The organism is Hyphomicrobium sp., from assembly GCF_003987855.1.
Lineage (GTDB): Bacteria > Pseudomonadota > Alphaproteobacteria > Rhizobiales > Hyphomicrobiaceae > Hyphomicrobium_B.
The window spans coordinates 1-47,581 of the sequence record NZ_RXIZ01000015.1 but is presented as its reverse complement, the minus strand read 5'-3'; the positions used below and the strand labels follow the sequence as shown (position 1 = coordinate 47,581).

The window sequence follows — 47,581 nt, the reverse complement described above, 5'->3', positions numbered from 1 at the left end:
CTTGTCGCGTTTTCTTCAATCGGCACGTGATTACCCGGAATTCAGAGAGATGACCAAACTTGAGCCGCCCTCTGACGACTTGATGCGCGAACAGCGGCTTCAGCGCAATCTCAAGATCGTCGTCGCACTCCTCGGGCTGCTCATCTTTGTCGGGCTCGGCGCAGTCGCCTTCAGGATGATCTCGCTTGCGAACCGCCCAGCCGGAAGCGCAGCGCCGCCCCGGATTGTGTCTGATGGCGTTCGGGGCAGCAACGTATCGTTCGAGTTGCCGCGCGGCGCTAAAATCGTGTCGATCGCCCTCTCGGGCAACAGGCTTGCCGTCCAGCATGACGGCCCGGCGGGACCAGGCATTACCATTCTCGATGCCGAAACTGGCCATCATGTCCTGGAGTTGAAGCCGACCGAGGCGTTGCCGCACAATTGAGACTGGCTAGGAGTTGTCGCAGCCACAATGAAGCGGCCAACGCCACTCTGTCCATTTTTGACGACCGATGAGCCCTTATCGGAGGTTCGCGAATGTCGGGGCTTGATTGGGTCGCGCCACTCGACTACACGTCGCTCAGCGCCGGCCCCGTTCGTCTAGTGGCCTAGGACACCCGCCTCTCACGTGGGCAACAGGGGTTCGAGTCCCCTACGGGGCGCCAATTCAAGCTAAGCCATTGATTTTATAGAAGCCATTGAGAAACAAGGGCTTTCTTTACTCGACTGCTACCTTTCGCTGCTACTCTGCGAGGTATGGTCGACGTGGCAAAATACCCCTTTCTGACCCATCGGTCCGGTTCCGATAACCTCTACTACAAGCGGTCGGTGCCTGCCGAACTGCGCGCGCCTGGACGACCGAAACAAGTCTGGAAATCGCTGGGAACCCCAGACCGCAGCAAGGCGCAACGGGCATACGCCGCCAAACATGCTGAGATCGAGCTTCTCTTTGAGGAGTGGCGCACCGCCGACAATCGGCCGGTCACAGAGGCTGCTTTTGATAAGGCTGCGCCCAGCGCGTTGGATTTGCCTGTTACGCCCCTGACGCCAGCTCTTCTCCGGAGGTTGGCCGACGATCATTATCTCAATATCTACGAGAATGATTTCGCTTGGCGCGGCGGCCTTTGGCTAAAGGCCAGCGCAGATGAAGATGCGTTCTGGCGCGGAGACATCATCAAGCATCCAACCAACGACTGGCAAAAGCACAAAGGCCAATCCTACAGTTATTATGCGCTCCTGATGGAGGAGCCCGTTCTTGAAGAAGTTTTCCTCTATAGCGTCTACACAGCGCGAAGGCAGAAGCTTCGGGCTCTCAGACGCCTTTATCAGCTTGGCGATACGCGCGATCTTGAACCTAGTGCTGATGACCTTCTGAGACTTCGCCAGGTCGGACTTTGCGACGGAGATCGGAATCGCTTGCTCCGCAAACTGATGCAATCCGAAATCAAGGCGCTCGAAGATCTTACCGCGGGCGACGAGGCGACATTCGATGGGATCGTAGCCTCGCAAGTACCCACGTCACACGAGAGTGATCGGAAGCTCCCGACACAACCCGCAGAACTCGCATCCGTGCTCATCGAAAAGTACATCGAGACAACGTCACGCGAACGAGAATGGCCGCCAAAGACAGAGCTGCGCAAACGTTCTGAGCTGCGCGAATTTCTGGAAATATGCGGCGACAAACCGATCAATGCTTACGGTCAAGAGGATGGCGTAAAATTCAAAGACACTGAGTCAACTCTTCCCCTCTATCGCCAGCAAGCGTCGTTCAAAGGGCTTTCGCTAATAGACGCTGCAAAGAAAGCGGAGGAACTTCGTAACAAGGGGCAGGATATTGAGTTCCTGAGCCCACTTACAATCAACGACAAGATTGGTTCTGTGTCGTTGTTCTTCGAGTGGGCGAAGACGAGAACTGGCGGCGTTGCGAACCCTGTGGCCGAACAAGGTATTCAACGCCGCAAGAACAAACGTCAGGGGAAGAAAGTACATCCTTGGACGATCGATGAGCTAAATCAGATGTTCGCCGCTCCTATTTATGTTGGGTGCCAGTCCGAAAGCCACTGGAAGCAGCCGGGTCAGACCATCCTTAGAAAATCGGCGAAGTTCTGGGTCCCGCTCATCGGACTTTTTTCGGGCATGCGGCTGGGCGAAATCATTCAGTTGCAAGTGTCAGACGTAAAAGAGAAAGATGGGATTCACTACTTCGACGTCACGCCCATCAGTGTTGATCCTGCCGACGACGAAGCGGTTGACGCTGACGAAGAGAAGTCGCTTAAGACCTCTTCAAGCCAGCGCGCCATCCCGATACATAAAATGCTCTTCGATCTTGGTTTCGGAGAATTTCTCGACTTTCGACGTGCGTCGGGATCGACGCGTCTCTTTCCAGAGTATGAAAAGGCCAAGGATGATGGCTCTTGGTCAAAACAGTTTTCGAAATACTTCAAGAGGTTTCGAGAATCAGTCGGTGTCAAACGGCGCGGAGTAAGGTTTCACAGCCTCCGGCATAATGTTGAAGACGCATTGCGCAATGCCCATGTCATGAAGGAAGCCCGCGACGCTATTCAGGGCCACGGAGAGAACGGCGTTTCAGCCGAATACGGCTGCGGATTTTATCTCGAGACTTTGAATGAAGCGCTCCAGAAGATTGCCTACGTCGGCGTAAACTTTCCAGCGGCGCGAGACCCGGAGGATCAGGCCATCCTGACAACCACGGCAAGTTAATATGGCGCAGCAATTCAATGCGGTTGTTTGATCGCCAACGACTGAACTCGACGAAGACGATTACCAACCGAGCACGTTGGGAAACTGGTTTATTATGTCGACGTTTCGAATGCCAATGCGATAAGTATACCCGTCAGTTGGAGACGGTTTTTCGGGGACGAAGACCACATTCATGCGCTATTGGTGGGTCAATCAGAATCAAACCTACCGATTCGAGGCGAAGGGCGGATATCTGTGGTCGCCCAAGCGCAACGCGAACGGTGCGCGCAATCCGTTCTATGAAACGATGCGGGAAGTCGCGCCGGGTGATTTGGTCCTTTCGTTCGTCGACACCCGCCTCGTTGCTATAGGCGTCGCCCGGTCCTATTGCTGGGAAAGTCCCAAGCCGTCGGAGTTTGGCACGGCCGGCGAAAATTGGGAGGACGTGGGATGGCGGGTACGGGTCACTTTTACTGGTCTGCTTAATCAGATCCGGCCCAAAGATCACATCGATGTTCTCAGGCCCTTGCTTCCAAATAAATACTCTCCGCTTCAATCTAACGGGAATGGACTGCAGTCGATTTATTTGGCTGAGATCCCGAAGGTACTTGCCGAGCTTCTGTTCGGACTTATCGGCGCTGAGGTAGGCGTTATTCGTGCAGCAGGCGCAGCCGTTGAGCCTCTCGTAGCCGATGATCTGGACGGTTGGGAAAAGAAGATCGAGCGCCAGATTGAAGAAGATGTGACGATTGTAGAAACCGATCGGCTTGCGTTGCTTCGGGCAAGGCGTGGTCAGGGATTGTTTCGGGACCGCGTAGCGCGAATAGAATCCCGATGTCGAGTTACGGGCGTCGACAACCCAACCCATCTAGTTGCAAGCCATTGCAAGCCGTGGCGGGATGCCAGCAACGAGGAGCGGTTGAACGGGGAGAACGGCCTCCTCCTCACTCCAACTATCGATCATCTCTTTGACCGTGGCTTTATCGGATTTGAAGACGGTGGACGCCTTATCTTATCCCCCGTTGCCCACAGGGCATCGCTGCGCCGCATGGGAATAAATGTTGATGAGCCCACACTTGTGGGTTCTTTTACGAGTGGCCAGAAAGCCTTTTTAGAGTTCCACCGTCAGTCAGTACTTTTACAGTCAATAATTCATTAAAAGGCTAAACGGCGCTGATGACCCAGAGCGGCAACCAGCCCCCTCGCGATCCTCCGATTATCTGTACAAACGCAACTTACTGACTGTTTTTTGCTGACATGACTGTTTCTGAGGATGTCCTCGCTGCGGGGCAACAAGTCTCTACTGCCGCGCCTGAAGCTATTGGTGACGCACTCAACGCGGCGCTGAACCGTTTCATCGGCAATCGACTTACAGCGGGTGGCGGCCAAATCGTTGATCTAGCTGGGGCAACTTCAGACCAATTCGCGTCGATTGTTCATACGAACCCAGCGGCTAACGGACCAATTCAGGCACCTTCGGATTCTGTGGCCGCCGTTATCGATGTGCATGACGATCTCACTTTGGAAAATCTTCGGCAAAGCTATAGGCGAATTGCCAACGCTAAGTCTCTGACGAAGACGCCTGTACCCGAGGGTGAAACACGAACCAACGTCACGCTGGGAGTGGTGTGGGCAGCGCAGACGGCGCTTCTGCTTGAAGCGATAACGGATGAGATCGCGTCCCTCAATCAACAAACCGCGAGCACTCTCTGGCCCGACATGATTGTCGTCGGAACGGCGATCATCAACTACGCTGTACAGTTTCCGAGTGAACCCATTAGCGGCGACTATTTGCCTCCCGCAGAGGGGGCGACCGCAACGTCCGCTCCAGCGGTTTATATCGTGTCCGTGATGCGTCCGACGGGAGCATTCACGTTCAACAAGATGTTGTCCTATCTGCTCGCCCATCTCGGCGTATTTTCGCCAGGCGACGATGCGGCGCGCCCTAATTTCGCTGAGGTCTCAGAGGGTGTCCCGCCTACCGCTGTAACGCTCCATGGCTATCAATACAATTTGCGGGGCGATCTCGTCCCAGTCCCTCGTCAGTTCTACAATGACCGGTACCTTTCCCCACGCCCATTCCTCGTTGAAAGCGAGCACGGAGAACCGTTGGCGGCCATCCAGTATCTGCCCTGGGCGGATGGCGCTGCCATTCTGCTTCACGGTAAGCTCCCGCTGGAAGGCTTGCTGGTCTTTTTCGGGCCAAAAGTTGTCGGGCGTGGCCGTGTTATTCGGCTTAAGGAAGGGCAGATTTCATACGTGTTGCCAGTTACAGAGGTTGATTTTGGCGCGTGGCTCAATCGTATTCAGCAGCAATCGAACATGATCGTAAAGCAGGACCCAGGGCATTTCATCGTTCAGAAGCTGGCCGACGAAGGCGCAAGTTCACCCTACATGGCGCGAATTTTTATTGGCGTGTTGCATCTGAGAGATCAGATTTATACCGACCCAACGAAACGTAGCAGTTTCGATGCGCCCTACGATTACGTGACTTCGGCGCTGTCTAGCACTCGCGATTCCGCTCGAAAGATCGCTGCGCTTTGGAATGATCATCAGTCCAAAGTCGCCTCTGGAAACATTGCCAAAATCGACGGTGGCGGCAACATTCATGTTCAAGAGAACATAGACAGAGACTTGAGATCGGAGATTGAGACGTTCTTAAACGCAGCGACGCGTTGCTTGAAAACTGGTATGCAGAACATTGCTCGCGAACTCGGCGCGAACATCGGATTTTTGTTCCAGCAGAAGGATTCGTTCGAAAAGGGCATCGCGGCTCTTCAGGCGACTGACCCTGATCTGGCTGCGTATCTACAGCAGACGCGGATATGGTCGGAGCCGATGCTGAAAAGCAGAATCGACCTTGAACACGGCACGTGGGTTCTTCCGCGAACCGGATACGCGGCAGAGAATGGCGCGGTGAAAGCAACCGAGCCGACGGTTGCTGGGAAGCCGGCGTCCGAGTTTGTTGACTTCACATTCGATCGGCTGTGCTGCTTCGTCGAGGAACTGTCATCGCATTGTTTACGGCGCAAGATGCCGGGCAGCGTCACGCTTACTGAAATCCCGCTGGCTAACAGGGTCTCGGAAGTGCCGGAGCGGTTTCGAATTGCGCTAGAGAACGGCGGCCAGCCCACGTGGCGCATCGCTTTCCATGAGTCACGTTTCGAAAACACCTAATCGTTTCATCGATCCCGTTTTTGGACCATCGCTTACGCGTTTGGCAGTGTCATCGCATTGAACGGCGTCGCGGTGTAGTGTGCAGAATTTCAATCTCTCTCTGCAACTAAGCTCAGGGCTGCTCACCGACGGTTTGAGGTCAGATAGAGTCGGCTAAATCGGACACTGACACCTTCTCCTCGAAGGGCAAATTCAGCATCCAAAATGTAAATCGGTTCGCGACTTCCCGGGAAAATCGGTCCAGGATCTCGCGTGTTAGCAGGCTTCCCGGACCGAGCTGTAATTTGGACCAGGCCGCATCAATGATGCGATTGATTTCGCGATCGGAGCCGGTTCTATAATTGACCTTCAGCATCTCGAGAGCTTGTCTCGCACTGTTGCACGCATCGCAATAGAGGCGTCGCGACGTTTTCTTTCCGCCTGCCGACTGGAGCCAAAGATGCTCTGGCTTGGTGTCGGCACTCAAAGGGTTCGGGCAAAGTATGCAATGGCCATATTCGGTCATGAACAAACCAAGAGGTTGGAGATCGCAAAGGCGAATCAGTTTTATCAAGGATAGGCATCGCAATCGCGGCGGATGCATGGGGAACATTTTTACGTCGGGAAGCTTGCGATGAGTTGCCGGGCGACGGCAATGTCGGTCGCGATCAGGACGCGATCTTGCTTATGATATTCAATCAAGATACCGGACACGCGGAGGCCGCCCAGATAGTTTTTCTTCGCCGCGGTGTCGTAAAGTAAGAACAATGGCGCGCCACTCATGCCGTTCGGATCGGGAAATCTCTGAAGCTTGCCGTTCGCTCCGAAGACGCGCTTTTTGCGAAAGGCGATCGCGATGAAAGTGGAGGGATCGAAGCCGAGCTTTATTTGCCGCTCATGGGATATCGCCGGACCATAGTTGGCATAAGGCTCGGCGACGATCTCCTTTGACTTCCTGTTTGCCTTAGTTCTCGTGGATGGATAGCCAACCACGAGATAGTGTTTGCTGGCCCGAGGGGCTCCGAAGGGCATAAGTGCTTCAAAGGGTAAGGGAAAGCAGTTTAGCTCTGGGTAGGGAGGTAGCTTATCACCGTTGAGTTTCAGGACGCCGGTATCAAGCGCGTCGTCGGTTGTGTCGTGGAGTATGCCCGTCAGTGCTCGTTTCCCCTTCGGCGTATGGTAGAAATAGAGATCTGGTTCGCGCAGGACATGTTTTGCCGAAACGACAAAAATGCCCCCGGCGTGTTCGACGACAAGCCCTGTTCCCCAGAGAGCAGGTTGGCCGCGTTCGTTATCCTTGAATAGCGGAAGAATTGGTCGCGTAAATGTTCCTTGCGAGCGTGAAAGCGTCTTCAAGAGCTCCCCAAGACTGAGCTCTATCTGTCTCGATTTCAAAGCCATGGCGGTTATTCCCCGGGAATCGGCATCGCAACCGAACATCCTATCTTCGCGGATATGCTAGAAATTGCCCATGCGATTCTTGGTCGACGCGAATACTTTCCGACATCCCGCCACAAGTCACTGGGAGCATCAAGAGGATGAACTTATCATGTGGGGACCGATACTCATCGGTCTTCGCCATTTCCATTGGCGGTTTAAGGCCCCGGTATCTCCAGATATAGCACGCGAAATTCCATACGTTCCAGCGCTCGGCTTGCGGGGCCAGGCGCAGGGCTTTCGGTTCTACACCTATCAATTGCTAGAATGGGAAGGCTGGACCGTAAGGTCTCCGATAGACTGGGCGGGACGCTCTATTTCCGATCTATTTGAGCTCGAGCGGCTTCGGCCGCGCCATGAATATAATGGAATTATTTTCGGCGAAGGCGTCAAATTGCAGGATGTTATTCGGCGCTTTGTCGATCGCGTTGACGATCCTCGTCTTAACGAAATCAAGGCTATCCTCGGCCCGAAAAGCACGCAGGATGCGTTCCATCTGTTTGTCTGCGAGGAGCAGGGGGTGGACGGTCTGATCACACTCGATTTGAGGCTTAGAAGAAAGTTCGAGCAGGCAAAAAAGCGTCTCAAGAGCCCTGTCAGCGTGCTGCTGCCTTCCGAAGCCTGCAAACTGGCCAGGATCGAACCCGTCGGTCCAGAATGGTTTGGCGCGTCTAACGCCGAGATGCGGCGGAATAGTATCGTGCAGCTCTTCCAACGACGCGCCAATTGGAAGGACAGGCTCGCGTTCGCCTTTTATAGGGGGCTCATCTATCTTCGCGATCGACGCGGGTTGAAGGTGAGATTCGTACTGCATGACTACTAGCGCCGAGGAGACACAGGCTCCCGAGGCAACGCCGTCCGCAACGGGGTTGCACAAGAGCACCGTCGTCCGGGCGCTATTCGTCAACATTGTCGCTTGCGGAGCCCTGCTCTGGTACGATTTGGGATTTGACCACCACGACCAACTTTGGTGGCCGGATAGCTTTGCGTTTCTCACCAATCTTCTGGCCGGCGGCCTAGTCTCGTTCTTCTTCTATTGGCTCGTGGTCTACGTTCCTGAGATGCGCCGTAAAAAGATCATCAAGACCAATCTTTTGCGGATGTATCGCGACGTTAAGTGGGACATTATCCTCAACGTCGTGCACGCAAGCCAAAAGGGGGGCCGCAATGATCTGTCCTCCGACGTGGATACCATCGATCGACTGATGAAGACGGCGGCTTTTAGAGCTGCCTTCCGAGACGGTGCAGAAGCCCACGAGGGCTTCTACGCGTTCGAAAATCAAATGAGTGATCGAACGCCAGAGTTCGACGCCATTGTCGCTAATCTCAGGCTATTGGCGCGGCAGATTGAGTTCATGTTGCAAACTTACACTATCGAAGATCAGGAGCTCTTCGACGCCTTCAAACGACTGGAGGGGTTGCTGATGACTCTTGAGCGATCTGGACCGGGTTACGACGAGGCGAAGGGGTTGTGTCGCTTTATCTACGACATATTCGCCGGATGGAGCTTTATCACCGGGGATACAGGCGACGATCTCATCGAGAAAAGGATCCAAGAAATTTAGCGGAAGGGCTCGCCAATTTACATTGGTTATGAACCGAGCGCTGTCCACAAGCACCATTTAATATATAGCGTGAATGTGACCAAGGCTGAGGCGATAGGCGAAGAGGTTTTTGCATGATCGAACGGGGTGCTCCGTCTTCCGGAGATGCATCGACGATTTACCCTGCTACGCCGTGATACTGCTTCGCTCGTCACCGTCGACGCTTTCGCCAATTGAATACAAGAGATCTCGGAGGCTCTGACCTGTTGCCGTCTTCCAAACCATCCAACCATTTTCTGAAGCTCGCGTGCTCCCTGTCGAGGCGTAACACTGCTTGGCGGCTTCGCTCGGCGCGTAAACGCCATCTCTTACTTTGATGCCGTTGACCGTCAATTGTCCGGCGAAAGTTTTGCGCTTGTACACCAGTGTAAGCGGTTCGCCATCATGCAAAAGACCCGCAGCGATGAGCGCGGCGATACGATCGGTAAAGTGTTTACGCGCGCCTCCTTTCTCGGCGCTAGCCTTCGGATGTAGATGAGCCGGACGTCCCCAAATCGCGGAAGCATGAGCGAAAAGGGTTCCCCCGCGTGTTTGAATGTCATCTTCATTCCACGGTGCATTTGGACGTGTTCGGAGCCACGCATTGAGTCGAAGATCACTATCCTGCACGATCGCCGCAGTCTTCTCATTGAAGGGTCCGTTACTGATTGCCGTATTGAGCGCCTGGGTCAAAAGGGTAAGATTCCCCATTGTGTGGCACAGACGCGCTCTGCAAGCCTCGGTAGTTTCACCCGCCTGTAATGGCAAGTCCGAGGCATATGGATAGTCTGCGACTGTCCCCCTTTGCGGTAACAAATGCTCGACTGAGAGCTCATCAGGCAACGCGTTCGCCTCATTCTTCGGGTTGCGCATCTGTCGTTCGATGGCTCTCAACACCATGGCCGTTCGATCCGAACGCGACTTCACATACACGGGCTTCGTCAACCAACCTCGCTTGAAGTCGTCGTCATTCGGCCAGACAGCCGTTACCTCCGATGATCGAAGCAATTCGTTGCGAACAGCAAGTGAGATTGAATTGCAAAGTCAGGAATTTCCTGATCGAAATAGATGTAAGCTTCGACCATGCGTGGTCGCGATTCCGCCCTACCAGCATCTTTCGGAAAGAGAGCTTCGAGGGAGGCGAGGCTTTCTGCTTCCATAACCGCGCGGAACGTAGCGCGATCTGCATTCGACGGCCAAACCTTAAAGACTTCCTCCGAGCGCTTGTCCTTCGTCTTGTTTATAGTCCAGCGCTCAGCGTTATCCGCGGCGTCGGCTTCAATCTCGCGGGCAAAATTGCGGAGTGCGGCAAGAAATATCTGCAGGGTTGTCAGTTGCTGCTGACCATCGATGACATCAGCGCGGGGCACCGCTTTGCCGACAATTTTGCTCAGGCTCCAAACGACCGCCCCTAGAAAGTGGGTCTTTGTTTCGGTCTCTTCTGGATCAATCTCGCATGCCTCAGCGGAGCGTTTTATATCTTCCCAAAGGGGCTCCCACTGCTCCTCGCGATTCCAGACATAGGCGCGCTGATAAAGCGGGATCGTGTAGCGACGTTCTTTCTCAAACACGTCGTTTACGGTGAGCTTATGTGGCTGCATGCCTTGGCCATATCCTTTTTGAACTCGGCGACGTGTGGCTCCGCCTATAATAGAAATGATCTTAGATGGGGCGCGTACCTCTACAGCGCGGGTAATGTGAGCATCCCCAGAATGGACGACCGCTGCGATGCCCTCTTCGCGCTGTCCGTTTGACCATTTTCGCTCCACAGCTTGGGCAGCTGGGGTGTCCCGGCTGAGGAGAGGGCGTTTGCCACAACGGAAGACCCGTCGTGACCGTTCTCTGCACCGTCGGTTTCGAGATCCAAGCTGTGGGTGCGATAACGGGCGTCATGCGTAGCGACGGAAAAGTTACTCCAAACAGCGCGCCGTCAGCTTCAATCTGCTTGATCTGTTGCATGACGAGCGTGAGCTCCGGATCGGGAATCGTGAGCATCCGTTGCCATTGCTGGGAAGCTCTCCAGAACTCTTCCGCCCCTTCAGTGAGCTTTTTTCTTAGAGTGGCGACCTTAGCTGCTGTCTCGGTGCGGATTTTCTGTTGCTCAAGCGCGTCTTGCGCATTTGGACGTGAATCATAGACGAAGCGCCTCTCAACGGACGTGCGCCATTCAAACAACGGCTTTGAATTCACCGCGCCGAAGCCAGGCACATTGAGCACGCGGTTGCGCGTAACCTCCGCCGCGGACTCGATGCCATAAGACGACAAGGTCGCGAGCTTTGCAGGACCGATGCCTTTGATCTTGTAGTTCGCAATATAGAAGGTCTCGAGGTAGCTTTCGAGCTGCCGCGCATGTCGCTCGGTTTGATATTTGGCGAGCTTGGCCTTCTCCTCGGCCTCGAGTCCTTCGTATTCGGCTTTCAGTTGCGAGAGTTCAGCTTTGAGCTGATGCCCTTTGGCAACTCCACAACGAGCGCCCCATTGGTCGAGTGCTCGATTCCAGCGTTCTTCTAAGCTCCTGAAATTTGCTTGCAGCTTAGATCCGTAATCGCTGGTCGCCTTAAGTTTGGAAAATCCAAAACCAGCAAGACCCAAGGAAACGAACCAGAGGACGGGTACAGCTATGACAACCACAGCAGCGATCGCGAACAAAACATAGGCTGTGTTTGTGCTTACCTTCTGGCTTTTGATGGCAGCTTGCGCATCGACGGACGGCGTCAGTTGCTGCGGGGCGATACGTGGGACAATTGCACTATTGGCCGGTAGTTTTACCGCTTCAATTCTGGCCCACAGCGCCGAGAGATCGAAGCCAGATATTAAAGTACCGAATGGCGGAACCGTTCGTGGGTCGACATCATAGGCTGGCAGAAAGAGCACGATACCGAGGCGCTGCTCCATCCGGCACCAGGGACAGGTCTGGGCATTACGAGAATAGTGGTGCAGGACGTTTGTTCTACAGGGAATAAGCGATTTTTCGAACTCACCTAAACGCTCAACCCAATCTGCTGCTGGCGTTCGGCCGCCGGCGCCCTCGCTTGAAAAAGTTTGCTCAAAGGCGTCTGCGACGGTCGGGATAAAATCATCGAGCGTACAAACTCCGGGCGGAGGAACCATCCCGACATTTCGCCTTCGAGAATAGACAAAGCGATATTCGGCGATCGCTTTTTCAAGCGGCATGTCGCCTTTTGTAGAAGATCCGCTAAACGGATGCCGTCCCATCGAAAGCATTTGAAAGATGATGACTGCTAGCCCGAACGCATCGTGATCTGTGGTGCGCTCTAGGCCGTCCAATGATCGGCCTTGCAGTTCAGGCGGCGTATACTCTTGAACGCCAACGCGACAGAAGAATTTGGTCGTCCCATCGGCGATTTGAAAGCTGTCAGCATCGATGAGTGCAGCTGTCGCCTTCTGAGAAACGAGAACCCCAGAATGGTTGATATCGCCGATAACGCAGCCGGTCTGATGAACCTCTGCCACCGCTCGGGCAATATTCTGTGCGGCTCGAACCAGGAAGGGGTAATTAGCGCGTTGAAAATTTTGCTTTCTGGCACCTGGCGCGTAGAGTTCGTGAATGGGCTTGTGGTTTTCCACCAACCCCATCGTGAAGCCGACGAATCGGCCTTTTGAATCTCTGACGACGTCGATGGGATACGCGACCAGCGGAGATTGCGACCACAATTGCCGGCGTACGATGGCATTGATCTTTGCCTCACGCTCAAGGGCCTTGCCATCAGTATAGACTTTTAATGCGCGGCTCTGGGCACCGGAAAGCAAGAAAACTTCGCCCTCCCCTCCCTTCCCTATGCGCTTTCCAACGCTGAGGGCCCTTCCGGCGATGAAATAGTCGCGTCCATTCATTTCAAAGCCGCAACCAGAAGCGTCTTGTCGTCATCTGTGCGTTCGTTCACGCGCGCGGAGTTGAGAAAATCGCGCAATGCCCGACTTAAATTGCCGTCCCGCGCCGTAGCTTGAGATTGCGCTACCGGAGTGGAAATCGCCTCAAGGAAGGGTTCGAACGGAACGCCATTTGTAAAGTCGAGTGCGAGGCGTTCGAGGCCGTCCGTGAAAGCTACAAGACGTGTAAGCGGCTCGGTAAAGCGGGTGATCTGCAGGCGAGGTTTGGGATCGTCCGTTATAAAATAGGTGGTGGACGCATATTCGCCTTGGCTTGGCCACGATAGCGCTTGCCAGCTGCCAGCCTCCAATTTTGCAACGACACTGCCATCGCCGATATGCGCGATAATCGTTTCGTTGCCGTCTGACACGATCGAGATGAGAGTGGCTGCAAAATCGCGTCGGGCGACCTCTCGGCGTTCAGCGACATGGGTGATTACGTCACGCGAGACATCGATCCATTCCCAAAAATCGTCCTCCGTAACCGAGGATGACTTTTTGAGATGCGCGCGCATATTGAGCGTCATGCTGCGGACTGCCAACCATGCGCCGTAGCCGCCAAACTGCGCGCTCCCAGCGCCATCGCTCAACGTTGCAAAGATTGACGACGATGCGCCATGCGACATTGCACAGAACCCTGCATCGTCGCAGGACTCATTTGATACCGCGTGCGATGTCCCCCTAGCGGAGGCGAGCGCCCATCTCCACGCTTTCATGGCTAGTCCGCAACAGCCCAACCATCTGGAGCTGTCGGATTTTGCAACGGGACAGCATCTCCCGGGTTTGAACGCGAGACTGAGCCAAGCGAACTCGAAAGCCAACTAAAGAGTTCGCTAAATGAAAGCCCTTTCAACTTGAGGGGTGTTCGCACCGAGATTTTTTTCAACGTATCAAAGTCGGCGCCCTCGACACCCACAGCATAAAACATCAGTTCCTTCTTTTCCTCGCCCTCTTTGACGAGCTGCGCGGCTCTACTCCAGCTATCCGTGGGTCCTCCGTCGGTAATCAAAAAGACCCACGGTCGGTAATAGGCGATGCCGTTGGCGCGATATTGATTCTTGCGCGCGCGAAGAAGGCTTAATCCCTCCTCAATTGCTGCACCCATCGGGGTATTGCCGCTGGTCGACAACTGAGGCGCGAAAAATGTCGAGGCGCTCGTAAAATCCTGTTCAACGTGGACGGGACCAAACGTGACGATACCGACTTCAACGCGCTTTGCTGCCAAACCGTCGGCTTGAAGCTCGGTTTGGAAGGTCTGCAGTCCGCTATTCAGTTCGCGAATACGCTCACCTGACATCGAACCAGACGTATCGAGAAGCAAGAGGCAAGCGCAACGCGGTTCCGGGTTTTCAGCAAACGGCGCGGCGTCAAAAGGTTGCTGTTCAAAGGTGTCAGACATCGTCCCCCCGGTCGATTGCAAAATGACGTAGACCGCATTCAAAAACACAGATTGCGACAGGGCCTGTCAGAAAAAATCGTAGTCATGAATGCCAATCCATCCTCAATATTATGAAGGTGAGAACATTGAAAGCGTTTCCTACGAAGTGTCGGCCGCAGTCCACTACTTAACATAACTCGTAATCAGATAAATTCCGACCGTCCGCCCCGATTTCGAAGACCCAGAGTAGGGAATATTTAGGCCCCACCCCCTGCCCTCGGCTTGGGTCCCATACCCGGGGTGGCAAGCACCCCCGGGGGGTGCACGTCCATGCGCAGGACGATCGGATGGTGATGCGAAAGCGTTCGCGCTGAACTTCTCGTTTGAGTTGATTGTTCGAATTCAAATCAAGAATTTTGCTGATCGAACGAAGACGCATGTCGGCCTGCCGGTGGGCCACGCCCACGCACGCCACCAGGATGAGCATGTTGGCAAGGACAACGAGCTTCTCCGTTAGCGATAAGACGATGAGTGAAGATCGTTTCTTATTGCGACGTGAGGCAAGCACGGTTGGCACCTGGCTGGGTGACGAGATCGATATTCGCACTCCTTCGAAGAGCATCAGCGACGACCTCACAACATGTCGTTTCGTGTTGAGTTTGGATTCACCAATTGCAACAACTCTGTCAGCGGATGCTCTAGGAATAGCCCAGCGCAGCACCATTTGATTACTCATGAAAATAGAGGTTTTCGTGAGTAACACCATGTCCGACGCGTTCTCGTCTCACGCTGATACAGAGTTGGCCGATATCAACCCAAACGGTGCTCTCGATCTGGCGATTCAGAAGGCGCAGCACTTCACGGACGCCGCCCGCTCCGATGGCACCCAACGCGTCTATACCGAAGCGTTCGCCAAGTGGACAGAATGGGCTCACCTGCATCACGTCACTGCCAACGCGCCGCCCCCTGAGGCCATCGCCGCCTATCTCGCAGCCCTTGCTCGCGAGGGTAAGTCGCTCTCGAGCATCAACGTCGCGCTGTCGGCAATCCAGCGCACATGTCGGGCGCATGGCTGCATCCTTGACCGCAAGAACCCCACCATCGCCGATACACTGAGAGGCATTGCACGTCGTGCGGCAAAGGCCGTCGACCGGGCCGAAGCCCTCGACCTGCCGACGTTGAAGCGGCTGGTTACGGCCATAGACGGTAATGATCTGCGTTCTCTGCGTGACAAGGCGCTCATTCTTCTGGGCTTCTTCGGCGCGCTGCGCCGATCGGAGATTGTTTCGCTCGAACTCGACGGCCGCTCGACGTTTACGATTACGGATCGCGGTGTTCTCCTGAAACTGTCGGCGACCAAGGCGTCACTTAAAACTGAAGACGTTGCCATTCCTCGCAGAAACGACGAACTCTGTCCCGTCGCAGCGCTCGAAAGCTATCTCGCGATTTCGGGCATCACATCGGGGCCGGTGTTTCGTGCGGTGAGCAAGTCCGGCCAAATCCTCGATCGCGGCCTCGATGCGACAAGCGTGCGCCACATCCTTGCCCAGCGCCTCCTCTCAGCAGGTGTCGAGCCGTCAAAGTTCTCGCCGCATTCGCTGCGCGCCGGCTTCATCACTGCGGCCGAGAGGGCCAAGGTGCCAGAGCACCTGATCCAGCGGACAAGCCGGCATAAGTCGGTTGATGTCTTGCGCTCCTATATTCGCGTCGCCGATGCGTTTGAGGAGAACGCGGCAAAGTTCATCTGATGGGCTTCAGCTGGCACGGAAATTGAAGGCCAGGGCAGACACGCAATCATCATGAGAGGCGATATGACGAGGACGGAGCAAGCAATTAGGCTTCGAGACGCAGCCCTGCAACTATTAGGCGCCGCCGGCTCCTGGGCTGACATTCGCGACGCTGATGGCGGCACCGTGCGACACTTAGAATTCAAAAACGCGACGATCTCGGTTTCCTATCGAACTCCGTTTCAAAAGGTCTGCTCTGAACCGAGCCAGTACGACAAATACATGGCGGCCTTACTCGGCATCGATGTCAAAGCGAACCTTCCCTACGGGCTTAACATTTGGGTCGGCAAGAAAGTCTTGAATATCGAGTGGGACAGTCAAGGACACATTGAACTTGTCAGCTTCAAGCGCGGTCCGTGGGAGCAGGATCTGACGGCTCTCGGAGAGACCCTCTCCCAACCCGCGGATTTTTCCCGCGCACCATCCTGACGTTGCGAATTCATCCTGTTGTGCCCATTTAGGTCATAGGAGGATTTAATGAATGAGCAACGAGCCTAACCCACGTTCACCGAGCGACGACGTCAGCGATGATTTACAGCTGGTGCAAGAGACCATGGCCGCTCTCGGCATCACTCCGGAGAGCATCATGGAGGCGATCGAACGCAATGAAGCCGGCTGCTCCGCACAGGCGGAATTTTTGCCGTTAAGCGATGCGGAATGGAAGGTTGTGAAGACGGCACTCCCGCCAGATTCGCCGCAAGCCAACACGATGGACAATCGGACATTCGTTAACACGGTGCTGGAAGCTGCGCACCGCGGCGGCCGATGGATCGACTTTCGAAAAAACACGCCCTATCCCGAGGCCGTTCGGCGACGCTTTGGACGCTGGGCGCATCTTGACACTTGGCAGCGCTTGGCGAGCGAAATCCGAAACGGTGAACTGAGCAGCGAGCGCAAGAGCCAGATTGAGGCCGCTGCGGCTTGGGCTGAGCGACTGCGCAAAAAGTCCGTTTCTTAAGTGTCCGTCCGTCCGAGACGGAAGCGCGATGATGAAATTGAGCACGCGCATGTGGGCCCATCATTGCTGGCGGTGTCGTGAGCAAAAATCGCTTGAACCGCGTTGGCCACGGGACCGCAGAGGGCCACGTCAAACGCCCGCTCTCGGCCCTCGAAAATCACTGGCAGATCTGAGAGTTGCGAGTTCAGGGCCGCTATTCCCTCTTCTTTCTAGAAAAAGAGAGAGAGAAGCCAGATCAATCGCTTGGATCATCTGAGATTGGATTCCAACAACAGCCCTTGTTTTGCCCAATGACCCGGGATCGCGGCCCAAAGACTCTAAGACTCTGGCACCCCACGGAATTTCCGGGGCCAGCGATTACGATTTTCTGGCCCCTGTAAACGGGAAACGGCATCTAGGCGACCTGACGCTATTCTTCGAGAAATTCGACGGGATCCTCGCATTCGTTCGCATCCGACGCCGGCATCTTCTCGATGATGCAATACGCGCGATCCGGAAGCCCGCGGCCCTTCGGACACTTCACCTGCTGCCGGTCCTTTTCCGTGCGAAGGCCCCACTGCGGACATTCACCCGCGGCTAGATGCTTGAGGAACGGTCCGAGGTTCGCCTTTCCGCCCACAGCTTCCTCCAACCCTTCCTTGGTGAAAAACAGTTCGTTCCCCAATCGCGCGGCGAGCCGGTTCGGTGGCACGATATTCGACCCGTTTAGAACCGTGATGCGATGGCGGTCTCGAAATAGAGTGTTTGAGAAGGACTCGACCGCGGAGTTAAGTTCATGCGACTGCGCGGTATCCCCGCGGGACACTTTCCACGCCGAGAAAACGGCCGCAACCGCCGCCTTACCGGTCCCAGCGCGCCACGGGAGGATGCCCCTCTCAATGGCAAACTCGATAACAGCTGCAAACAACGCGTAACGCTCCTGCACGCGAGCAATCTGCGGCGTTGTCTCCGATGGCATAAACTCCCGCATCAATTCCTTAATTCGTTGCAATGAGCCAACGTGATCGTTCACGAGTGCACGAACGAGCTCGCGAAAATGCCAACCGTAGTGGTCTCGCGCCATTGCGCGCAGGTAGTCGGCGTGTTCCTTGATAGACGCAAACTCCGGCGAACAGACCTGAAAGCCTTCAAAGGCGATGTCATTGACACGAAGTGCGACGCCACCCGTGTGCTTCAAGCGCGCATCCCCTTCGATGATGCTCTTGGCCGAGTTCTCACCCGTCGATAGAACGATGCTGCGAAACGTCTCGACCTCTCGCAAGCCCATATAGCCGTTACCGGCAGCCTTGTTGGTGCCGTTGGCTAGGCTGTAGGCGAGGTGATTGAAGTCTTCCGCACTCGAGACGAGCTGTGCTTCGTCCAAAGCAACGGGAATGTCTTTGTATTTTGAGATTTTCTTCTCGGCCGCATGACGTGTGGTGCTCCAAGACCAGACAACACCTCCATGCTTTTGCTCGGCCCCCTTGCCGACAACGCTCATGGCGACGCACAAGGTCGTCGTCTTGCCGATCGTGCTCGTACCATAGAAGTGATGCGTGCCCGGCTCGACAATTTGAGTATCACGCAGTAACGGGCTCGCGAGGGCCATTCCGACAGCTGTGACGATATAGGCATCGTGCTCCACGGTCCGAAACATGTCGTCGGCGCCGGCTTTGCTCCCACCCGTTCCGTAGGCGGCATCTGCACCGAACGTCGCTCGCGAGGCAGGCCCGCCGTTGGCGGCGCTGACCACCTCACCATTCGGCATGACGAAATCATCGCCGTTCCAGCCCGTGTGCTCGTAGGTTCGAAACTTCATCTCTGGCTCAACGATGCTGAGCAAAGTGACGAGTTCCGTCGGGGCAGCTGTACGACACCCCATCTTCTTGAGTTCTGAATGTAGCGTACCACTGTTGGTCAATGACGACCGCGGCAGAACTAGCTCGTTCCAAACACCCGTTTCGCTCTGCAGTTTGAGGAGCAAGCAGGGCTCCGTATGCGAGGTGTTATAGCCAATGCCGCAGATGAGCATCGGGGACGACACTTGGACACGCAACGGCGGACTGTCTTTTGACTTGCTTCTGCCCTTGAGAACAACAATCGAGCCATCGACTTCGACGTCATAACTCAAGCCCGCGCGCTCAGAGGCAACCTGGACGACCTTGTGCGTTTGCAGAAGATTCGGCGCCAAGATCTTGTCGCGCTCAAACTCTCGTGAAAGTCCGTGGGCGCCAGCCGCGGCCGCGACTTCGGCAAGGCTGACAACCGGTACCATCGCGCTGCACTCGGGCAAAAGCCGCATCAGCAGATTGAGAAACGAAGCTGTCTCCAGCGCTTCGTCGAGCTCGCGGCAACCGGATCCTTGACATCCGTTCTTGGGATTGGTCGGCTCGCCGCTTTCAAAGTTTTGAGTGTGTTCGTCCATCCTTCACCTATTACGCGTTACCAGAGAATTTTGTAGTTTCGAGCAATCACCTTGGGCTTTGCCGCTTCTTCCTCGGCGTAAAGATCGCGGTAATCGCTGTTTTCGTAGACGGCATTCCAATGAAGCTCGCCCCGCGCGATGAGCTCCCCAACGAAAGCTTCGGTCTTTCGTCCTTTGCAGGAGTTGTGGTGACATCGCATCGTCGGGTAGGCTGTGTCGCTCGGGTCGTAGCAAAAGAGCGTATTGTCGGCCTCACCGCGTTTGAGGCTGTGCTCGTCGCAAAATGGACAACAGCGCAAGATGAGCGGCTCTAGTCCGTTTTCCTTGTGAACAAGATCCGGATAGTTGTCGGCGATCAAGGATGCGAGGCGAACACCTTTCAAGGTGCGACGGAGCGATAGGGGAACGTCACCGACCATCGGCGTGACAGTCAGAGTTTTGACCTCGCGCGGCGGTGTTTCCGCGATCACTTTCTCTGCGATCGGCACCGGATCGATGAGCTCAGGGCCACCAAGAATGGCGTGATAAAATTCTCCTTTGTTGCCGCTTGGAAGGTAGCCGACCCGTACGGGTTCGAAACAGGCTTCGTCCGTGCCGTGGCAGCCGAGGGTTTTGAGTTCGATGCGCCGGCAAAACTCCAAAAATCCCTTGGGCAGAGCAAGTAACGCCTTGAGCAAATCACCGCCTAGAGGCCGGCTGAAGACGACGAGATATCGCGTGCGCTGCTGAGGTTCGAAAGCGACGGAATAGTGCAAACGACCGTCTTCGGAGCAAATCACCTGAAGTTTGTCAGGCATTTTTGGAAGACACTCGAGGGTCACGGCACGGTAGGCATCCCCATGCGGGCAGTTCTGGTTGAGATACTCAGCGACCGATGCATTCGTGGGTGGATGAGAGCGCTTCTTCTTCTTGGCAAAGTCTGCGTATGCCTCGCACTCGATCAGGTCGCGGTCTTTGCCGTCGCTAGCCGTCCCGAACGAAATCAGAAGATATTTCGGCTGAACGCGATCGCGGCCGATCACGCCATCGTCGTCGAGGCTTAAACCGTGGACTTCGAGGACGTCTGCCTTTTTTCGGCACTTGCCCTTTACCTTGCTGAGGACAAGGGCGCGCTGGTCTTTTGCTGCATTCCAGCATCGCGTCGTCGTGACAAAAGCCAGGGCGCCAAGGGACAAAGTTGCCGACCACCAAGTCGCCGCAAATTTTCCGCTCGCGAACATGACCGAGACAGGCTGTTGCCAAATGACTGCCGGATCTTCGACGCGCCCCAGCGCTTCGCGAAAATCTACGCCTTGACGATCCAGCTCTTCGAGCGCGCGGATCATCAACCCAAATTCGATGTCCTGCTCTCGAAAGCAGAGAGTGCTTAAGTCGAATGGCAAGCCCATCGACGCAACCGTTTCACGAATAAAGCTTTCATGAAACGGGAAATCCGGGGCCTTGAAAAACCCTTGCATAGGTCCGGCCATCGTCTACTCCGATGCCAAACCGCTCGAGGGCGCGACACGACGGGCCGATTTTGGTCCGCTAAGGTTGGACAAGCTTGCATCGAAGGCCGCAAGCTTATCGATATCGACTTCTAAGCCGTCGTTATAGTCTCGCGCCCACCGTCCTTCGCCCCATACGCACAGCCAATAGATCTCATCCACGTCAAGCTTGAGCTTTTCAAGTTGTTGCTCTGCGTGTTCAGTCCACAAAGGACCCGAGTCCCCTTCTTCATCCCTGACGGCGGTATAATACATTAGGTACGCGACACCCGACGGATTCGCATTGCCAATTCCGATAAGTTGTCCGAGGTCATAAACATGGAAGTCGACGAAAGCTTCCACTGGCTTCTTGTGCATGCCGACGATCACGAGTTGATCGTCGGTCACACGCCGATAGGTTTCAATATAGGTTAAGTCGTAGGTCATAGAGCGTTGTCTCCGGAAATATTCTTCGGGAACGGCAGCGCGTGCTTGCTTTGAGCAGTCGCATGCGTGTTAGTCGGGACGATCAAAGACGAGTTGATCAGGCTCGGAATACAGTTCACGGAGCCAAGCGCCTCCAGGCATGCACAGGGACCGCAAATCGCTGAAATCGACGCCAGCAAAATGAGCCGCTTCGTTAATAAAATGCTGGTCTAGTCCGAGATTTGGCGTGAAGGAAAGATACGGTCGGGGCGCCGTTTCCCCCGTTAGCAACTCGCCGTCGGCGATACGAAAGCGCTTGGAAATATACGAGAGGATCAAATCGTCGCCGTCCGGAAGAATAACATCCAACGAAGCGGGACGGAAAATGCGGATGGAGAGGGGATAACTGGCCATGTCGACTCCTATAACGAGCACAGCGAATCTGGCTGCTGCGGGAACATAGGAGTTTCGCTGGTCTCTGCCTTTAGGCGCAGATGTCGTAAAAATTGACCCCTTGCCGGCACCTATCCGCCGGGGCTACGTCTCCCCAAACATTCTCATTCGGCGATCCAATAGATCGGGTTCTTCATTCGTATGCAGGCCCGCACGAGGTCCATGTCGAGATTTGCAAGGGCGGAAGGATTTAGGTTAACACCCACAATCGGCAAACAGGCGAGAGCGAATTTTACAAACGCGCAATCTGGGTGGTCATAGACGCGAGGCGGCTTACCGTGGTGCAGCGTCCAAAACTCGACTAACGGGGCACAAACGCTTTCCGTGTGAGCATGAGCGCGAACGTTAGTTCTCCTGCCGTCGATTGCGGCAGCGACTTCCAGCAGAGCCTTAAATTCTTGGAGCATCGCTTTTAAAAAATCGCGATTGCGGAAGTGGTCGCGCCACGTCTCGAGTTCGATCCTTGCAATGAAACCCAATGTCGATTTGGTTGCTAAGGCCTGGGCGACATAAATCCTGTTCCTGACCTTCGGTGCATTCAGTTTTGCGTGGCAGGCTCCGATTTTTGTCGCTAGCGGCCTATAGCTTTTGGTTACGCGTTCGACGTCGAGCTCATCTCCCTTGCTCCGTTGCTTTGCCCTGTTGCGGGGTAAAAATCTTATAAACTCGCTTGTCGCCGCAATGATCGCCTCGGGTGAGTGACACAGTTCAGGCGGAGGAATGCCCGCCGGCCCGTTTACGGCTACGCGATCAATGTGGGAGATGATTGCGCCGACGCTGCGCAAAAGGCTGCGTACTTTAGATCCTCCTCGTCCCAATCCAGTGCTGGGCAGAAAATACCAAGCTGCGCGCCAGTATTCATTCGCCACAAAGCTTGCAAACAGCGCTTGCCGGAGATGCAGCTCGCTGTCCGCGCCTCCAGTTTTGTTCACAGCCTTTATCTTGGCGTTAACATCATTCTGCTCCTTGGCCGGAACACGATTAGGAAAAAAGCGCACGACCCGGGTATTGGGCTGAGGGTACGGCACATCCGCGAAAAGCAAATCGTGCTGTCTCTGGGCGCGTGCGAGCACAGATCTACATTCATCGGGATCCAATCCGTCGCCAGCAGCAAAGTTACGCAACGATCTCATTCGACAAACGACCAACATTTATCTCGAGTTAGTGTTGACGCTCGCAGAATGCATGGATTGTGCCAATCATTTACCGCCTAAGTGCGGAAGGGAGGCTATGAGGGATTGCCTTCATGTTGTTCCGAACCTCTTGTCCACCCCCTCCTCTATCGGGAGGTAGTACGCCGATTAAGCGGAATGTCAGGTTCGCAAGAGGGGAGTCATTCGATCATGGACAACGCGACGCGCTAACGCCGCATTTACTCAACCGCTCAACATCGACTTAATCCTGTTCTGGTATCCGGACTTTCCATCGGCGAGAAGGTTCCTATGCCTCGATCAAGCCGGCGAATTGCTTGGAGCTTCTCGAAAGGCAGGCCGTAAGCGTTGAAGGTGCGCAAGCGTGCCTTTATTGGTGCGGCGCGCAATGCTTCCAGTCGGGTGGTCCGGAAATATCACCCGCGCTGTCGTCGCAGCATCGACATATGGTCGACTTCAGCAACGATAATTGGCTCGATCTTGTGCTGTGCCAGTAGCTGATCGAAGGCGACGCGAATGTTTGAGTTTGCGGGCTGGCCTCCTCGTCGCGTCTCGCACCCCTAGAGCGGCAAATGTGGAACTTGCTCAACGGCCGGCTTGGCCGTGGGGAGACGGTGCGCGTATTCCCACTGTCGAATTGGACCGAACGCGACGTTTGGTTCTATATCGGACGCGAGCAGCTCGATGTCGTCCCGCTCTACTTCGCGTCGGTTCGCCCAACTCTCATTCGAGATGGTCAAATCCTGGTAATCGATGGACAGGGCATGGCCCTCCGCCTCGACGAGGAAATTCACAGCGCAAAGTTCGCTTCCGCACGCTTGGAGGCTGGCCAAATACTGCAGCTGAATTCTCAGACGCAAGCACCTGTGCTTGGGCGGCAATGAAGAACCTCCGCAGCGCATGATAGTAAGCCTTCGTATTGGGGGACCGGAGCTCGGCGTTGAGCAAGTTCTCCACCGGCTTTTTTGACGATGATCTTATGGTGGTCGTGAAGGCGTGCCGGATGCCCCTGGGGTTAGGTCGCGAACGCCTTGCCTTCCTTACCGTTCGCAAGCTTTCCGAACCTATAGAGGTCAATGAAGATGAGCTGGCCGGGATGCTCCAGGTGTCGCCGATCCAGGCACGGTTGGCGCAGGCTCTTCTTCGGGCGGAAACCGTGATTTCTCATGCCGAATCCAAGGACGCGCGTCGCGAAGACGGCGAGTCCCAGACCTTCTACAACGAGTTCTTCAACGTCTTCGGCATTTCCCGCCGCCGCGTCGCGACGTTCGAGGAACCGGTCAAGAAGCTCGGCAAGAAACGCGGCCGCATCGACCTTTTCTGGAAAGGGACATTGTTCGTTGAGCAGAAGAGTGCTGGGCATGGCCTCGTGAAGGCCAAGGAACAGGCTTTCGACTATTTCCCGCATCTCAAGGAGGAGGAACTTCCGCGCCACTTGCTCGTCTCGGACTTTCAAAGTTTCGAGCTGCATGATCTGGACACTCAATGCAAACAGCTGTCCATCGTCGACCTGACGCGAAACCGATCTCCTGGCTGAGGGATGAACTCCTTATTTGCGCACGTCATCTTGACTAGGACGCTCCTCGTGTTTTCTACTCCCAAGGGGAACTTTGAAACCTATCGAGCCCGTCACAACAATGCTGTCCCCGCCACACTGTCGCGAGGACCTGCATGCTTTACTATCCGCTGTCGACATTTCTTTTGTTTGGGATCATCGCGTGGTTTGTTGCAAGTCGCGTTACGAAGAATCTCGCTGAACGTGTGGGAACGCTTGAGACGCAGCTTGCGCTAATAGAAGCCAGTCTCTCGGCGCTTTCGAATCAACGGCGGGCGACTGGCGCTGCGGCTGACCAAGAGCCGTCGCATGAATCCTTACCTGTTCGCTCGGAGAACGCTGCTCCCGAGCCGCCGGAAGAGATCGTTCGTGGCGTTGAGGCATCGGTTCCTCGGATACAACAACCCGAAGCACTGCCACCTCAGCGAGAACCGCTCTTGAAGACTGGGGGGCTTGAGGAAAAGCTCGGGGCGAAATGGGCTGTGTGGGTAGGCGGGGTCGCACTCGCGCTCGGCGGCATATTTCTTGTGCGCTACGCGATCGACATGGGTCTTCTCGGACCGGGAACGCGCTTGTTGTTTGGTGCGCTGCTCGCCGCGTTTCTTATCGCGCTAGGAGAATGGTTGAGACGGACCAAAGACGCCCCGTCGATTGCTATATTGTCGTCTGCCGATATCCCCAGCATATTGACGGCTGCCGGTACCGTCGTCGCCTTTGCCACGGTTTACGCTGCACACGCTCTGTACGGTTTTATCGGACCGGCCTTTGCCTTCGTGCTTCTCGGCGCGGTCGCGATTGTGGCCATGCTCGCCGCGGCTATTCACGGCCCGGCCCTTGCCGGGCTTGGGCTCGTAGGTGCGCTCGTGACGCCGCTTCTGGTGTCGTCGAATGCACCCAATCCCATCCCTGTGGCCGTCTATCTCGCGATCGTCACCACTGCTGCCTATGCGTTGGCCCGCATCAGGCGTTGGGTGTGGCTCGCCTCGGCGGCGATCGTCGGTGCCGTTCTGTGGGGGTTGGTCTTTGTCACCAATCAAGGGACTGATGCTCAAAGCTGGCAATGGGCAGCAATCGGCCATGCTCTGGCTCAGCTCGGACTTGGCGCTTTCTTTCTTGCCTTTGAGCCCAACGCGGGGAAAGCCGATCACGACGCGCGGTTAGATTTTGTGGCAACTCTTTCACTCGCCGGTCTCGCTGCACTTTGTGTCGCTGTGCTAGCCGGTGTTCCCTTCGAATTTGAAGGATGGCTGCCATTTGCAGCCCTTGCGATGCTCGTGCTCGTTGCAGTGGCTTGGCTGAGCGCGCCGTCTGCCTGGGCGTCAGTTCTGGCCGGCCTGGTTGGTCTCGCCGCCACTGTCATTTGGCCTGGCCTCGTGACGTCGCCGCCAGAGAGCCATCTTTGGCCACTTCTTGAAGAGGCGATGCCTATTCCGGCAAATGTCTCACTTTATCTGACCTTCGCCGCGCTCTCCGCGATCGGCGTCGCGAGCCCGGCGTCCCTCAGACTTTGGACGGGTCGTACATTGCCGGCCGAAACAGCGGCGCCCTACGCATTAGCGGCAACGGCCATACCGCTGCTGACCCTCATCGTCGTCTATGTGCGCGTCACGCAATTCGACCAGTCCATACCGTTTGCGATTTTTGGATTGCTTCTTGGCGTGGCGTTCAGTTGGCTCGCAGGACAATATCAAAGCGCGGGCGTCTCGACCGCAACGCAGGCGCGCGAATTGGCCACTGGCGCTTTTGCAGCCGCGGCCATCGCTGCAATGTCGTTCGCACTCGTTACATCTCTCTCTCGTGGTTACCTGACTGTGGCGTTCGCTTTGTCTGCCCTCGGAGTGGCCTATGTAGCTAATCTCAAAAATATTTCTGTATTGCGCTACGCCGTAACGGCCCTTGGTCTCGTCGTCCTGGGGCGTGTCGCTTGGGACCCGCGCATCATGGGCGAGGAAGTCGGCACGATGCCAATCTTCAATTGGATTCTGTTTGGATACGGTGTGCCGGCAGTGGCATTTGCGCTTGCAGCTCGTCTGTTGTCGCGCCGCCGCGACGACCTTGCAGTCCGGCTATGCGACGCACTGGGCATTTTATTCGCCGGTCTCTTGTCCTTCTTTGAAATTCGCCATGCGCTAAACGGTGGCGATCCATTGAACGCGTCAAGTGGTTATCTTGAACAGGGACTGCTGACATTCACAGGCTTCGGCACTGCATATGTCCTCACCCGCCTCGACCTCGCAAAGCCAAATACTGTCTTCTATTTCGCCTCGCTGGCGTATGGCGTGTTGGCGGCCGCGATAGGTGTCGGGGGGCTCGTTCTCTTTTACAATCCGCTATTCTCCGATGAGCCGGTAATCGGCGCACCCTTCCTGAGTTCGCTTATTCCCGCGTACCTCCTTCCAGGACTGGCCGCACTTTATGTGGCTCGAACGTCTCGTGGCCGTCGCCCATCCTGGTACACAACCGGCTCTGGCATTTTGGGACTGGTCCTCATCCTGTTATTTGTCTCGCTAGAAGTTCGCCATATCTTCCAAGGGCAGTTCATCAGCCTCTCGCATTCGTCAACCGATGCAGAGCAGTGGGCGTATTCCGCCGCGTGGCTCGCGCTCGGCATCCTGTACCTCGCTTATGGAATTTGGCGGGGATCGCCCGAGGCGCGCATGGCTTCAGCTGCGCTTATCGTGCTGGCCACCGTCAAAGTATTTGTATTTGATCTTTCGGGCGTAACCGGGATCTGGCGGGCGTTTTCGTTTATCGGTCTGGGCGCGGTTCTTATGGGCGTCGGCTTTGTCTATCAGAAGATCATCTCCGCGGAGCCAAGACCAACCCGAGAAGATGGTCCCTCAGCCCGGTCAACATAATTTTCAGTGGCCCTCATTTCGTTTGTCGCATTGCTCGCCGCTAAAGCCCTCGGGAATTTGGATGGGCTGTCCGAGCACGGCTTTTGAAAGTTCCGGCGGTACCTTCTGTGGATGCACGGGCTGGACGTGATGCAGGTCTCGGCATGCCTGCCCGGCGAGAGGACGGTTATCTGTCAGGAAAAAGCGCACTGCTGTCCAGATTTGAAGGGTCGTGGTCGTGGCGCAAATCGGCGCTACTTTGCTAATTTTGAGAAGCCGATTGGCTAACCGCCGTTGACCACGCCGCCCGAGGTTCGAAACGTCGTGGCGCGTTTGAATAGGGTCTCGGACAACAAGACGGTCCACAGCTTCATTGTCCTGCTGAGGCGTCTGCGAGCCAATCAGCGATAGCGAGCGAAAATGATTAATCAAGTCTTCGCGTGAGGCTCCTGAGCTGAGATGTCGAGCCGCGCGTTGCTGTTGAAAGGATGAACAATGATCACGACAAATACTGCCCGTGCCGCAGTCATGCCGGATACTTTGCTAGCGAAAGAGGCGACAGACATTCTGCGCGAGCATTCCACTGACCTACTCTTCAACCACTCCATGCGTGTATATCTTTTCGCGGCTGAGCAAGGCCGCCAGAGCAATCTGCGTTTTGATCCTGAACTCCTGTACGTCGCCGCCGCTTTTCACGACCTTGGCCTCATCCGAAAATTTTCGAGCCAAGACGAACGCTTCGAAATCGACGGCGCAAATGCCGCCAGACAGTTTCTCAGCACACACAGCATAGCCGAACGCCAAATTCAGACCGTTTGGGAAGCCATCGCACTGCATACCACTCCCGGCATCCCGAAGTATATGCGCCCGGAAGTGGCGCTCTTAAATTCGGGAGTTCTTCTCGATGTGCTGGGGGTGGGCTTCGATCAATTCCCAGCGCAGTTGCGCGAGGAAATCGTCAGCAAGTTCCCACGCACAAATTTCAAAGAAGGCTTCATTAGAGAGTATTTCGCCGGTTTTGCTCACAAGCCGGCCACAACATACGGTACGGTCAACGCGGCATTCTGCGAGCGTTTTATACCTGGTTTTAAGAGCCCTTGCGCGTGCGACCTCATCAAGGCATCTCCCTTCCCCGATAATGAAGAGAAAGGTCCGGCTACATGAGGTGCGATCATTACATGTAGGGTCGGACTGACCAAACCCACAGGAATAACTGCAAAAGCGTTGTAGGCAGAAGGCGTTGCCGTGGTTATCCGCCCGGAGGTCAGGCGTTTTTTTTCGGGTGGACGATAGTCAATAGACCATCCAAATGAGTCGCCGCGAGGCTGGTAAAACGGCCGCCTGGTGGCGGCTTTGCCGGCCAAGCTGGATGGTCTGGTCATTCGAGCCGCGAGGAGCTTGGCCGAGATAGACGGAGACCGATGAAAGAGCGGAGATTTTGAGCTAGCGCTTCGCAGACCACATCCCGTCGTTTTCCATTCCTGAAATTGATTGCATGATAGCGCGTCATACTGGAGACGCAGAAAAGTGCCGAGACAGCTTGTTGCAATCGTTGTCTGTGAGGGAGTCCAAGCCCTCGACGTAGCGGGGCCGATGGATGTGTTCAGCGAGGCGAACGCGTTTCTCGACAGCGCGGACCGCTACGAAACGGTGTTGGTCGCCGCTCACCGCAATCCGCTGCGTGCGTCGAACGGCTTACGGCTGATAGCCGACCGGACCTTCGATGAGGCGGCTGGCGGTTTCGATATCGTTTTGGTGGCAGGGACACCGCAGCCGCCGCAAGCGGAGCCGGACCCGTCCCTGCTTGAGTGGGTGAAAGAGCTGCCGTGGCGCTCGAGTATTTATGGATCCATATGCACTGGTGCGTTTGTGCTGGGATATGCTGGTCTCCTCGACGATCGGCGAGTGACGACTCACTGGCAGGATGCACAGGCGCTGGCAGCTAGGTTTCCCAAGGCAAACGTCACGCCGGACTTGATTTATGTGCGCGATGGACGGTTGATCACCGCAGCCGGCGTGACGGCGGGCATCGATTTGGGCTTGTCACTTGTCGGACAACGACATGGCGCCGAAACCGCACTCAAGGTTGCCAAGCGGCTGGTCGTGGTAGCTCAGCGCCAAGGCGGACAGTCGCAGTTCAGTCCCTATCTCACAGCACCTGCCGATCCGGAATCGCCGATCGCGCGCATTCAGGATCACGTGATGGCTAATATTCGGAATCGGCATACGCTCGACTCACTGGCCGCTGTCGTCGGCATGAGCTCGCGAAATTTGGCCCGGCATTTCGTGCAGGTAACCGGCACAACGCCCCATGAATTCATAGAGCGCGCCCGCATCGATGCTGCGCGCATGATGCTGGAAGGAACCGACCTACCCCTGAAGATTGTCGCTTTCGATTGCGGTTTTGGCTCAGCGGACCGGATGAGGATTGTTTTCAGCACCCGTCTCGGCGTGACACCTATTCAATACCGCACCAGCTTCCGGCGGGCGGAATTGGAATAGATCGCGGGCCACCCCGACCGCCTCGTTTTCTGTCTTCGCTCGCGCGGCGCGCAGCGCCCCTGTCAGGAAACGACGTAGAGCTGTCCTGATCCGTCCGATCCTCTTCGTTGCCCGAAACGATGCGCCGTTGCGTAATAGCGGTAAGGCCATCGCCCGGTTCCAACTAGGAGAGCGTTCCATGTCTGAGATCATCGCCGGCATACGCGTACCTGATAGTGCGATCGCCAGAGCTGCCACGCAGCTCGTGCGCGATACCGAAGACGACCTGCTTTACAATCATAGTCGGCGAGTTTTCCTTTGGGGAGCACTGTCCGGCGAGCGTCGCGGGCTGAAGTACGACCCCGAGCTCCTTTACCTTGGCGCCATGTTCCACGACATGGGCCTTACCGATAAATACTCGAGCCCCGACCTGCGCTTCGAGGTCGACGGTGCCAATGCCTCGCGCGATTTCATGAAGAGCTACGGCGTATCGGAGCGAGATATCGAGGACGTCTGGACAGCGATCGCTTTACACACGACGCCTGGCATCCCCGAGCATATGCGCCCTACGATCGCGCTGCTGACCGCGGGTGTGGAAATGGACGTGCTCGGCATTGCCTATCACGACTTCACGCACGAGCAGCGCGATCATGTCTGCTCTCATCATCCGCGCGAGACCAACTTCAAGGAAAACATCATAGATCACTTCGCCAACGGCATAATCAAGAAGCCGCTGACGACTTTTGGGAATGTGAAGGCGGACGTTTTGGCGCTGAAGGACATGCACTACGTCCGTCAGAACTTCTGCGCAATTATTCTCGGCTCAGCGTGGCCAAACTGACAGTCATTAGCGTAAGGCTTGAGTTAGTCTGATGACCAAACGCACGTTCCTAGTCACCGGCGCTAGTAAAGGAATCGGACGGGCGCTATCACACAGGCTCGCAGATGCCGGTCACCACGTCGTCGGAGTTGCCCGGAGTAAAGATGCGAGCTTCCCGGGAACGTTAGTGCCGATCGACCTCAACGACGACCGGGCGTCGAACGAGGCGTTCGTCGATCTCGCTCGCCGCCATGAGTTCGACGGCGTCGTCAACAACGTTGGTCTGGTCAGACTCCATTCGGTCGGCGAGATTGATCTGCGCGATGTGGACGATATGCTCCGCGTCAACGTGCATTCCACAATCCAGACGGTACAGGCCATTCTGCCAACCCTGAAAGCGAAAGGGTGGGGCCGCGTGGTCAATGTTAGCAGTCTAGTGACGGTCGGCATTGCACTGCGTAGCGGCTATGCGGCCGCCAAGGGCGCCGTTAACAGCCTCACGCGTACGTGGGCGATCGAACTCGCCCAGTCTGGCATCACGGTAAATGCAGTAGCACCGGGCCCAATTGAGACCGATATGTTCCGCAGCAACGTCCCGGTCGGAAGCGAGGCCGAAGAGCGCTTTCTCTCGTTGGTCCCGATGCGGCGCCTTGGAAGACCGGAAGAGATCGCAGCGGCCATCGCCTTCCTGCTTTCGGAGGAAGCCGGCTTCATCACTGGCCAAATTCTCTTCGTCGACGGCGGTGGTTCGATCGGCAGAACTTCTGCCTAACTTAATTAATCGTCGCAAAGCACACCAACCGACGAGAGCTCAACGCAAAGAGGACTAGAAAGGAGACAACGTCATGCGAAACAGAATTGCTATTCTTGCAACCGCTGGGGCTTTTAGTACTGCCGCTGTATGGAACAGCTTACCCATTGCCGCCCATGAGACGGGCGACGAAACCGTGCATCCCGTGATCTCGGCCAAATTGCCGAATGTGCCGGGCAAAAACCTTACAGCGGCACTGGTGACATATCCGCCAGGCGGGAAGTCCTCGAAGCATCGCCACGCTGGAAGTGTATTTGCCTACGTTGTATCCGGCGCCATACGCTCAGAGAACTCGGCGACCGGCCCCGCGAAAGTCTACAAAGCTGGCGAGTCATTCTTCGAGCCGCCCGGAAGTGAGCATCTCGTAAGTGAGAATGCCAGCGCAACTGAACCGGCGAGCCTGCTTGCGGTGTTCGTCGCCGACGACGGCGCAACCCTGACAACACCTGATAAGTGAGGCGCGGGATGAGAGCAAATCGGATCCACCGCTTCGGACCGCCGGAAGTCATTACGCTCGAGGACGTCGAACAGCCTGTCCCCGGCGAGGGCGAAGTGCTGATCCGCGTCAAAGCGAGCGGCGTGGGGCCATGGGACGGGTGGATCCGCGAAGGAAAAAGTGTCCTGCCTCAGCCATTGCCTCTGACGCTAGGGTCGGACGTTTCGGGCGTCGTAGTGGCACTCGGAGCCGGGGTTGAGCGCATCAAAGTCGGCGACGAAATCTTTGGGGTGACCAACCCTCGATTCACCGGCGCTAACGCAGAATATGCGTTAGCATCGGCCAAGATGATCGCGCCAAAACCAGAAGGGATTACCCACGTCGAAGCAGCGTCTGTACCGGTCGTTGCGGTAACAGCCTCGCAATTGCTGTTTGACCATGGCCAAGTGCGCGCCAACCAAACGGTGCTTATTCTAGGCGCAGCCGGCAATGTCGGAAGCTATGCGGTTCAATTAGCCCACGCCGCAGGGGCCCACGTCATTGCAAGCGCAGCAAGAGATCGGAGTGACTATGTCCGAAATCTCGGCGCAGCGCGTGTGTTTGATGGCCGAGCACATGGTTTGCCTGCCGACGTTAAAGACGTTGATGTACTTATCGATGCAGCCGGCGGCCAGATTCAAGCGCAGGCGATGAAAGCCGTCAGGAAGGATGGTGTTACGATCTCAGCGGTATCGCGACCTGATCAGGATGAAGCAAATCGTCTTGGTATCAAAGCAAGCTTCATGCTCGTGGAAGTCACATCAGGGGCATTGACGTCGATCGCGAAAATGCTCGAGAAAAAGGACCTGATGACGAATGTGGGCACGGTTCTCGGTCTGGCAGAGCTTCGCCGAGCACATGAAATGATCGGTTTGGAGCGCGCGCCAATTGGAAAGATCGTCATCGAGAGCGCCTGACCAAGAGTCTTCTTCCGGCGGACGGTTGCTCGATCCGACGAGTAACCGCTTGAAGCGGCGTCAGTCCGACATGTTTAAGCGATTCGAACCTCTCAAGCTTATGAGTCAGGATAGCGTCCGAATCTTCCTACGACCCTTCATGTCCCCCTGCACAATCCTCGCATCCACGTAGTGACCGCGAAGGGCTGCCCAAAGGTCCCGTGCAGCGATTTGAAGATCGTGAGTGGGATTTCCGTATGCCACGTAACTGACCTGACCGCTCGGTTTTTACCCGGAAGATGGGCTTTTTCTTGATGGCCTGGTCAGCAACGGAACGCGATCCCAAGAGGTCAGCGAACCATCCGTTTGCGTCGTAGGTTATGACGTCAACTCCAAAAGTAAATCTTAATCTGTACCTCATTTGGATTGTACAGACATGGGTCGCGAAGCTTTTGTCCGACGAGGAGCTAGGCACCCAATCGGGATGTCGCACGTACGCGATCGCCAGTCGCGCATCGGAAGAACGTACGCGGTAGCGCGGGACCCAAAGGAGTCATCAAGGGCAACGGCCATTGGCGTAAAAAGCCGACACAGATGCTCAGGTCCATTGAATTCGCTTGCCTCTCTCTTCGAGAGGCAAGCGTTCTTACATCTCTCGTTAGAATCGTGCGGGGTCAATAACCCCCATTGACGCCATGCCTTTCACAGCCGGATACCGCGCTGTTGCGGCACTCGCCTCAGATTGGGCCCGCTCCCGCGTCTGCAAACGCTCGGCAATTTCGGTTACGATACCGCATGCTGCTGACATCTGGGCGGCCGGCCCTTGCAGCTCATGAGGCGCATTCGCGAGAATGTAAGGGACGTCGAAGGTCTTTAACTCAGCGCAAAGATCAAACGCTTCATTGTGCAGTCCCTTGTCGATCACCGCGGCGTCGAAGGTCTCACGCTCAATGAGCGAAAAAGCCGAGATGATGTTAGTCGCCGTAACAGCCCTAGCGCCACGTTCGGTGAGCGCCACCTCGAGCGCAAACGGTACTAGTAGAGACCCTTTGACGACGAGAATTTTTTTGCCAGAAAGATTGTTGCGCATGTTTTTCCTCTCGTTCTGATCAGGACGAAGAAGATCTCATGAATGCTGACGCCGACGTTGTTGACGGCCAACCGCTGAGCGTCGTCGCGTGCCCACGAAAAACGCCGTAGGGCGGACGACGCGGTAGTCAAATCCGTGCGCTTCAGCGAAGGCTACGGCGGCGGCTAGGGATCTGAAAAAGCGAAAGTTGCCGGGCAGATCGAAGCCTGAGAGCCACGCACTCGATCGCTCGATCTCAAGGCCCCAACCTCTGCCGACCGGATAGATGCGGCAGGATGGGCGACCGGAAAGGCTGTCCAATCGACCATTAATGAGAACGCCGCTACCATCTGCTGCCGGTGGCAGAGTTTGTATTTCCATCTCGGGGCGGCTTAAAAGCGATATCGGGTGCATGATCGCCTCCGAGCTCACCTATGCAGCCCTGCGAAGCGAGGCCGATGTCCCCGCTCGGTCATCGCCGGCAATCGGAATGACTCGCGGCTTCATGCTCTCGGGCAACTCACGTCTCAGTGCGATAATAAGAAGCCCATTCTCGAGTTCTGCGCCAGTCACCTCCACATACGTGGCGAGATCGAACTCCCGAACGAACTGACGAAGGGCAAGTCCTCGATGAAGGAAGTTTTTCGCTTCCTCGTTTTTGCCCCGGCCTTTAACGATGAGACGGTTCTCGGCCTGAATGATCTCCAGATCATCGCGCGCAAAACCGGCGACCGCCATCACGATGCGGAAGTCATCAGGACCAATCTTCTCGATGTTATAGGGTGGATACCCGTTTGCTTCCCGCTCGGCGGCGTGAGCTAGAAGATCCGGCAGCTGGTCGAAGCCGATGCTCGAGCGGAACATTGGAGTAAAATCGAATGTCGCCATAGCTATCCTCCTTTGCGAAGCGACAACCAAAGCAAAGGGAACGGCCTTAAAGCTCCGTTCCGATCGGCGATTTAGGATCGAGCAAAAGGGCGTCAAGAGGTCGGCAAATTTTTTCCGGAAAGCCTCTCGGGGCGCCACCAGTGACTTTCCTGCCCATTTAGCAAAGTTGCGCCGGTCCACATTGATAAGCTGCCGCGCTCATATTCGAGCGCCTGGAGTGGCAATCGAAATACAAAGGGTCCCCACGGGGGGCCCTCGATCGGTACTCAGACAAGAACGACGGACGCCAGAAAGATCACCGTCGCGAGCAACGCGCTTATGATGGCGGCCCACTCGGAAACATTCGGATACATCCCTTACATCCGATCTCGGTGCCCTAAGCGGCCTTGACTTCAATGCGCTTCACCTCAGCCTTGGCCTCGGCAGGCTTAGGCACGCGGACCGTCAAGACGCCCTTTTTGTACGTCGCGTCGATGTTTCCATCCTTCACCTCGAAGGGAAGCCTAAGCGAGCGCGAAAAAGAGCCAAAGCGGCGCTCTCTATAGCACGAGCCGCCATTGCTTTCCTCATGCTCGCTTTTCTTCTCGTCCTTGATTATCAAGAGATCGTCGGTCAGCGTGACGTCGAAATCTTTCTCATCGAGGCCGGATAATTCGGCGGTGATCACGACGTCCTTGTCGGTCTCTGTAGCATCGATCGTAGGGGTGATCGAAACACTTCCAGACCGAAGCGTCGGCACTCCGAAGTCTGAGAAGAAGTTGTCGAACATCCGGTCCACGTCACGGCGAAACGCAGTGAACGGATCATAAGCGTCATCCCTGATTGCGGGTTCGGGTCTTTCGCGCCAGGGCACCAGAGATCCAAGTTTCATCTTAGGAACCTCCTCGCGATTGGTTTCGAAATGCAGTGATGTCCTAAATTTTTCGAATCAGGCGGCGTGTCCACGGGAGCGGTTTCGCCGCCTAGCGTGCGAATTAGAATGGCGCTTCCGTTCGTCAAGATACGTGCGCCGGGGCTCGGCAAATTTTTTGGCAGTCGGCTCTTGACAGTGCCAATCGACTTCATAAAATTTTCGTGCGCGGGCGCTCCTGAAGGAGGTCCGCCACGTCAAAAACTCTTCATGGTTAGGGCAAAAAAGGAGGTTAGACCCATGTCGTTTCGCCCCCTGCATGACCGTGTCGTGGTCCGCCGCATTGACGCCGACGAGAAGACGGCAGGCGGCATCATCATCCCGGATACGGCCAAGGAAAAACCGCAGCAAGGCGAGGTTGTCGCCGTCGGTTCTGGTGCGCGTGATGAGAGCGGCAAAATCAATCCGCTCGATGTCAAGCCTGGCGACCGCGTACTGTTCGGAAAGTGGTCGGGCACCGAAGTCAAGATCGACGGCGAAGAGCTGTTGATCATGAAAGAAAGCGACATCCTCGGCGTCCTCGACGGGTCTGCAAAAAACCTGCGCGCCGCGGCTTAGGTCGCTTCGTAAGAGCCTTTTTCAATTTCCATTCGGCTGGTGCTTGAGGCGCCCGGCAGAGTGCCGTGCCGCGCTCTCGACAGCCTATGTCCGGAGACCGAAAGATGTCTGCCAAGGAAGTCAAATTCTCAAGCGACGCGCGCGAGCGGATGCTGCGTGGCGTCGATATTCTCGCCGATGCCGTCAAGGTGACACTCGGACCTAAAGGCCGCAATGTCGTCATCGAGAAAAGCTTCGGCGCGCCACGCGTCACCAAGGACGGTGTGACGGTCGCTAAGGAAATCGAACTGAGTGACAAATTCGAAAACATGGGCGCGCAGATGCTGCGTGAGGTGGCGAGCAAGACAGCTGACCTCGCCGGTGACGGCACGACGACGGCCACCGTGCTGGCCCAAGCGATTGTCCGCGAAGGGGCCAAGTCCGTTGCCGCCGGTGCCAACCCGATGGATCTGAAACGCGGCATAGACCTCGCTGTTGAATCGGTCGTACGCGAACTCAAAGCGAACTCGAAAAAGGTGACGGCGAACGAGGAGATCGCCCAGGTCGGCACGGTCTCTGCAAACGGTGACCGCGAAGTTGGCCGCATGATCGCGGAAGCTATGAAGAAGGTTGGGAATGAGGGTGTCATTACGGTCGAGGAAGCCAAGGGTCTCGATACCGAACTTGAGGTCGTCGAAGGTATGCAGTTCGACCGCGGCTACACCTCGCCTTACTTCGTCACCAATTCTGAAAAGATGACGGTCGAGCTCGAAGACCCATATGTCTTAATTCACGAGAAGAAGCTATCTGGCTTGCAGCCCTTGCTCCCCGTTCTTGAAGGCGTCGTGCAGTCTGGCAAGCCCCTAGTGATCATCGCCGAGGATGTCGAAGGCGAGGCGTTGGCAACCCTCGTCGTCAACAAGCTGCGCGGCGGCCTCAAAGTTGCCGCCGTGAAAGCCCCGGGCTTTGGTGATCGCCGCAAGGCCATGCTTGAAGATATCGCCGTTCTGACCGGCGGTACGGTGATTTCGGAAGATCTCGGCATCAAGCTCGAGAATGTAACGCTCAACATGCTCGGCCGTGCCAAGAAGGTGGAGATTGATAAAGATAACACGACGATCGTCGATGGCGCGGGAAGCAAGTCCGAGATCGATGCCCGTGTAAAGCAGATCAAGCAGCAGATTGAGGAAACCACATCCGACTACGATCGTGAGAAGCTTCAAGAGCGTTTAGCCAAACTCGCGGGTGGCGTGGCTGTGATCAAGGTCGGCGGCGCGACCGAAGTCGAAGTCAAGGAGCGGAAAGACCGTGTGGATGACGCGCTGCATGCGACGCGTGCAGCAGTCGAGGAAGGCGTTCTCCCGGGCGGCGGCGTCGCTTTGCTGCGCGCCATCAAAGCGCTGGATGCGCTGACTATCGGCAACGAAGATCAACGTGTCGGCGTCAATATTGTGCGCCGGGCGCTTCAAGCACCGGTTCGTCAAATTGCAGCGAACGCGGGAGAGGATGGATCCGTTATCGCAGGGAAGATCATCGACAACTCCACTTACGCCTGGGGATATGACGCGCAGGCTGGCGAGTACGGCGATCTCCTTGCGAAAGGTGTCATCGATCCGACAAAGGTCGTGCGAACCGCGTTGCAGGATGCAGCCTCGGTGGCCAGCCTGCTGATCACCACTGAAGCTATGATCGCCGAGAAGCCGAAGGCGCCCGCAGCTCCGGCCGCGGCCGCCGGCATGGATTTCTAGGGAGGAGCAAGAAGGGGGCCGCTATGGTTCGAAGGTGGCCTCCTCTAACACACTTAGTGCTTACTTTTTTCGCGCGGAGCGCGGATTGGCTCTCTCGAACTCTTGCCGCGGGTACCGGCGAGTTTCTTTTGATCAGCCGCGCGCGTGTAAATCTCCGCTTCTTTGATCGACTTCCGACCAAACCACGCCACGAGTTGGTGAGAAGTCGCGCCCGCTTCTGCCAGAGCGGTCGCCGCGAGCTTTCGCGGTCCATGTGCTGAGCACTGTTTCAGTTCTGCCTTGTCGCATCGCTCGCGGAACCAGATACCGAAGCCGGCATCGGTGAAAGGTTTGCCGTAGTCGGTGACGAGGAATGTGAGATCCCCTCTGGGACTTGCCTCTATCCACCGCCTGAAGGGCTGGTGGCATCGGTAGTTCGAGAGTCTGAGGATAGCGCTCGCGGCCTTTGTGAGGGGCAAAGCGCAACACGACGCTGCCGGTTTGGAGTCGCTCAACGAAAACTTGCCACGCGAAGGGCCGACCTCTCGATTACGCGAGCATTATTTGCGAGTAGATCGCCTGCCGGAACGCTGCCGACTTTCACTGATGGATTTGACCATAGAGGAAGGCGCGGGCACCCGCCGCAGTCCTCGCCATAACTCATAATTGTCCGCCACTTGTTGCCAAAGATGTACCCGTGACCATAGCTGTACGGCATCGTGTCGTTATCGAGCGCAACGTCGTGACGCGCACCTAGGATGTGACCAATTTCGTGTGCCAGCGAGTAAGTAGTCGCGGCACATTCGTAATGGACAACGGCAAAGGCACGCTCCGCATCCGACGCGACACCGGCCGCCAGCCCGCACCCGTTCGCGTCATCGACGATGAGCACCACGATATCCGCGTGGTACTTGTTTCGAAGATCGTGGACTTCATCCATGTAGCCATCGCCTTTATCGGCGAGGCGAAAGACGTGATCAAAATGAGTGCCGGATTCGATGTAGCCCGTACGATACGTATGCACGAGGCGTAGCTGTACATTTCTGGCGCCACTGTTGATAAACGACTGATTGGTTTCCTCGATCGCGAGGTCGATGAGTTCATATTTGATGTCGATGTAGTGAGCGGCCGCCTTGGCGGTGTAAGCGACCATCACATCGATGGTCACCCGAGGCAACGATTTCTCCGTCGGCGAGGGCGGAGGCGTCACAAAGGCCAGTTCGATTTTGCCTCCGCTCGTCTCGGCATCTTTTAAATCGCTTTTGCGCAGAGCGGGCGGTCTAGGCAGCACGGGCGATTCAATCTCGTTCCTAATAGCTTTGGAAGCGGAATCGGGCATGGAATCCATCGAGCCCATCGCCGGATGCTCGGCCGGCATCATTTTAGGATCGATTTCTACAATCGCGAATTTGCCCGCTCCTAAATCACGAAAAACATACTGATGGCGTTGCCAATAGACTTGGCCGGAAAGCTTGGAGGGAGTTCGCCATATAAGCGTGACCGGTTCTCCAGTTGGATCGATGACGCCATGCCACACATACCCCCCGTCGATGAGACGAACGGATAGCTGTTTTGCTCGGACCCTGAGATCTTTGCGCAGCGCTATCGCCAGGATGTAGGGCGCCTTACCTGTCCCTCCTGCGGTGAGGAGGTATTCCATGATCTCAGGTATCGGCAGGATCACGACACACCAATCGACCATGGCCGTCGAATTTTTCGCGTCGGACAGCATCGATGACTGGCCGGCACTCATGTGATCATGCGAGGTCGGCAGCGTTGCCTCGCTGCCTTCCGCTGCAACGTTTGAAAACGTGAGCCCCAGCCGCCCAAGCCTTGCTTCAATCCAGGGCAGTTTAGCGACCGGAACACGCCAGACTTCCGATTTCGACAATGGAAGCTGACGGAAAAATACACCGCCGCCCGGTCGTAGCGCTTTCGCGCGTGCCGCCGATAGTGCCTCCGCCGTTCCAGTTATCAAAATAACCTGCTCGCCGGCCACTGCTGCCTGGCTATGAGCCAGAGTTACGAATCCGGCGAGCGCGAGCCAAAGTATAATTCGTTTAAAATGGCGTGCTTCAGCTCGCACGGGATAGCCTTAGTTGTTGAGGGCCGGATAACCCGAAGAGTATATCCAGTCCGTGTCCTGGGCTGGAACGTGGCACCCCTTACAGTCGGCTTGATAATCCTTCGAGGTTGTTTTGTTCGGTTGACCGGCGTCGAACCACGACCATGCCCAGCCATCGCCCCACAGCTTATTTTCAGGATGGCTGTTGTTGGTCTCTTTGATCATCATGAACCAACCCTGAAGTTTGTCGACGTGGCTGACGAGCCCGGTCGTCATCTGATCGTTCTTCGTGGAGAAGACTTCTTTTACGAGCACCGTCCCATCAGGAAACTTCCCCGACTTCCGAAACGCTTCGATAGTGCCCGGCGATGCGTAGACATTATGCGCTTGTTTGCTGCCTTCGCCCGGCTGGTCGGCCGCAGGATTCCAGCTCCCTAGGTATTGATAAGTTTCCCTGTAATTTGATGGAATTTTCAGATTGCCTTCCGCGTCGATGAGTTGTTCCGCCGGCTTCGACTCTTGAGCATGCGTCAGCGTCGTCATGACGCCAGCAGCGACAATAAAGAGACCGGCTGCAGCTGCCGTATAGATCGCTTTCATGGTACACGTCCCTTAATATGCAACTTGCGCAAACCGGCGATCACTCATCGAGCAGTCGATAGAACTGAGTCCATACTTCATCCTTCTTCGCACTTTGCTGGTGGCAATAAGCGCATTCGCTGACTGGCTTCAGCTTTGCTGTCGGAGCTTTCGGTTCATGATGGTTGAAATTATAAAAGCCCCACCCGCCCGCATCGGCGTAGCGCTTGCTATCTTTCACGGTAACATCTGCGCCGTTGAACGCGCCAGGAAAGTAGCCTCGGCCTGATGGCTCGGTACGCGAACCATCGGGATTTTCCGCCGGCAGCGAAAGCTGAAGCTCTTTGAAGAGGATCGTTCCTTCAGGAAAGACTTTTGTCTTTTTGTAAATCTCGTATGAGCCTGGTTCGATGTAAACGTTGTGGTACTCAGGAAAGTTGGCGTGTCCGCCGTTGAGACCATTCGGTGTAATCGGCGACCCCACGAAAACCCACTCGCGGAAGTTTTTCGGCAAGATCAGATCGCCATCTGCCGTGTATTCAGGCAAATACCGAGATTTCGATGTTGGGGCATCCGTCGCACTTTGCCCATATGCGAAGATAGCCGTCAGCGAGACACTCAGTCCGACCGTTAGAGCGCTTGCGACGAGATGCGTTTTCATGAAATGCCCCTTTGACCTGCGGTGGCCGAGGCTTTGCGCGCAATCGCGTTTCAAACGAACCTCGGCGTGGACCAGTAGTACTTCAGGGTCCCCAACCAGGGGTCCGAAAATGGTTGCTGAGCGTCCTAAACCGCGTATCGCGCGGACCGGCACGCGGACTTCGCTCCGATTGAATTGGCTCTGAATTTGCTGGTATCGTGCCGGGATGCTGGCTGCGCGGATGAAAATAGCCGTCGAGGCGAGGACCCGAGATAAGAACAGTATGCTTGAGGGATGCCGTCTTTGACGAGGTACGGCTTGTGTAACAGAATCCGGTGTTCTTTCGTAATACGAGATCAAACGTCTCTATCGGAGTGGCTGTTTTGCCCCGATTGCTGGCGAAGAGAGGTGAAAGTCAAATGGAGCAGTACAAAAAAGACGACAGCGTCATCGCCAATCTGACGCCCGAACAGTATCGCGTTACCCAGGAGAACGGAACAGAGCGTCCGGGAACCGGCAAATATCTTAGCAATAAAGCGCCTGGCATCTACGTTGATATCGTTTCTGGTGAGCCGCTCTTTGCATCGTCTGATAAGTTCGAATCCGGTTGTGGGTGGCCTAGTTTCACAAAGCCGATCGTTTCGGCGAATGTAAACGAGCTGCAAGACACCTCGCTCGGAATGGTGCGCACGGAGGTCCGCTCCGCCCACGGCGATAGTCACCTTGGGCATGTTTTTCCCGATGGTCCCAAAGATCGCGGCGGCTTGCGCTATTGCATCAATTCGGCATCTCTTCGCTTCGTGCCTCGTGACGAAATGGAAGCGCAAGGATATGGTGCCTATCTCCATCAAGTGGAGGAAATACGATGAACCAAGAACGTGCGGTTCTTGCTGGGGGATGCTTCTGGGGGATGCAGGATCTCCTCCGCAAATACGATGGTGTGATTTCGACCCGAGTTGGCTATACGGGCGGCGATGTTCCCAACGCGACCTACCGCAACCACGGTACCCACGCCGAAGCGCTCGAAATAATCTTTGATGCTGACAAAGTCAGTTATCGCGACGTCCTTGAGTTTTTCTTCCAAATTCACGATCCGACAACATTGAACCGTCAGGGCAACGATCGAGGTCTCAGTTATCGCTCCGCGATCTTCTATGTGTCTCCGGATCAGAAGCGCATCGCCGAGCAGACCATTGCGGACATCAACGACTCGGGCATTTGGCCTGCAAAGGTTGTCACAGAGGTCGCGCCCGTTGGCGATTTCTGGGAAGCCGAGCCAGAGCACCAAGACTATTTGGAGCGGTACCCGGAAGGCTACACCTGCCATTTCGTTCGGCCGAATTGGAAGCTCGGACTCAAGAAGGCTGGCTGATCTCAAGTAATCCTTCTCGGCCGCAGCGCCTAAGCTCGTTATGTGTACGATGAGGTTCGCAGCTCGAAGGGTAATCCGCACTAAAGCCAAAAAACGGCCGCGAACTGCGCGGCCGTTTTCTGCATTGAAGATACGCGGCTTGTGCGTGTGCACGTGTCAAAACTGGGAACAGGTCATCGGGTTCAGGGCGCTGCGTATAGTCGGGGTTCAACGTCGGAGCCATCACTGAGCACTTCACGCTGTGAGGCTGGCTTGGTAGTCAGAAGGTGTCAAACAAAGCTATGCGCCAAGGGTAACTAAATGTCCGAACGTCCGAAGCCGTCCGTCGCAGCCCAGGATATTGATCAGTTGATGATCGGCATCGATGTTCAGATGGGTGGCCTCGCTCATTGCATAATCAATCCCGGCTGGCAGTTGGCGTTTACCGCCGGTCGAAAGACTGCAATCCACTATGTGGTGCGTGGTTATGGAACGATGAGGATAGCCGGTTTTCCACCGATCGACTTAACACCTCATTCAATGGTCATCGTACCCTCGATGTTGCCTGTACGTGTCGAAATCAGCCGGCCAGCGCCCTCGAACACAAAGCGCTTCGATGTAAGCGCGCTTGAGCAAGGAAAAGTGGACGAAATCGTTGCGGGGTCGGGGGGGCCTGAACTTGTCTTGATTTGCGGGTACTTTGAAACTTTATACGGGCAATCGATAGATATCTTCAGCACACTGATCGCTCCGTTTGCGGAGCAGTTTGATCCGGAGGATCGCATCGATCAAAGTCTCGCTGCAGTTCTGGATGAAACTGCTTCCGAACGCGTAGGCCGCGCTGCCATGATCGGATCGCTGCTCAAGCAAATCATCCTGGCTGTGCTGCGCAGATCGTTCGAGGAGCCCAAGCTCTGGACTCAGCGCTTTCCAATCATGAGTGATCCGCAAATTGCACGCGCCTTTGCGGCCATGATCGCCGATCCCTGCGAAAACCATACGACAAACACATTGGCACGGGTCGCGGGTCTCAGCCGCTCCGCATTTATGTCTCGGTTTTCTGAGGTACTGGGCGTGTCTCCGCTCGCTGCCCTAAGGGAACTGAGGATGCGTCGTGCAGCAAACCTTTTGGAGGCGAAAATGATGACCGTGGAGCAGGTCGCCAACGCTGTCGGCTATGTAAACCGTAGCAGCTTTTCACGCGCCTTCCGGGCGATCTACGGCGTCGATCCCACGGACTATCGAGCGGGCAGTCGACCTGCTGACGACACTTGGATAATGGAAGAGGAAAGCTCAGACGCCGACTCCCGATAATTGCCGATTCTAAAGTGGCTACTGGCGTTACTTCTCCTCATTCACATTTGGACGAATTGGCTCTCAATTCGGATTCCGAGACGGTGGCGACTTTATAGGGTAGCGCCGTGCGCGCGTGCGCGGGCGCACCGTCGAAGTTGCCAACAAAAACTCGGAGCCTTTTATGAAGCTAATTACATCTGTCATCATCGTAGGGGCGTTGACGCTGATTGCAGGTCCGGCCTCAGCCGAAAAGTATGATTGCGACAAAGGCTTCAAGGATCACATGATGAAGATGTCGATCTTTATCGATAAGACGAGCGGGTACGAACTCGCTGATGCCGTGCGTAGATCATACGATGCTTATACCGCCTGCAAAGCCGGCGATGGTTTTTCTCCTCACGGCGTGTGGGACGAAATAGAGCGACAGATGGCCGAAAAGGCGAAAGGCAAATAGGCGGGATAAGCATCGGTCCCCGCGTAAGCGGGGACCGATGATCGGACTTGATCGACTTCAAAACTCTTCGCCGCATCTAGTTATGACGGTCTCCCGCCGGCAAATCGCGATTGCGGCGTTTCAGTTCAAAAATGCAACAACAAACGGCTCCGGCTTATCGATTGCGGCGGTCGATCTCTGCGACTTCCTCCATCCGTTCCAATCGCCGAATTTCGGATCGTTACTCAGCAGACCCCCAAAAAGCGTAGCATCGGACCACGTGCACCCGAGCCTCTCGGAATGCGGAAGTGACGGTTTCGGAGATAGGACCTGATGAAAAATTTCGGAAGGCCGTATCCCCTGATGGCGGGCGACGACGCCCGGACCGAAAACTTTCAAGGAGATATGTTATGAACAACACCCAACAGGCTCGCTTCGCCGTCGCCGAACACAATTCCGGATCACTTTCTATCGTGGCCCCATTACGTTGGTCACTAGTCGTGATCTTCCTCTGGTTCGGTGGCATGAAGTTCTCGAACTACGAGGCGAATGCTATCGCTCCCTTCGTTGCGAACAGCCCAATTATGGGATGGATGCAGACGCTTTTTGGAATTCAGGGCACGAGTGATGTCATCGGAGTTCTCGAGTTGTCGACTGCTGTGGCTTTGATCGCTGGAGCATTCGTCCCCGTCCTCTCCGCCGTTGGCGCAGCAATGTCGATCGCGACCTATGTGATCACGTTGACCTTCTTCGCCAGCACGCCTGGGGTCTTCGAGGCCACGGCCGGCGGTTTCCCTGCCATTTCGGCGCTACCGGGACAGTTTCTTCTCAAGGATCTGGTCCTTTTGGCGGCATCAATTACTCTCCTTCTTGCCTCTCGGACCGCATCGTCCAAATGAACGCGGTGACGCAAAGCTTTGAGAGGATGAAGACGATGAGACTGAAATTTGCGGCGATCGGTATCGCCGCACTTTTCTTCGGCCAGCCGCTGACAGCCATTGCCGAGACGATGCCAACAACCTATCGCTACGAACACATCGACGGTGTCAAAATATTCTATCGCGAAGCCGGTCGGAGCGACGCACCAACAATTGTTTTATTGCACGGCTTTCCATCGTCTTCGCGTGAGTTCGATGCGCTCATCCCTCTCCTGGCGATGAACTACCATCTGGTTGCGCCTGATTTTCCTGGCTTCGGCCACAGCGACGCGCCGCCTCCAGCCGAATATGGATACACGTTCGATCATCTTGCGACGACGACGGATCATCTTCTGGAGAAGCTCCGACTGACAAGCTACGCGCTGTACATCCACGATTATGGAGCGCCGGTGGGCTTCCGGATCATGTTGGCCCACCCAGAAAGGGTGCAAGCTCTTATAGTCCAAAACGGGAATGTCTATCGCGAGGGACTCGGTCCTAAATGGGCAAAGATTGGGCAGTATTGGGCGAACCCTACGGCCCACCCGGAGGTCATCGATTCCTTTCTGTCCTTCGATGCAACGAAGCAGCGCCACGTCGCCGGAACATCGCATCCGGAACTTTACAATCCCGACACTTGGACTGACGAGTTCGCTCATCTTTCGGCACCTGGCCAAAGGGAAATCCAGGCCGCTCTTCTCTACGATTATCGCACAAACGTCGCGTCGTATCCTGCCTGGCAGGCTTGGCTTCGCGAACACAAACCGCCAACTCTGGTCGTCTGGGGGGCGAACGACCCTTCTTTTATCGCCGCTGGCGGCGAGGCGTTCAAACGCGATTTGCCCGATGCTGAAGTCCATCTCTTAGATGCAGGTCACTTCGCGATGGACGAAAAGAACGACGAGATCGCCGAACTTATACTTCGCTTCATGGCGACCGCACGGATTAATCGGTGATGGAAGCGTTTGATACGGCTTTACCGTCTGACGAGGAGTACACGCGTTGCATGTGACCAGAGGCTTCAAAGGGAAGCGTCGCGGCGGTTGGGATGATCGCTTTAGGTTGCCGCCGGGACAGTACCTAACACCAGAATTCCCTGTGCTAACCGCTGGCCCCTCTCAGCACACGCAGCTCGATCGCTGGAGCCTCGCCCTTCAGCATGGAGGATCGTTGCTCGGCAAATGGACATGGGACCAATTTGAGGCTCTCCCGCAAACTGAGTTGACCTCGGACATCCACTGCGTGACGAAATGGTCGAAATTCGATACACGCTGGCGGGGAGTAAAGATTGACGATCTGCTCCGCTCCGCTGGGTTGAGTTCTGCGCCGACGGGATTTCTCATGGCTCATTGCGACGGCGGATATACGACGAACTTGCTCGTCTCTGACTTGGTCGAAGCGCGCGCCATGATCGCGACGCACTTCGACGATCTGCCTCTTCTCCCATCTCACGGCGGCCCGGCGCGGCTCCTGGTGCCTCACCTTTATTTTTGGAAAAGTGCGAAGTGGGTGCGGCGCCTTGCCTTCCGAGAGAGCGACGCTCCAGGCTTCTGGGAATCGCGAGGCTATCATATGCGCGGTGATCCCTGGCGCGAACAACGCTACGAGGGCGACCAATGACCGGCGCGACCACCGCCGCCGTGCAGTGGCGACTCGCTACAGTGGTGGCAATCCGCGAAGAAACAAAGACGGTCAAGACGATCAGGTTCGATGTCCCCGGCTGGCCGGGCCATCTCGGCGGGCAGCATGTTGACCTGCGCTTGACTGCTGAAGATGGGTACGTCGCTCAGCGCAGCTATTCAATCGCTTCCGGCGCCGGGGTGCATCCGGTGATAGAGCTGACGGTCGATGCCATTCCAGATGGGGAGGTGTCAGGCTTTCTCCATGACGAGCTGCGCGTCGGTGACCAAATCGAGATACGTGGCCCTATCGGCGGCTACTTTGCATGGTCCGCCGCTCACGATTACGGATTGCTGCTCATTGCGGGCGGCTCGGGCATCGTTCCGCTCATGTCAATGCTGCGCTCCCGTACGTCGGCAGGAGCAACCAAGCCTGCTCGACTGCTTTATTCCTCGCGAGGCGTCGAGCAGATCATATATCGCTCTGAACTCGACCGTCTCGCATCGCAGTCCAATAACTTCACGCTAACCCATACATTGACACGTACTGTACCTCCTGCGTGGGACAGCGAGCGTGGAAGAATTGATCGGGAGATGCTAACCCGCAGACAGTTTTTTCCTGCGGGTAATCCTGACGTTTATGTCTGCGGCCCGACGACGTTCGTCGAAGAAATCGCCGAGCAACTCGTGGGGCTGGGTCACACCGAGAGCCGTATCCGGACGGAGCGGTTCGGTCCGACGGGCGAAACAAGGTTGTAAGAAAATCTAATCGTCAGCTATACGACTGCGCGCCTTCCCATAATCTAAACTACCGTCTGCGCTACCCTCAGCCGCCTTCGCCTCGAGGTTCCACGTTCCCTTCACCATCAAGTTTAGATTACCTTGGTTTCGCCGCCGTCGACGCGC

The 47,581-nt window shown here is 55.9% G+C and carries 47 protein-coding genes, 1 tRNA gene and 1 pseudogene; 30 read left to right on the top strand and 19 right to left on the bottom strand.

Annotated elements, in window-relative coordinates; all coding sequences use genetic code 11:
- The 3 genes and pseudogenes from EKK30_RS13190 to EKK30_RS18170 form a co-directional block, all read left to right on the top strand.
- A partial coding sequence (locus EKK30_RS13190) for a hypothetical protein (protein ID WP_290985886.1) occupies positions 1 to 424 on the top strand: 424 nt, incomplete at its 5' end.
- A 144-nt stretch (positions 425 to 568) separates the two neighbouring features.
- Positions 569 to 644, top strand: a tRNA-Glu gene (locus EKK30_RS13185).
- Between the two features lie 91 nt (positions 645 to 735).
- Positions 736 to 930, top strand: a pseudogene (locus EKK30_RS18170) (DUF6538 domain-containing protein); the annotation flags it as partial.
- 177 nt (positions 931 to 1,107) lie between these two features.
- Here EKK30_RS18170 and EKK30_RS13180 read toward each other — a convergent pair.
- On the bottom strand, positions 1,108 to 1,488 hold the full coding sequence (locus tag EKK30_RS13180) for a hypothetical protein (protein ID WP_290985884.1): 381 nt from the start codon (positions 1,486 to 1,488) through the stop codon (positions 1,108 to 1,110).
- A gap of 60 nt (positions 1,489 to 1,548) precedes the next feature.
- On the opposite strand from EKK30_RS13180, the gene EKK30_RS13175 reads away from it, so the two are divergent.
- From EKK30_RS13175 to EKK30_RS13165, 3 genes are all read left to right on the top strand, one after another.
- Positions 1,549 to 2,700 (top strand): site-specific integrase, encoded by a 1,152-nt coding sequence (locus tag EKK30_RS13175; RefSeq protein WP_290985881.1) that lies wholly within the window; start codon positions 1,549 to 1,551, stop codon positions 2,698 to 2,700.
- A 172-nt stretch (positions 2,701 to 2,872) separates the two neighbouring features.
- Positions 2,873 to 3,838, top strand: a complete 966-nt coding sequence (locus EKK30_RS13170; RefSeq protein ID WP_290985878.1) for an HNH endonuclease signature motif containing protein — start codon at positions 2,873 to 2,875, stop codon at positions 3,836 to 3,838.
- Positions 3,839 to 3,936: 98 nt separating this feature from the next.
- Complete coding sequence (locus EKK30_RS13165) at positions 3,937 to 5,856, top strand: hypothetical protein (RefSeq protein ID WP_290985875.1); 1,920 nt, start codon at positions 3,937 to 3,939, stop codon at positions 5,854 to 5,856.
- Between the two features lie 594 nt (positions 5,857 to 6,450).
- Here the strand turns inward: EKK30_RS13165 and EKK30_RS13160 are convergent.
- On the bottom strand, positions 6,451 to 7,236 hold the full coding sequence (locus EKK30_RS13160; protein WP_290985872.1) for a hypothetical protein: 786 nt from the start codon (positions 7,234 to 7,236) through the stop codon (positions 6,451 to 6,453).
- Positions 7,237 to 7,489: 253 nt separating this feature from the next.
- Between EKK30_RS13160 and EKK30_RS13155 the strand changes: the two genes are divergently transcribed.
- Together EKK30_RS13155 and EKK30_RS13150 are read left to right on the top strand one after the other, a co-directional pair.
- Complete coding sequence (locus EKK30_RS13155) at positions 7,490 to 8,095, top strand: hypothetical protein (protein ID WP_290985869.1); 606 nt, start codon at positions 7,490 to 7,492, stop codon at positions 8,093 to 8,095.
- Positions 8,085 to 8,837: a hypothetical protein gene (locus tag EKK30_RS13150; RefSeq protein ID WP_290985866.1), complete on the top strand. Its 753-nt coding sequence runs from the start codon at positions 8,085 to 8,087 to the stop codon at positions 8,835 to 8,837. The genes EKK30_RS13155 and EKK30_RS13150 overlap by 11 nt, the downstream gene beginning before the upstream one ends.
- 165 nt (positions 8,838 to 9,002) lie before the next feature.
- On the opposite strand, the gene EKK30_RS13145 is transcribed toward EKK30_RS13150, so the two are convergent.
- The 5 genes from EKK30_RS13145 to EKK30_RS13125 form a co-directional block, all read right to left on the bottom strand.
- Complete coding sequence (locus tag EKK30_RS13145) at positions 9,003 to 9,863, bottom strand: DUF1524 domain-containing protein (protein ID WP_290985863.1); 861 nt, start codon at positions 9,861 to 9,863, stop codon at positions 9,003 to 9,005.
- On the bottom strand, positions 9,842 to 10,456 hold the full coding sequence (locus EKK30_RS13140; protein ID WP_290985860.1) for a DUF262 domain-containing protein: 615 nt from the start codon (positions 10,454 to 10,456) through the stop codon (positions 9,842 to 9,844). The genes EKK30_RS13145 and EKK30_RS13140 overlap by 22 nt, the downstream gene beginning before the upstream one ends.
- A 61-nt stretch (positions 10,457 to 10,517) precedes the next feature.
- Entirely contained in the window at positions 10,518 to 12,710 is a 2,193-nt protein-coding gene (locus tag EKK30_RS13135) for a topoisomerase DNA-binding C4 zinc finger domain-containing protein (protein WP_290985857.1), read from the bottom strand.
- On the bottom strand, positions 12,707 to 13,462 hold the full coding sequence (locus EKK30_RS13130) for a PP2C family serine/threonine-protein phosphatase (protein WP_290985854.1): 756 nt from the start codon (positions 13,460 to 13,462) through the stop codon (positions 12,707 to 12,709). The genes EKK30_RS13135 and EKK30_RS13130 overlap by 4 nt, the downstream gene beginning before the upstream one ends.
- 2 nt (positions 13,463 to 13,464) lie before the next feature.
- Positions 13,465 to 14,187, bottom strand: a complete 723-nt coding sequence (locus tag EKK30_RS13125; RefSeq protein ID WP_290985851.1) for a VWA domain-containing protein — start codon at positions 14,185 to 14,187, stop codon at positions 13,465 to 13,467.
- Between the two features lie 689 nt (positions 14,188 to 14,876).
- On the opposite strand from EKK30_RS13125, the gene EKK30_RS13120 reads away from it, so the two are divergent.
- From EKK30_RS13120 to EKK30_RS13110, 3 genes are all read left to right on the top strand, one after another.
- Positions 14,877 to 15,872 (top strand): site-specific integrase, encoded by a 996-nt coding sequence (locus EKK30_RS13120; protein WP_290985849.1) that lies wholly within the window; start codon positions 14,877 to 14,879, stop codon positions 15,870 to 15,872.
- A 63-nt stretch (positions 15,873 to 15,935) separates the two neighbouring features.
- On the top strand, positions 15,936 to 16,340 hold the full coding sequence (locus tag EKK30_RS13115; RefSeq protein ID WP_290985846.1) for a hypothetical protein: 405 nt from the start codon (positions 15,936 to 15,938) through the stop codon (positions 16,338 to 16,340).
- Positions 16,341 to 16,392: 52 nt separating this feature from the next.
- Entirely contained in the window at positions 16,393 to 16,869 is a 477-nt protein-coding gene (locus EKK30_RS13110; RefSeq protein ID WP_290985843.1) for a transposase, read from the top strand.
- 409 nt (positions 16,870 to 17,278) lie between these two features.
- Here EKK30_RS13110 and EKK30_RS13105 read toward each other — a convergent pair whose 3' ends face one another.
- The 5 genes from EKK30_RS13105 to EKK30_RS13085 all read right to left on the bottom strand — a co-directional run bounded on the left by EKK30_RS13105 (position 17,279) and on the right by EKK30_RS13085 (position 22,742).
- Positions 17,279 to 19,273, bottom strand: a complete 1,995-nt coding sequence (locus EKK30_RS13105) for a DUF927 domain-containing protein (protein WP_290985840.1) — start codon at positions 19,271 to 19,273, stop codon at positions 17,279 to 17,281.
- Between the two features lie 17 nt (positions 19,274 to 19,290).
- Positions 19,291 to 20,742 (bottom strand): hypothetical protein, encoded by a 1,452-nt coding sequence (locus EKK30_RS13100; RefSeq protein WP_290985837.1) that lies wholly within the window; start codon positions 20,740 to 20,742, stop codon positions 19,291 to 19,293.
- Positions 20,743 to 20,745: 3 nt separating this feature from the next.
- Positions 20,746 to 21,186 carry a hypothetical protein gene (locus EKK30_RS13095; RefSeq protein ID WP_290985835.1) on the bottom strand — a complete coding sequence of 147 codons (441 nt, stop codon included), beginning with the start codon at positions 21,184 to 21,186 and terminating at the stop codon, positions 20,746 to 20,748.
- 69 nt (positions 21,187 to 21,255) lie between these two features.
- The gene (locus EKK30_RS13090) at positions 21,256 to 21,579 is read right to left on the bottom strand and encodes a hypothetical protein (protein WP_290985832.1); all 324 of its coding nucleotides are present in this window, start codon (positions 21,577 to 21,579) and stop codon (positions 21,256 to 21,258) included.
- Between the two features lie 143 nt (positions 21,580 to 21,722).
- Positions 21,723 to 22,742 carry a hypothetical protein gene (locus tag EKK30_RS13085; RefSeq protein WP_290985829.1) on the bottom strand — a complete coding sequence of 340 codons (1,020 nt, stop codon included), beginning with the start codon at positions 22,740 to 22,742 and terminating at the stop codon, positions 21,723 to 21,725.
- Between the two features lie 599 nt (positions 22,743 to 23,341).
- Here EKK30_RS13085 and EKK30_RS13080 point away from each other — a divergent pair.
- The 9 genes from EKK30_RS13080 to EKK30_RS13040 all read left to right on the top strand — a co-directional run bounded on the left by EKK30_RS13080 (position 23,342) and on the right by EKK30_RS13040 (position 32,665).
- Positions 23,342 to 23,653: a phosphoadenosine phosphosulfate reductase family protein gene (locus tag EKK30_RS13080; protein WP_290985826.1), complete on the top strand. Its 312-nt coding sequence runs from the start codon at positions 23,342 to 23,344 to the stop codon at positions 23,651 to 23,653.
- A gap of 56 nt (positions 23,654 to 23,709) precedes the next feature.
- Positions 23,710 to 24,306, top strand: coding sequence for a type IIL restriction-modification enzyme MmeI (locus tag EKK30_RS13075; RefSeq protein WP_290985823.1), 597 nt, complete (start codon positions 23,710 to 23,712; stop codon positions 24,304 to 24,306).
- A 134-nt stretch (positions 24,307 to 24,440) separates the two neighbouring features.
- A complete protein-coding gene (locus tag EKK30_RS13070; protein WP_290985821.1) occupies positions 24,441 to 27,182 on the top strand; it encodes a DUF2339 domain-containing protein in 2,742 nt (913 codons plus the stop codon).
- Positions 27,183 to 27,656: 474 nt separating this feature from the next.
- Complete coding sequence (locus tag EKK30_RS13065) at positions 27,657 to 28,325, top strand: HD domain-containing protein (RefSeq protein ID WP_290985818.1); 669 nt, start codon at positions 27,657 to 27,659, stop codon at positions 28,323 to 28,325.
- Between the two features lie 363 nt (positions 28,326 to 28,688).
- Positions 28,689 to 29,663: a GlxA family transcriptional regulator gene (locus EKK30_RS13060; RefSeq protein WP_290985816.1), complete on the top strand. Its 975-nt coding sequence runs from the start codon at positions 28,689 to 28,691 to the stop codon at positions 29,661 to 29,663.
- Positions 29,664 to 29,841: 178 nt separating this feature from the next.
- Positions 29,842 to 30,483 (top strand): HD domain-containing protein, encoded by a 642-nt coding sequence (locus EKK30_RS13055; RefSeq protein WP_290985813.1) that lies wholly within the window; start codon positions 29,842 to 29,844, stop codon positions 30,481 to 30,483.
- Positions 30,484 to 30,514: 31 nt separating this feature from the next.
- Positions 30,515 to 31,234 carry an SDR family oxidoreductase gene (locus EKK30_RS13050; protein WP_290985810.1) on the top strand — a complete coding sequence of 240 codons (720 nt, stop codon included), beginning with the start codon at positions 30,515 to 30,517 and terminating at the stop codon, positions 31,232 to 31,234.
- 73 nt (positions 31,235 to 31,307) lie between these two features.
- Positions 31,308 to 31,730, top strand: coding sequence for a cupin domain-containing protein (locus EKK30_RS13045; protein ID WP_290985807.1), 423 nt, complete (start codon positions 31,308 to 31,310; stop codon positions 31,728 to 31,730).
- 8 nt (positions 31,731 to 31,738) lie between these two features.
- Positions 31,739 to 32,665 (top strand): NADP-dependent oxidoreductase, encoded by a 927-nt coding sequence (locus EKK30_RS13040; RefSeq protein WP_290985805.1) that lies wholly within the window; start codon positions 31,739 to 31,741, stop codon positions 32,663 to 32,665.
- Positions 32,666 to 33,302: 637 nt separating this feature from the next.
- Here the strand turns inward: EKK30_RS13040 and EKK30_RS13035 are convergent.
- From EKK30_RS13035 to EKK30_RS13025, 3 genes are all read right to left on the bottom strand, one after another.
- Entirely contained in the window at positions 33,303 to 33,734 is a 432-nt protein-coding gene (locus EKK30_RS13035; protein ID WP_290985802.1) for a hypothetical protein, read from the bottom strand.
- Between the two features lie 411 nt (positions 33,735 to 34,145).
- On the bottom strand, positions 34,146 to 34,601 hold the full coding sequence (locus EKK30_RS13030; protein WP_290985799.1) for an Hsp20 family protein: 456 nt from the start codon (positions 34,599 to 34,601) through the stop codon (positions 34,146 to 34,148).
- Positions 34,602 to 34,977: 376 nt separating this feature from the next.
- Complete coding sequence (locus EKK30_RS13025) at positions 34,978 to 35,472, bottom strand: Hsp20/alpha crystallin family protein (protein WP_290985797.1); 495 nt, start codon at positions 35,470 to 35,472, stop codon at positions 34,978 to 34,980.
- A 279-nt stretch (positions 35,473 to 35,751) separates the two neighbouring features.
- Between EKK30_RS13025 and groES the strand changes: the two genes are divergently transcribed.
- Both groES and groL read left to right on the top strand, forming a co-directional pair.
- The gene (gene groES / locus EKK30_RS13020; RefSeq protein WP_290985794.1) at positions 35,752 to 36,069 is read left to right on the top strand and encodes a co-chaperone GroES; all 318 of its coding nucleotides are present in this window, start codon (positions 35,752 to 35,754) and stop codon (positions 36,067 to 36,069) included.
- A gap of 104 nt (positions 36,070 to 36,173) precedes the next feature.
- Positions 36,174 to 37,796 (top strand): chaperonin GroEL, encoded by a 1,623-nt coding sequence (groL, locus tag EKK30_RS13015; RefSeq protein WP_290985791.1) that lies wholly within the window; start codon positions 36,174 to 36,176, stop codon positions 37,794 to 37,796.
- A gap of 53 nt (positions 37,797 to 37,849) precedes the next feature.
- Here the strand turns inward: groL and EKK30_RS18165 are convergent, their stop codons facing one another.
- Genes EKK30_RS18165 through EKK30_RS13000 form a run of 4 tightly spaced genes read right to left on the bottom strand, consistent with a single transcriptional unit; the run spans position 37,850 to position 41,080 of the window.
- Positions 37,850 to 38,254 (bottom strand): tyrosine-type recombinase/integrase, encoded by a 405-nt coding sequence (locus EKK30_RS18165; protein WP_366927353.1) that lies wholly within the window; start codon positions 38,252 to 38,254, stop codon positions 37,850 to 37,852.
- 32 nt (positions 38,255 to 38,286) lie between these two features.
- Entirely contained in the window at positions 38,287 to 39,861 is a 1,575-nt protein-coding gene (locus EKK30_RS13010; protein WP_290985788.1) for a M12 family metallo-peptidase, read from the bottom strand.
- Positions 39,862 to 39,870: 9 nt separating this feature from the next.
- Positions 39,871 to 40,440 carry a cytochrome P460 family protein gene (locus tag EKK30_RS13005; protein ID WP_290985785.1) on the bottom strand — a complete coding sequence of 190 codons (570 nt, stop codon included), beginning with the start codon at positions 40,438 to 40,440 and terminating at the stop codon, positions 39,871 to 39,873.
- A 40-nt stretch (positions 40,441 to 40,480) separates the two neighbouring features.
- Entirely contained in the window at positions 40,481 to 41,080 is a 600-nt protein-coding gene (locus tag EKK30_RS13000; protein WP_290985782.1) for a cytochrome P460 family protein, read from the bottom strand.
- A gap of 398 nt (positions 41,081 to 41,478) precedes the next feature.
- Between EKK30_RS13000 and msrB the strand changes: the two genes are divergently transcribed.
- From msrB to EKK30_RS12960, 8 genes are all read left to right on the top strand, one after another.
- Positions 41,479 to 41,928, top strand: a complete 450-nt coding sequence (gene msrB, locus EKK30_RS12995; RefSeq protein WP_290985779.1) for a peptide-methionine (R)-S-oxide reductase MsrB — start codon at positions 41,479 to 41,481, stop codon at positions 41,926 to 41,928.
- On the top strand, positions 41,925 to 42,431 hold the full coding sequence (msrA, locus tag EKK30_RS12990; protein ID WP_290985776.1) for a peptide-methionine (S)-S-oxide reductase MsrA: 507 nt from the start codon (positions 41,925 to 41,927) through the stop codon (positions 42,429 to 42,431). Before msrB ends, msrA begins: the two co-directional genes overlap by 4 nt.
- A gap of 351 nt (positions 42,432 to 42,782) precedes the next feature.
- Entirely contained in the window at positions 42,783 to 43,724 is a 942-nt protein-coding gene (locus EKK30_RS12985) for an AraC family transcriptional regulator (protein WP_290985773.1), read from the top strand.
- Positions 43,725 to 43,887: 163 nt separating this feature from the next.
- A complete protein-coding gene (locus EKK30_RS12980; RefSeq protein WP_290985771.1) occupies positions 43,888 to 44,160 on the top strand; it encodes a hypothetical protein in 273 nt (90 codons plus the stop codon).
- A 389-nt stretch (positions 44,161 to 44,549) separates the two neighbouring features.
- Positions 44,550 to 45,038, top strand: a complete 489-nt coding sequence (locus EKK30_RS12975) for a DUF417 family protein (RefSeq protein WP_290985768.1) — start codon at positions 44,550 to 44,552, stop codon at positions 45,036 to 45,038.
- Between the two features lie 35 nt (positions 45,039 to 45,073).
- Positions 45,074 to 46,012 (top strand): alpha/beta hydrolase, encoded by a 939-nt coding sequence (locus EKK30_RS12970; protein ID WP_290985766.1) that lies wholly within the window; start codon positions 45,074 to 45,076, stop codon positions 46,010 to 46,012.
- A 52-nt stretch (positions 46,013 to 46,064) separates the two neighbouring features.
- Positions 46,065 to 46,676: a sulfite oxidase-like oxidoreductase gene (locus EKK30_RS12965; RefSeq protein ID WP_290986522.1), complete on the top strand. Its 612-nt coding sequence runs from the start codon at positions 46,065 to 46,067 to the stop codon at positions 46,674 to 46,676.
- Positions 46,673 to 47,434: a ferredoxin reductase gene (locus EKK30_RS12960; RefSeq protein WP_290985763.1), complete on the top strand. Its 762-nt coding sequence runs from the start codon at positions 46,673 to 46,675 to the stop codon at positions 47,432 to 47,434. The genes EKK30_RS12965 and EKK30_RS12960 overlap by 4 nt, the downstream gene beginning before the upstream one ends.
- The last annotated feature ends 147 nt before the right edge of the window (positions 47,435 to 47,581 follow it).

Excerpts from the sequence above, each read along its gene's own strand:
- EKK30_RS13140 (WP_290985860.1), bottom strand. The coding sequence starts at position 10,456 with ATGCAGCCACATAAGCTCACCGTAAACGACGTGTTTGAGAAAGAACGT.
- EKK30_RS13040 (WP_290985805.1), top strand. The coding sequence starts at position 31,739 with ATGAGAGCAAATCGGATCCACCGCTTCGGACCGCCGGAAGTCATTACG.
- EKK30_RS12980 (WP_290985771.1), top strand. The coding sequence starts at position 43,888 with ATGAAGCTAATTACATCTGTCATCATCGTAGGGGCGTTGACGCTGATT.
- msrA (WP_290985776.1), top strand. The coding sequence starts at position 41,925 with ATGAACCAAGAACGTGCGGTTCTTGCTGGGGGATGCTTCTGGGGGATG.
- EKK30_RS13165 (WP_290985875.1), top strand. The coding sequence starts at position 3,937 with ATGACTGTTTCTGAGGATGTCCTCGCTGCGGGGCAACAAGTCTCTACT.
- groES (WP_290985794.1), top strand. The coding sequence starts at position 35,752 with ATGTCGTTTCGCCCCCTGCATGACCGTGTCGTGGTCCGCCGCATTGAC.
- EKK30_RS13150 (WP_290985866.1), top strand. The coding sequence starts at position 8,085 with ATGACTACTAGCGCCGAGGAGACACAGGCTCCCGAGGCAACGCCGTCC.
- EKK30_RS13025 (WP_290985797.1), bottom strand. The coding sequence starts at position 35,472 with ATGAAACTTGGATCTCTGGTGCCCTGGCGCGAAAGACCCGAACCCGCA.
- EKK30_RS12960 (WP_290985763.1), top strand. The coding sequence starts at position 46,673 with ATGACCGGCGCGACCACCGCCGCCGTGCAGTGGCGACTCGCTACAGTG.
- EKK30_RS13070 (WP_290985821.1), top strand. The coding sequence starts at position 24,441 with ATGCTTTACTATCCGCTGTCGACATTTCTTTTGTTTGGGATCATCGCG.
- msrB (WP_290985779.1), top strand. The coding sequence starts at position 41,479 with ATGGAGCAGTACAAAAAAGACGACAGCGTCATCGCCAATCTGACGCCC.
- EKK30_RS13115 (WP_290985846.1), top strand. The coding sequence starts at position 15,936 with ATGACGAGGACGGAGCAAGCAATTAGGCTTCGAGACGCAGCCCTGCAA.
- EKK30_RS13035 (WP_290985802.1), bottom strand. The coding sequence starts at position 33,734 with ATGCGCAACAATCTTTCTGGCAAAAAAATTCTCGTCGTCAAAGGGTCT.
- EKK30_RS13110 (WP_290985843.1), top strand. The coding sequence starts at position 16,393 with ATGAGCAACGAGCCTAACCCACGTTCACCGAGCGACGACGTCAGCGAT.
- EKK30_RS12970 (WP_290985766.1), top strand. The coding sequence starts at position 45,074 with ATGAGACTGAAATTTGCGGCGATCGGTATCGCCGCACTTTTCTTCGGC.
- EKK30_RS13130 (WP_290985854.1), bottom strand. The coding sequence starts at position 13,462 with ATGAAAGCGTGGAGATGGGCGCTCGCCTCCGCTAGGGGGACATCGCAC.
- EKK30_RS13170 (WP_290985878.1), top strand. The coding sequence starts at position 2,873 with ATGCGCTATTGGTGGGTCAATCAGAATCAAACCTACCGATTCGAGGCG.
- EKK30_RS13080 (WP_290985826.1), top strand. The coding sequence starts at position 23,342 with ATGTGGAACTTGCTCAACGGCCGGCTTGGCCGTGGGGAGACGGTGCGC.
- EKK30_RS12975 (WP_290985768.1), top strand. The coding sequence starts at position 44,550 with ATGAACAACACCCAACAGGCTCGCTTCGCCGTCGCCGAACACAATTCC.
- EKK30_RS13160 (WP_290985872.1), bottom strand. The coding sequence starts at position 7,236 with ATGGCTTTGAAATCGAGACAGATAGAGCTCAGTCTTGGGGAGCTCTTG.
- EKK30_RS13065 (WP_290985818.1), top strand. The coding sequence starts at position 27,657 with ATGATCACGACAAATACTGCCCGTGCCGCAGTCATGCCGGATACTTTG.
- EKK30_RS13100 (WP_290985837.1), bottom strand. The coding sequence starts at position 20,742 with ATGGCCGGACCTATGCAAGGGTTTTTCAAGGCCCCGGATTTCCCGTTT.
- groL (WP_290985791.1), top strand. The coding sequence starts at position 36,174 with ATGTCTGCCAAGGAAGTCAAATTCTCAAGCGACGCGCGCGAGCGGATG.
- EKK30_RS13005 (WP_290985785.1), bottom strand. The coding sequence starts at position 40,440 with ATGAAAGCGATCTATACGGCAGCTGCAGCCGGTCTCTTTATTGTCGCT.
- EKK30_RS13055 (WP_290985813.1), top strand. The coding sequence starts at position 29,842 with ATGTCTGAGATCATCGCCGGCATACGCGTACCTGATAGTGCGATCGCC.
- EKK30_RS13095 (WP_290985835.1), bottom strand. The coding sequence starts at position 21,186 with ATGACCTACGACTTAACCTATATTGAAACCTATCGGCGTGTGACCGAC.
- EKK30_RS13045 (WP_290985807.1), top strand. The coding sequence starts at position 31,308 with ATGCGAAACAGAATTGCTATTCTTGCAACCGCTGGGGCTTTTAGTACT.
- EKK30_RS13105 (WP_290985840.1), bottom strand. The coding sequence starts at position 19,273 with ATGGACGAACACACTCAAAACTTTGAAAGCGGCGAGCCGACCAATCCC.
- EKK30_RS13030 (WP_290985799.1), bottom strand. The coding sequence starts at position 34,601 with ATGGCGACATTCGATTTTACTCCAATGTTCCGCTCGAGCATCGGCTTC.
- EKK30_RS13090 (WP_290985832.1), bottom strand. The coding sequence starts at position 21,579 with ATGGCCAGTTATCCCCTCTCCATCCGCATTTTCCGTCCCGCTTCGTTG.
- EKK30_RS13135 (WP_290985857.1), bottom strand. The coding sequence starts at position 12,710 with ATGAATGGACGCGACTATTTCATCGCCGGAAGGGCCCTCAGCGTTGGA.
- EKK30_RS13050 (WP_290985810.1), top strand. The coding sequence starts at position 30,515 with ATGACCAAACGCACGTTCCTAGTCACCGGCGCTAGTAAAGGAATCGGA.
- EKK30_RS12985 (WP_290985773.1), top strand. The coding sequence starts at position 42,783 with ATGATCGGCATCGATGTTCAGATGGGTGGCCTCGCTCATTGCATAATC.
- EKK30_RS13000 (WP_290985782.1), bottom strand. The coding sequence starts at position 41,080 with ATGAAAACGCATCTCGTCGCAAGCGCTCTAACGGTCGGACTGAGTGTC.